The organism is Paenibacillus sp. J53TS2, assembly GCF_018403305.1.
Classification (GTDB): domain Bacteria; phylum Bacillota; class Bacilli; order Paenibacillales; family Paenibacillaceae; genus Fontibacillus; species Fontibacillus rhizolycopersici.
On record NZ_BOSK01000005.1, the window covers coordinates 57672 to 115342 of the forward strand.

Sequence of the window (57671 nt, forward strand, 5' to 3'; positions counted from 1 at the left end):
ATTGAAACGACCACCAAAGGAGTTCAACTCGCAACAATTGTGATTACGACTTTGCCGATTGTTGTGATTTATCCATTATTACAAAGATACTTTATCTCCGGCATGATGCTGGGGGCGGTGAAGGAGTAACGAATCAGCAACTTAGAATGAGGACGTCTACCGCGTGTTGAACTGGTTGTGCTTACAAAAAAAGGGAGGGTACACAAATGTTAAAGTTGAACAAAAGTCTCGCTAGAAAAGGGATCACGGCTTGCGCCGCCCTGCTAACTGCTGCGCTGGTCGTTACGGGATGCGGTGGCTCCGGCGGCGGCTCCAAGGCTGCGAAAGGGGACGTCTCCCTGGAGAACCGTTATACGGTAGACGCCAATACACCGGCATGGAAGCTGGATAAGAAGGAAGAGCCAACCCAGCTGACTTGGTACGTCAACGCCGATTGGTGGAATACGGACTTCGGCAACGATGTGGTCACGAAGAGAATCAAAGAAGATTTGAATATCGACATCAAATTTGTGACTGGCGACGATACGAAACTCAACACTTTCTTCGCGGGAAGCGACATGCCGGACCTGATCACGGTGTTCGATTCGAACTCCGCCGTCGTACAGAAGGCTTCTTCCTGGGCATTGCCGCTGAACGAACTGGCGGAGAAATACGACCCTTATTTCAACAAAGTGGCTGCGCAAGATACGCTCAACTGGTTTAAGCAAGCCGACGGCAACACATACGGTTACCCGAACTACTCCAATACGCAAGCCGATTATGACAGCGGTAACATTCCGGCCAAAACCGCCTTCGTGATCCGCAAGGACGTGTATGAAGCGCTGGGCAAGCCAGTTATTGGTACGCCCGAGGAGTTCAAAAATGTGATGCAGCAAATCAAAACCCAATTCCCGGAGCTGATTCCTTTCGGTTTTAACTCGATCGGCGAAGGAACAGGTTCCCTGGGCGACGTGTTCCAAGACTTCCTTGGCGTGCCGCTGGAAACCGAAAACGGCGAATTCTACAACCGGAACCTGGATGAAGATTACCTGACTTGGCTCAAGACGCTTAATCAAGTGCATCAAGCCGGCAATATCAGCGACGACAGCTTTGCCGATGACGGCCCAGCCTTTGAAGAGAAGGTGAAATCGGGTAAATACGCAACGATGCTGCTTGACGGAACTCCGCAGCAAGGCGGCAATCTGCAAATCTTCGCCACCGCCCATCCGGATCAAGCTTATCTGGCCATCGACGGACCGCAAAGTACGGTAGGCAACACGCCGAAATTGAACCAATCCGGCATCACCGGCTGGATGATCAGCTTTATTACGAAACAATGCAAAGATCCGGCGAAAGCCCTCCAAATCTTCACGTACCTGTTGGATGAAGAAGGCCAGATGCTGATGAACTACGGGATTGAGGGCGAGACGTACACGAAGAACGCGGATGGTACGGTTCAATTCACGCCGGAAGTCAAAGAATTGCAACAGACAGATGCCGACAAGTTCAAGAAAGAATACCGCATGGGCGAATTCATGTTCTTCGGTCATGATCGTCATAAAGCGCTGAGCGCCGATGCCTTCCCTGAGTCCATTAAGCAAATGCAAGAGTGGGGCAAAGGCAAGCTGGTACCTCACTTCATCCTTGAAAATATCAATCCGGACGCGGGATCTCCGGAAGCTCGTTCTTTGACGGCGATCAACACAACCTGGAACACAACGATGGTCAGCTTGATTCGTGCGAAGAACGATGGGGAATTCGAGAGTACGTTGAACAACTATAAGAAATTCATCGAAGACAACGGTTGGGATCAAATCGTGAAGATTCGTACGGAGAAAATGAAAGCCAATAAAGATAAGCTCGGCCTCAAGTAAACTGAGCGTCATTATAGAAGTGGAGGGAACATCATGCTTGAGCTCGAACTTTATTATTCCTCTGGAGAGTCTTCTCTCTTCGTCCAAAAAACGAGAGAGCAGCTGCTGCCGCAGGATTCGGCAGTATCGGATGTTGCCGTCCGGTTGGATGAAACCGTGGGCTATCAGGCGATGGACGGATTTGGGGCTTCTTTTACCGATTCGGCAGCCTATTTGATCCACCAAGTGCTTACCGAAGAGCAGCGTTTATCCTTAATGAAGAAGTTGTTTGACTCGGAAGAAGGGATTGGCCTTTCCGTACTGCGCAACCCGATGGGTGCCTCGGATTATGCCCGGTTCATCTATAGCTACGACGATTTGCCCGAGGGCGAGACCGACCCGGAAATGGGGCGGTTCTCCATCCGCCACGACGAGGCCGACGTGATTCCACTCTTACAAGAAGCGCTGGCCTTGAATCCATCCATCAAGCTGTTTGGCTCCCCCTGGAGCGCGCCGGGCTGGATGAAGACGAGCGGTTCGATGATCGGCGGGGAACTGAAGAAGGAATATTATGAAGCCTATGCGAACTACTTCGTTCGTTATGTAGAATCCTACGCCGAGCACGGTTTATCGATTTATGCGGTGACGCCGCAGAACGAACCGCTTTATGTGCCGGGACATTACCCGGGGATGTTGATGACGGCCGAGATGCAGACCGATTTTGTGAAAAACTATTTGAAACCGGCTTTTGCGAAACGCGGCTTGACCACGAAGATCCTGGCATATGACCACAACTGGGATCGTCCGGATTATCCACTGTCCGTATTCAAGGAAGCGGCGGATGCGGTCGACGGCGTGGCCTGGCATTGGTATGGAGGGGAAACTTCGGCGCAAAGCCAAGTGAAGGAGGCTTATCCGGAAAAAGAGGTTCATTTCACCGAAGGCTCCGGTGGAGAATGGATTCCGGCGTTTGAACCGGCGTTCTCCAATGTCATGCGGACGGGAATCGAAATTTTGCGCCATCATAGCCAATCGCTGGTGCTTTGGAATATGGCGCTCGATGAGCAGAATGGGCCCACCGTCCCCGGCTTTGGGAAGAGCACATGCCGCGGGATTGTGACGGTGAACCAGCAGACCCGCGAGCTCGAGTATACGCTGGATTATTATGCGCTGGCTCATTTCAGCAAAGTGATCCGGCCGCAGGCGGTGCGGATTGCCGCTGAGGCAGAGGAGGCTGCGATTCGCTCCGTGGCTTTCCGGAATACGGACGATTCAATTGGCGCCGTACTGTTTAATGATGGGGAAGAAGCGAGAAATGTCGCGTTGGAGCTGACAGGAACGGAAGAAGCCCGGTTCCGGCTCGGACCGAAGAGCGCGTTGTCCCTTCGTATCCCTAGAGCGTAAGCCTTGCTTGAACGGGGCAATTATATTGAAGTGAATCATGCATGCTCCTTTTGCGAGAGTAGACGACATCTATCGTTTATATTTCGCGGAAGGAGCTTTTTTATGGAACGATAACGTACTCCTAGAGGCCCCATGTATAAGTAAAATGGCAAAAGTAAATGATACGGACGTCAGGCTTGCAACCGAACTAAATATTGGTTAAAATATCAGTGGGACTTAAAAAGTTAACCCGGGACATTTTAAGACCAGGAGATGGAGAGAGAAGACGAAGCTTGCAGGAGTGGAAAGCATGCGAAATATATTAGAGATTCAACAGCAGCTTCTTCCTGATCTCATGGACATTCTCAAGAAAAGGTACACTATACTTCACCAGATCATGTTGTCTGAAGTCATTGGCCGCAGAACCTTGGCGAATTCGCTGGACATGACGGAGCGTGTGTTGCGTGCCGAGACAGATCTCATGAAGGCCCAAGGCCTGATAGAAATCGAGAATATAGGCATGAGAATCAGCGACGCAGGACGGCGATTGATTGAGGATTTGGAACCGATGATGCTAGAGTTGTTCGGGCTCTCCAATTTGGAGGACACGATCCGTCAGCATTATGGACTGCGCAAAGTGGTGATTGTACCTGGAGACTGCGAAACCTCACCGCTCGTAAAACGGGAGCTGGGGCGTGCAGGTGCCAAGGCACTGATGGGTGCCATGTGCGGGGATGATGTGGTTGCGGTAACCGGCGGCACAACGCTGGCGGAAGTCGCGGATCAGCTGAATCCACCGCCGAACGTCACGATGAAGCAAAGCTGGTTTGTACCAGCACGCGGAGGTCTTGGCGAGAGCCTGGAAATCCAGGCGAACACCATCGCTTCCGGCATGGCGAAGCGGGTTGGTGCAGGTTATCGCCTGCTGCATGTTCCCGATTTGCTGGGGAAGGAAGCTTATGAGTCGCTCGTTCACGATCCGAACATTCAAGATATCGTGAACATGATCCGCCAGGCACGTATCGTGGTGCACGGGATCGGAGACGCTATGGAGATGGCGCGGCGCCGCAAGCTGGAGCCGGGCATGGCTGAGGAAATCCGCAAGGAAGGCGCGCTAGCGGAATCATTTGGTTATTACTTTAATGAAGATGGCGTCGTCGTGCACAAAATGCTAACCTTAGGCCTGCGTCTCGAGGACATCAAGCGAACAGAGACCGTGATCGGAATCGCGGGAGGCAAGAGCAAAGCGAAAGCGATCCATGCCGTATTACGATTTGGACATGAGGATATTCTAGTGACCGATGAAGCGGCGGCGGAAGAGATCGTTCGTGAGCTCAGCAAGAAATCCGGGAAATAAATGGGTTTACTCATGACGGGTTTTTTCGGGCCTGTCTTGAATAATAAAAAAAATCAAACACTGGGAGGAACTATTCAATGAGCGTAAAAGTAGGGATTAACGGGTTTGGACGTATTGGACGTTTGGCATTCCGCCGCATTCAAAACGTGGAAGGTATCGAAGTCGTAGCAATCAATGACCTGACAGATGCGAAAATGTTGGCTCATTTGTTGAAATATGATACAACTCAAGGCCGCTTCGACGGCGACGTTGAAGTACATGACGGATTCTTCAAAGTAAACGGTAAAGAAGTTAAGGTTCTGGCTAACCGTAACCCTGAAGAATTGCCTTGGGGCGAGCTTGGCGTTGACATCGTTCTGGAGTGCACAGGCTTCTTCACAACGAAAGAAAAAGCTGAGCTTCACCTGAAAGGCGGCGCGAAGAAAGTTGTAATCTCCGCTCCAGCTACCGGCGACATGAAAACCGTTGTTTACAACGTAAACCATGAAATCCTCGACGGCACGGAAACTGTTATTTCCGGCGCATCTTGCACAACGAACTGCTTGGCTCCTATGGCTAAAGCGCTGAATGACAAATTCGGCATCGTAGAAGGCTTGATGACTACAATCCATGCCTACACTGGCGACCAAAACACGCTGGACGCTCCGCATGCGAAAGGTGACTTCCGTCGTGCTCGTGCAGCTGCAGCAAACATCATTCCTAACACAACTGGCGCAGCGAAAGCCATCGGCCTGGTTATCCCTGAACTGAAAGGTAAACTCGACGGCGCAGCTCAACGTGTGCCTGTACCAACCGGTTCTTTGACTGAGCTTGTAACTGTTCTTGAGAAAACCGTTACGGTTGACGAAGTGAACGCTGCTATGAAAGCCGCTTCTGACCCAGAAACTTTCGGTTACACCGAAGACGAAATCGTATCTTCGGATATCGTAGGCATCACTTACGGTTCCTTGTTCGACGCTACACAAACGAAAGTATTGTCCGTAGGCGACAAACAATTGGTGAAAACCGTATCGTGGTACGACAACGAAATGTCCTACACTGCACAGTTGGTTCGTACGCTGGAATACTTCGCGAAGAAAGTAAAATAAGAAGTAACCCATAAAGATCGATTCATTCCAAAGAGGAGCAACCTAATTTAAGGACTCCTCTTTGGTTCTTGCATGAAATACGACATTCACACACACACCGTTTTTTTATAAATAGAGAGATGTTTCATGGCGTCTTAGGAGAGAAAACAGAATCAAAGCCGTAGATGCGCATTTTTCCCCGCGCATACCGTTAGGAGGAACGTGGAGATGAATAAGAAAAGTGTACGTGATGTGGAAGTAACCGGCAAACGCGTGTTTGTCCGCGTAGATTTCAATGTACCGATGCAAGATGGCAAGATTACCGATGACACTCGGATCCGCGAAACGTTGCCGACGATTAAATACTTGATCGAAAATGGCGCAAAGGTCATCCTCGCGAGTCACTTGGGCCGTCCAAAAGGCCAAGTCAACGAAGACATGCGTTTGACACTGCCAGCGAAACGCTTGGGCGAGCTGCTCGGCAAAGAAGTAGCCAAAGCTGACGAAGCTGTAGGCGAAGCCGCGAAAGCCAAAGTAAATGCCTTGAACAACGGCGACGTACTGGTGCTTGAAAACGTCCGTTTCTACCCGGGCGAAGAGAAGAATGATCCTGAACTCGCGAAGCAATTCGCTGAGCTGGCTGATCTGTTCGTCAACGATGCGTTTGGCGCAGCACACCGCGCGCACGCTTCGACGGAAGGCATCGCTCATTACCTGCCAGCCGTATCCGGCTTGCTGATGGAGAAAGAATTGTCCGTTCTCGGCAAAGCACTGTCGAATCCGGATCGTCCTTTCACTGCTATTATCGGCGGGTCGAAGGTTAAAGACAAAATCGACGTCATCGACAACTTGCTCAACATCGCGGACAATGTGTTGATTGGCGGCGGCTTGGCTTACACCTTCTTCAAAGCGCAAGGTCACGAAATCGGCCAATCGCTGTTGGATGACAGCAAACTGGATGCCGCTCTTGGCTTCATCGAGAAAGCGAAGAAGCTGGGCAAGAACTTCGTGCTTCCGGTTGACTGCATCGTCGCTGACGACTTCAGCGCAACAGCTAACCATAAAGCGGTAGATATCGACAGCATTCCTGCAGATTGGGAAGGCGTGGACATCGGGCCGAAGACGCGTGCGAAATATGCCGAAATCATCAAGAACTCCAAGCTGGTCGTTTGGAACGGGCCGATGGGCGTGTTCGAAATCGATATTTTCGCAAACGGGACGAAAGAAGTGGCTGAAGCCTGCGCAACAACAGAAGGCTACACCATCATCGGCGGCGGCGACTCTGCAGCAGCAGCTGAGAAGTTCAACCTGGCTTCGCAAATGAACCACATCTCCACGGGCGGCGGGGCTTCCCTGGAATTCATGGAAGGCAAGGCGCTTCCAGGCGTCGTGGCTTTGAACGACAAGTAAACCGTTTATCAGATCAAAGTTCGTTTTTTGAACTACCTCTATGAAGAAGTGAAGGAGTGGGCTCTGTGAGAACACCTATTATCGCCGGAAACTGGAAAATGTTCAAAACCGTTTCCGAAGCCAAAACCTTCTTCGAAGCCGTTAAAGGTAAAGCGGAGGTTGCCGGCGTAGAGAGCGTTATCTGCGCGCCGTTCACCAACCTTCCGGCTTTGGTAGAAGCAGCAAAAGGCACGTCGATCAAAATCGGCGCGCAAAACATGCATTTTGAAGACGAAGGAGCCTTCACCGGTGAAGTCAGCGGACGCATGCTGAAAGAGCTTGGCGTGGACTATGTCATCATCGGCCACTCCGAGCGCCGGGCGTATTTCGGCGAAACCGACGAAATCGTGAATAAGAAGATCCTTGCCGCATTCAAACACGGGTTGACCCCGATTCCTTGCGTCGGCGAGAAGCTGGAAGAGCGCGAAGCTGGCCAAACGAAAGATGTCGTGAAGGTGCAAACCGAAGCGGCTTTGAAAGGGTTAACTGCGGAGCAAGCGGCGCAAGTCGTTATTGCTTATGAACCGATCTGGGCGATTGGTACAGGCAAATCCTCCACGTCGCAAGACGCGAACGAAGTGATTTCCTATATTCGCAGCCTGGTTCAAGGTTTGTACGGCAACGATGTGGCCGCGAAAATCCGTATCCAATACGGCGGCAGCGTTAAACCGGAGAACGTGAAGGAGTATATGGGCCAAAGCGACATCGACGGCGCACTCGTCGGCGGTGCCAGCCTGCAGCCGGACTCTTACATCCAGCTCGTTGAGGGGGCGAAATAAATGACGGCTCCCAAACCAGTAGCTCTGATCATCATGGACGGGTTCGGTCTTCGCGAAAAAGTCGAAGGCAATGCGGTGGCTCAAGCGAACAAACCGAACTATGACCGTTATTTGAAGCAATACCCGAACACCACGCTGACCGCCAGCGGGGAAGCGGTAGGTTTGCCGGAAGGTCAAATGGGGAACTCCGAAGTCGGTCACTTGAATATCGGTGCCGGCCGGATTGTATACCAGGACTTGACCCGGATTTCTAAATCGATTCGCGAAGGCGAATTTTTCTCGAATGAAACGCTGGTAGAGGCGGTGCGCAGCGCCAAATCGAAAGGCAAGAAGCTGCATCTGTACGGCCTTCTGTCCGACGGCGGCGTGCATAGCCACATTGAGCATATGTTTGCCATGCTCGAGCTGGCGAAGAAGGAAGAGATGCATGAGGTTTACGTGCATGCTTTCCTTGACGGCCGCGACGTAGCTCCGGACAGCGCGAGGGGCTTCCTGGAGCGGCTGATCGCCAAGATGAACGAGCTTGGCGTCGGTAAGATCGCAACGGTGCAAGGCCGCTATTACGCGATGGACCGCGACAAACGTTGGGACCGCGTCGAGAAATCGTACCGGGCCATGGTGTATGCGGAAGGACCGCAATATACGGACCCAATTCAGGCGGTAACAGAATCGTACGAGAAATCGGTATTTGACGAATTCGTGATGCCGACCGTGATTGTCGATGGCCACGGCCAACCGATCGCGCAAGTGGAAAGCGGCGACAGCGTCATTTTCCTCAACTTCCGTCCAGACCGTGCCATTCAACTGTCCAACGTATTTACGAACAAGGATTTCCAAGGCTTCGACCGCGGACCGAAATTCCCGAAAGACCTGCACTTCGTGTGCTTGACCCTGTTTGCGGAATCGGTTGACGGCTATGTAGCGTACAAGCCAAAGAATCTCGACAATACGTTTGGTGAAGTGCTGGTACAGAACGGTAAGAAGCAATTGCGGATCGCTGAAACGGAAAAATACCCGCATGTGACGTTCTTCTTCAGCGGCGGACGCGATGTAGAGCTTCCGGGCGAAAAACGCGTCCTGATCAACTCGCCGAAGGTCGCAACGTACGACTTGAAACCGGAAATGAGCGCCTATGAAGTGGCGGAAGCTTGCGTCAAAGAAATCGAGTCGGATCAACACGACGCGATCATCTTGAACTTCGCGAATCCGGACATGGTCGGGCACTCCGGGATGATGGAGCCAACGATCAAAGCGGTTGAAGTAACAGACGAGTGCGTAGGCAAGGTTGTTGACGCCGTCAAAGCCAAAGGCGGAGTTGTCATCATTATTGCCGACCACGGGAATGCCGATATGGAAACCGACGACCAAGGCCGTCCATTTACCGCACATACGACGAACCCGGTTCCATTCATCGTTACCGATGAGAACGTCGTGCTTCGCGACAAAGGCATTCTCGCCGATGTAGCTCCAACGCTGCTCGACTTGATGGGCTTGCCGCAGCCGCCGGAAATGACCGGTCAATCGATGATTGCCAGCCGCAAGGCATAAAATAACTATAAAACACTCAAAGGAGATTGTATTCTAATGACGATTATTTCTGACGTATACGCTCGCGAAGTCCTTGACTCCCGCGGCAACCCTACCGTTGAAGTTGAAGTTTATCTCGAATCCGGCGCAATGGGCCGTGCCATCGTTCCTTCCGGTGCTTCCACCGGCGCGCATGAAGCTGTAGAGCTTCGCGACGACGACAAATCCCGTTACCTCGGCAAAGGCGTATTGAACGCCGTGAAGAACGTGAACGAAACCATCGCTCCTGAAGTGATTGGCATGGACGCGCTGGACCAAGTCGGCATCGACAAAATGATGATCGAATTGGACGGCACGCCTAACAAAGGCAAACTGGGCGCTAACGCAATCCTGGCCGTTTCGATGGCGGTTGCTCGCGCGGCTGCTGACGCTTTGGACCTGCCGCTGTATGCTTACCTCGGCGGATTTAACGCGAAACAGCTTCCAGTTCCGATGATGAACATCGTGAACGGCGGCGCGCATGCCGACAACAACGTAGACGTACAAGAATTCATGATCCTGCCTGTAGGCGCTCCTTCCTTCAAAGAAGCTCTTCGCACAGGCGCAGAGATTTTCCACAACCTGAAATCCGTACTTAAAGCAAAAGGCCTGAACACGGCTGTTGGCGACGAAGGCGGTTTTGCACCAAACTTCACTTCCAACGAAGACGCTTTGTCCTCGATCATGGAAGCTATCACGAAAGCCGGCTACACGCCAGGTAAAGACGTATTCTTGGGTATGGACGTCGCTTCTACCGAGTTCTACAAAGACGGCAAATACCATCTGGAAGGCGAAGGCAAATCCTTCACTTCCGCTGAGTTCGTTGACCTGCTTGCTTCTTGGGCAGACAAATATCCGATCATCACGATCGAAGACGGCTGCGCCGAAGACGATTGGGAAGGTTGGAAGCTGCTGACCGAGAAACTGGGTAACAAAATCCAACTCGTGGGTGACGACCTGTTCGTAACCAACACCGAACGTCTGTACAAAGGGATCCAAGAAGGCATCGGTAACTCGATCCTGATCAAAGTAAACCAAATCGGTACGTTGACAGAAACATTCGACGCGATCGAAATGGCAAAACGCGCAGGTTATACGGCAGTGATCTCCCACCGTTCCGGCGAATCCGAAGACAGCACGATTGCCGATATCGCCGTGGCAACGAACGCCGGCCAAATCAAAACCGGTGCTCCTTCCCGTACGGACCGTATCGCGAAATACAACCAATTGCTTCGCATCGAAGACCAATTGGCTGATCTGGCTCAATACAACGGCTTGAAATCCTTCTACAACCTGAAGGCACACCGTTAAGAAGGACGACCGGATAACTCCGGTCTTCTAGTAACAAGGGGCTTTTTGCAAAAAAATAATCGGCCAGGGCGTTCATGCCTTGGCCGATTATTTTTTCTTTTCAGAAGATGGTGGGCAAGAAATCGGCAAGAATGTTGCAGTTTGTGCAACAATTCAGCCCGATTCCTTCGCATACGCCCCAAAATGCTGCACAAAGTGCAACATTTCCGCGATAAGATCTACTTACTTTTAGGACGAACCTTGTTGTATTGTATTCAGGTTGAAGCGACCTAGCTTCGCGACTCATCCAAACGGAAGCTTTCAATCGTGCCTTGCAGTTCTCTTCCGAGGGTCTCCAGTTGATCCCCGTCCGTGGACATGGTCTGAATGGATTCGTGAATCTGCGCGGTCAGCATGACGATGTTATCGATATGACGAGTGGTTTCCGAGGAGGAACGCGCCATCTCGTCGACGGTTGCGGCCACCTCCTGGCTTCCAGCAGCCATTTGCTGTCCGGTTGCGGAGAACCCGCTCATTTCGGTATTGATCGTTTCCACCTGGGTAAGAATATCGTCCATCACCGTCTCGGTTTTACCCAGCACCGTGATGCCTGCTTGAATCTCCTGGTGGGACTTGTCCATGGCCGACTTCGATTGGTTGGATTCCTCTTCGGCTTTCTGCAGCAATTCTCCGATCTCTTCGGCGAAGCGGTTCGCTTCGGAAGCCAGCTTGCGGATTTCGGTGGCGACGACGGCAAATCCTCGGCCTTGTTCGCCGGCCCGGGCCGCTTCAATGTTCGCGTTCAGAGCGAGGATGTGCGTCTGCTGCAAAATCCCCGTAATGGCATCCGTAGAAGTAGCGATATCCTCGCTGCGTCCCAGAAACTGCGAAATCGTTTCGGTGAGGACGCGAAAGGATTGATTCATCTTGCCCATCTGTTCGTTCATTGCCAGCATCTCCTGCCGTGTCGTCTCTGCCATGGAGGCAACCCCACTGGAGGACTCAGTGACCGAGAGAGAGATTTCGGAGATATGACCGATACCCGTCGCCAGCTCTTCAACGGCTTTGGCGCTTTCTTTGGCAGCGGAGTATTGCTGTTTACTGGCGGCCGCGATGACCCCCATCGCCGCAACGATCTGATCAAACTGTTCCCGATTCGATTGGAGGCGTTCATGCAAATCGCGAATCTTGTGATTGACCTCGGTTGAGGTCTGCTTCACTTGGAGCACGAGTTGTCCCAAATGCTCCCGCATCTCTTCCATCGGCACGCCGAAACGCTTTAAGCTACCCAATTGATCCATCCGGATCCGGTGCGTCAGGTTGCCTGCGGCAATTTGCGAAATGAATCGCTCGATTTCCTTAAAAGGCTTGGCGTAGGCCAGGAAATTTTTGATGCCAAAACCGATGGTGGCAACGATGATCAGCAGCATCAAAACGAGATGCCGACGCGTCAAGATCGGCTCGCCGGCGATCAGCGAACTGATGGTAATGGCAAAGGCCCCCATCAGCGCTCCTTGGATGATCATGTTGGCGAAGTAGCGGATAAAGTTGCGAAGTACTTCATTGCTGTTTCGCATAGGGCACGCTCCTCAAATTATGTATTCTGATGATACATTAACGTGATGCAGGATTCTGTCTTAAGAATATCACTTCCCTAAATATAGGGTAAGAGAGAAATGAAGAATAATGACGGATGATGTCAAATTGTGGCGAATCAAAGACATAGAAACTTGTTTCATAGGCGACTCTCATTGACAACTGAAGCGGTGGTTCGGTATATTGAAGAAGAATAGAGTAAACGTTTACGTTCCTAAGAAGAAAAGCGAGGATGCAAGCATGGGTGCAACAATGAAGGACTTTGCCAGATTGGCAGGCGCGGTCGAGGCTCGCGTTCCAAGTGGCATACGCGGTCAGGCTTTGACCATCGGCGGAGGAATAGCGGTATAAAATACCCTTATTTACGTCTTCCCAGCGGTTGGATTGAAAATAAGGGTAATAAATACCCTTATTCCTTCCGAAATGGAGCAGTTTACGCCCGAGCGGCTAAATAAGGACAAATGATACCGCTATTGTCGCGGTAAACATGAATCTAAGGGAAATAAGGCCGTTTCATGTTCTTATTTTTCCTGGTCCTGTTGTTAATCCTAACGTAAGCGTTTACTCCACTAGCTGTATAGCAAGGCTAAGTGCAAAATACAACGGACGGACATAACTAATTAGAGCCATCCGGAGGAGGACCTATTCGTGGACAAAAAGTGGTGGAAGGAAAGCGTCGTATATCAAATTTATCCGCGTAGTTTTATGGACAGCAACGGGGACGGGATCGGCGACTTGCGGGGGATCATCTCCAAGCTGGACTATTTGAAGACACTAGGCGTGGACGTGGTTTGGTTATGCCCTGTGTATCAGTCGCCAAACGACGATAATGGGTACGATATTAGCGATTATCAGTTGATCATGAATTCTTTTGGAACGATGCAGGACTGGGAGGAGTTGCTGAATGGATTGCATGCACGGGGCATGAAGTTGATCATGGACCTGGTCGTCAATCACAGCTCGGATGAGCATCACTGGTTCGTGGAATCGCGCAAATCGAAGGATAATCCATACCGGGATTATTATATTTGGCATCCCGGCAAAGACAGCGAGGCCCCGAACGACTGGGGTTCGTTCTTTAGCGGACCCGCCTGGGAATTCGATGAATCCACGGGCGAATATTATCTTCATATGTTCTCCAAGAAGCAGCCGGACCTGAACTGGGAGAATCCGAAGGTCCGCCGCGAAGTGTACGATATGATGACCTGGTGGCTCGATAAAGGGATCGACGGATTCCGGATGGACGTCATCAACATGATCTCTAAACCTCCAGGGTTGCCGAACAGCGAGGACGGCGGAACTTGCATCAACGGTCCACGGGTTCACGAGTTCCTGCAGGAAATGAACCGCGAGGTCTTGTCCAAATACGATATCATGACAGTGGGCGAAACTCTGGATGTGACGCCGGAGGATGCGACTCTATTCGCCGGAACGGATCGGGGCGAGCTGAGCATGGTGTTCCAGTTCGAGCTGATGGGGATCGATTCAGGATCCGACGGCAAATGGTGGGGCAAACCGTGGAAGTTAGTCGACTTCAAACAGATCTTCTCCAAATGGCAGACCGAGTTGGAAGGAACGGCTTGGAACAGTATCTACTTGAACAACCACGATCAGCCGCGCCTGCTATCGCGATTCGGCAATGATCGTGAGTACCGTAACGTATCGGCCAAAATGCTGGCCACGCTGTTGCATACGCTGCAGGGGACGCCTTATATCTACCAGGGCGAGGAAATCGGTATGACCAATGTTCGGTTCGAGACGATCGACGAGTATCGGGATATCGAGACGATAAACATGTACAAGGAGTATCTGGAGAAAGGCCGTACGCCGGAGGAAATCATGGAGGCGATATACGCCAAAGGGCGGGATAACGCGCGTACCCCGATGCAATGGGACGGCCGCAGCCCGCATGCCGGATTCACGACGGGTACACCTTGGCTAGCGGTCAACCCGAATTACCGGGACATCAATGTGGAGCAAGCGGTGACGGATGAAAACTCGATCTTCCACTATTACCGCCGCCTGATCGAACTGCGTAAGCAGCATGAGGTGATCGTTTACGGGAGATATGAGCTGCTAAATGCCGACGATAATCAAGTGTACGCTTACACCCGCACGTTGGGGCAAGAGCAATTATTGGTGGTGTTGAATTTCTACGACCAACCGGCCCGATTCGACTGGACGACACCGAAAGCAGAGGCTCTCAGTCCTGAAAAGGCCCAAGCCGCAGAACTGCTTATTGCAAACTACGACGGGGTGCCAGCCGGTGCAGACGTGCGGAGCATGGATTTGCGGCCTTACGAGGCGCGGGTATATAAACTAAGTTAATGTAGCGGGGACAATCGGAAAACGGTTGTTATTCGAGGGACGCTATGGTACAATGATAATGCTGTTTTTGTATCGTAAATATCTGAGTTAATATGGAATAGATGAAGGATGTTTCTCACTTAGGAGGTGGATTGAATGGATATTTTGCTGAAGGTATTGCTCGTTATTTTCTCGATCGGTTTGATCGCAGTCGTGTTGCTGCAGAAAGGGAAGAGCGCGGGTCTAGCCGGTGCCATCTCCGGGGGAGCTGAACATCTTTTCGGAAAAACGAAAGCGCGCGGCATGGAGCTCGTTCTCGAACGAATCACGGTCGGATTGGCAGCGGGTTTCTTCATCTTGTCGATCGTCGTTGCCGTCGTGTTGGATTAACCTTATCATTCTAGCAGAGTAAGCCCTCGTTTCCTTTAAGGAGACGGGGGCTTTTTTTGCGTTACTTTATGAAAACAAATCGTAACAATATTGAAAGGAATTTATTAGTAATAAATGTTAGATTATGTAGGATTTTCGTGGCTTGCGAAAGGTAAAAATATTACAATTTTGGTACAGACAATGAGAGGAGGAAGGAAATTGTACAAGCTGGTGAGTACGCTGGAGGAAGGAACCTTGTTTCACTCGATTTGGATGGAAGCCTGGATGGAAAAAGGCTTTGAACCGGAATTTGCCGACGACGTCTTAGGTCGTTGCCTCGTTTATGACACCTCGGGGGTGCCGGTGGGTACCGTGGAATTCAAACCCTATGCGCCGCAAACGGACGAGCCCTTAAACGATTTGGCACCGTTTGATGATCACCCGGCTATCTTGGTCTCAAGCCCGGGGGAAATCGCCGAGGTCGATAAGGTGGCGCTGCTGAAGCGGTACCGCGGTCGAAATCTCAACCGGTTACTCGCAACCATCGTATTGTTTGCACAGCAGAACGGGATCCGTCATTATGTCACCCTGCTTGAGCCTACGTTGTTTCGGGCGCTTCGCATCTCCTTCCATGTCCCGATGACCCAGGTCGGGGAACGCCGATTCTACAAAGGGGACGATGTCGTACCGGCCATTATCCATGTGGCGGAGTTTTACGAGAATCCGGAGCGCTATGTCTGGTATGTGGACACGCTCGAGAGCTTGAATCAGGAAACGGTCTTATCTACATAAAATAAATAGAAAGAAGGCTTGCCCGCGGGCAAGCCTTTTTCATTAGATTTAGAAGGAATCCCTTCTAAACCGACGCGCAGGCGACCTTAACCGACCGGGATCGGTTGCTTGGCGTGACCTGACGGAGCGGACGCCGTTTGGACCGCTTGAGGCGTTGGTGCGGTTTCTTCCGCTGCGGTGGCCGATAACGATAGAATCAAGGTGTCGAGATCCTGATAGTGTTGAACGATCTCGTGGATTTTGCCATCCTGGGCCTCGATACCCGCCAAAATCTGCTGGGCCGCGCTCATATTGTGTTCGGTGCTTTCGGCCAGCTCCATAATTTCCGCCATAATGCTGCCGTATCGGTCTTGCATCTGCCGTACCGAACGATCCACCTCACCGGATTGCTGGTTAACCGTACGGGCATTGTCGGACACCTTCTCTACATAGCTCTGAACTTCCTGTGCCTCTTCCTGCCCGGAATGGATCGCGGTGGAGCCTAGCGTAATCTGTTCGGCAACATTGTTGATTTGCCCGATGACGTCCGCCAGAATGTCGTTAATGCTCTGGGTCGCCTTTTGCGAATTTTCCGCGAGTTTGCGAATTTCCGTGGAGACGACGGCAAACCCTTTGCCATGTTCCCCGGCATGGGCCGCTTCAATGGCGGCATTCATGGCCAACAGGTTCGTCTGCGTGGAGATCCCATGGATCGTTTCGACGATTTGGCTGATTTGCTCGTTCTGGTCGCGAAGCTTCTGCATTTGGGTGACCGTACCCGCAATCACCTGCTGCAGATGCTGGATATGTAAGGATAAGGAATTCATTTTTGCCCCGGCTGCCTCCGTATTGTGAAGCATGTCGGTCGATAGCTCCTGAAGCTGGGCCGAAATTTCGGCGGTGACTTCCACGGCCCCGCCAACCTCTTGCACGGATTGGGTCGTTTCCGTAAGCCCCAGCGTTTGTCGCTCCAGGGTGGCGGAGACGCTGCCGAAGGTGGTTGTGATCTCTTTAGAGATCGAGCCGGTGACGTTTACGTTATCCCGCAGTTGCGTGCTCAGACGGCCCAGTACATCCAGCGAGGTTTGCAGATTCGTGAGCAGCTCGTCGCTGCGGCGCTTCGCCTCTAAGGCATCCTGCTGCTTAGCTAAGACGTCCTTCTGCAAGCGTTCGCTGAACCGGGCGGCAAAAGCTAAGGCTACGATCAGAAATCCCAGGAACAGCAGCAAATAACTGAGCGATTCCCGGGCGAATAATTTATCGTGGTAGAAGGGAACGTTGAAGAAATAAACCGTGATCCCCATGCCCAATACGCCCGAGAACAGAATCGGCTTATAGTTCGAATACAACGTCATGATGCCGACGGACACGTAGACGAGCAGATACGTGCTGATGATCGGGTCCGGATCTTGGTAGATCAGCAGAAACGTCAACAGCTGGGTGATCACGGGGATGACGAACATAACGTAGCGTGTCCCTTTGTTCGCGTAAGTCATGTAGGTCGCGATGGAACAGCAGATTCCGCCGACGATGATCAACGTAAATAGGACTTTGCTGTCCACCTGGATCATGATGTCGGTCAGGACGCCGAGGGCGACCATTCCCCAGATGATTTTGACGAATAACTTATTGCGTCGTTGCAGAATGCTATTGTTCTCCATACCTTCTTTCTCCCTCTCCTAATTCGTGGAATTCTTCCATTATATTGTCGGCTGGATTTTCATAAAAATTAAGCCTTTTTCATGAAATCCATGCAATTTCACGGGAATCCCGGGCGAAAACGGATGCCAACCGCGAATTTCGTGTATACTAGGGGATATACGGCTAGAGGAATATCATGGAAATGTCATGCAAAATTACACCCCGGCACCAAAGGGACAAGCCGGGTTTGAGGTGAAATCATTTGAAATTAATCACAGAAGCAGAGCTGCTCGCTTTTATGCGGGAAACCGCATATAAACCGTTGACGTATCAAGAGCTGGAGGAGCATTTTGGCATCACCGATGCCGGCGAATTCAAAGAGTTCCTGAAAATGCTCAACCGGTTGGAGCAGGAAGGACAAATTATCTTAACCCGCACTCATCGTTACGGCGTTCCGGAACGGATGGATTTGGTTCGCGGCCGTTTGCAGGCCCATGCCAAAGGGTTTGCGTTTCTGATCCCGGAGGATCGCGACCATCCCGACGTATACATCCATGCGAATGATTTGAAAAGCGCGATGAATGGAGACACCGTGTTGGTGCGCGTCAGCTCGAAAAGCGCGGGCGGCGGCAAGCTGGAAGGCGAGGTCGTGCGCATCGTACACCGTGCCGTAACCCAAGTGGTGGGGGTATTCCAGAATAACGAATCGTTTGGTTTCGTGATCCCGGATGACAAACGGATCAACAAGGATCTGTTTATCCCTCGCGAAGGCTTCGGCGGGGCGGTCGACGGCGAGAAGGTCGTAGCTGAAATCGTGGAATACCCGGAAGGAAGGTCTGCAGCGGTAGGCCAAGTCATCGAGATACTCGGACACAAGGACGACCCGGGGGTCGATATCCTATCGATCATTCGCAAGCATCAGCTGCCGGAGGCGTTCCCGGAGGACGTCATGGCCGAGGCGCAGGATGCCCCCGACGAGATCGAGGAGGCGGAAATCGTCCGCCAGGGGCGGCGGGATTTACGCGACAAGGTGATCGTCACGATCGACGGCGAGGACGCGAAGGACCTGGACGACGCCGTGAACGTGGAGCGCTTGCCGAACGGGAATATCAGACTGGGCGTGCATATCGCCGATGTCGGGTATTACGTGCGGGAGAATTCCAAGCTCGATCAAGAAGCATATAACCGCGGCTGCAGCGTGTATCTGGTGGATCGCGTCATTCCGATGCTGCCGCACCGGCTGTCGAACGGGATATGCTCCTTGAATCCGAAGGTAGACCGCTTCACGCTGTCCTGCGAGATGGAATTCAACGAGCAGATGAAGGTCGTGAAGCACGATATCTTCACGAGCGTGATTCGCACCAAGGAACGGATGACCTACACCAGTGTGCGGAAAATTCTGCAGGAAGAAGATCCGGAGGTAACCGAACGTTACGCCGATCTGGTCGAGACGTTCCAGCTGATGAAGGAGCTGGCCCTGAAGCTGCGGGGGAACCGCATGCGGCGCGGCGCGGTCGACTTCGATTTCGAGGAATCGAAGGTGATCGTCGACGAGAACGGCAAGCCGGTCGACATCGTGAAGCGCGAACGTTCGATCGCGGAACAAATTATTGAGGAATTCATGCTGGCGGCGAATGAAACGGTGGCGGAGCATTTTCATTGGCTGAAAGTGCCGTTCATTTATCGGATTCACGAGGATCCGGACCAGGAGAAGCTGATGAACTTCATGGCATTTGTCGCCAACTTCGGGTATGCGGTCAAAGGCGGGAAAGGCAACAAGATACATCCACGCGCGCTGCAGACGCTGCTGGAGGACATTCAGGGCACGAAGGAGCAGACAGTCATCAGCACGATGATGCTGCGCTCGATGAAGCAGGCGAAATACGATGCGGAAAGCACCGGGCATTTCGGGCTGGCGGCGGAGTTCTACACGCACTTCACCTCGCCGATCCGGCGGTATCCCGACCTGGTGATCCACCGAGTGATCCGCGAGGTGATCGAGAGCAACGGGACGCTAAGCGAGGCGCGGATGGAGTACCTGGCCAGCCGGATGCAGGATATCGCGCAGCAATCGTCCGAGCGGGAGCGTATCGCCGTGGAGGCGGAGCGCGACACGGAACAGCTGAAGAAAGCGGAGTACATGCTTGATAAGGTCGGGGAGGAATTCCCTGGCATTATCAGCAGCGTCACGAGCTTCGGCATGTTCATCGAGCTGGAGAACACGGTGGAAGGGCTGATCCGGCTTAGCGCGATGACGGATGACTATTACCATTTCCACGAGCAGCATATGGCGCTGATCGGGGAACGCACGTCGAAGATCTACCGGATCGGCGACGAGGTCAAGATCCGCGTGGCCCGCGTGAATATGGACGACCATACCATCGACTTCGAGATGGTCGACATGAAGCCGCGGCAGCGCGGCGAGTTCGGTGGCGGACGCGGAGCCTTTGAAGGCGGTCGGGGCGGCGGAGGCCGCAGCGGCAAGCCGGGCAAAGGCGGTGGCAAGGCCGCCGGCAAAGGCAAGGGCGGCCGCGGCGCAGGCGGCGCCAAGGGCAAGCCCGGCCGGGCGGCGGCGGGGACCAACGCCGCCGAGGCCGTAGGCGCCGGGGCGGGCGCACCCGGCGGGAAGCGCGGCAAGCGCGGCGGAGCTGCCAAAGGCAGCGGCGGCGTCGCGCTTGGCAGCGCCGTAGCCCGCGCGGATAGCGGCGCGGGCGAGAGCTCGGGCGCCGCGTCGGACGGCGGGCCCGCATTTGGCTTCGGCTCTGGCAAGGGAGGCTACGCCTCCGGGACGGTCGCCGTGGCCCGCGATGCCGGTCGCGGATACCGCAGCACCGGCGAGGACAAAGGCTCGCGGCGGAAGAAGACGTCCGCGAGCGGGGTCTTCGTCGGCGCCCGGGACGGGGGCGCCAAGGAGGCCGCTCCGGGCCGCAAGCGGGGCGGCGGCAAGGGCAAGAAGAAGTGAGCAAGCAACACGTAGGAGAAAAGTCGATCCGGAGCGTTCCGGATCGGCTTTTTTGTTCGATACACAGCCACATGCAGACGCTTGGGCCGGAGGGAAAATAACTGCAGGAGTGCAGCTATTTTCACCGATTGTCGGGTTTTTCTTAAAATAGCTGCAAGAATACAGTTATTCCCCAGGTAAAGGCCGATTTTCTCAAAATCGTAGAAAATAACTGTATTTACGCAGCTATTTAGCCGTTGAGCTCAGGCTGCGAGGAAATAATTGCATCTACGCAGTTATTTCGATCATTTCGTGCAACAGCGCAGATGGGGAGCGAGGCCATTTTTTCTTCCGCTATAGGTCCGCTTGGGTAAGCTTGCTTCATGACCGATCGATACATCGTCCAAGGCGCAGCGCATTTTGATCCGGTTCTTCGTGATCGTTAATGTCGTGTACCCTGCGCGATCAGCAGGGCATTCAGTTCCTTCGAACGGCTGTTACCTACCGAGAGGTCACATCTTCCTCATAGACAAAAGAAAAATAAATAATATACTAAGTATATATATTATGTTGAGCGAAGATGGGAGTGACCTATTGTGAAGAATCTACCCTTATATAAACAGATCCAGGATGAGATCAAGGAGCGCATCCAATCCGGGGAACTCAGGCCGGGAGACCGGATCCCGTCGGAGAAGGAGCTGGCCGAGGAGTATCATGTCAGCCAGATCACGAGCAAAAACGCCCTGATCGGCCTGGCGGATGAAGGCATCTTAACTCGGCATCAAGGCAAAGGGACCTTCGTTAATGACGAGGTGTGGAGCTATTTGAATGCAGCCGGTGCCACGCAACGCACGGATTCTACCCGCAAGGGAACGATCGGCTTGATCATCCCTACGCTGCAGACCAAGGTGGAACAGCGGATCGTGGACAATATCGAACGGTTTGCCTGGGCGTCCGGCTATCAACTCACGCTCAGTATATCGAGGGAATCGCAGCGAAATGAAAGCGAAGCGATCGAAGCCTTTAATCGCAACGGCGTGAAGGGCATGATCATCTTTCCGACCGAGGAGGAGAACTACAACGAGGACATTCTGCGCCTGTCGATCGATAAATTCCCGCTCGTTCTGATTGACCGTTATTTGAAGGATATCCGGACTTACAGCGTCAGCGCGGATAACGAGAAGGGAACCTTCGACGCTGTTAGCTACTTGCTGAACCAGGGACACCGGGAAATCGCCCTCATTTCTCCCGTGATCACGAATACCGTAACCGAAGACCGCGCGGCCGGCTTTGAACGGGCGTTCTATCAGAATCAATTGCCGATTAACAAAAACCAATGGTGTATCTTAAATATCGACGATATCCATAAGGGCCCCGGGGAAAAAATGATCTATGAATTTTTCCGTTCGCATCCCGAGATCACGGCGGCGTTCGCCATGAACGCGCAGCTCACGGGCTATGCCTATAAAGCGCTGCAACGTTTGAATAAGCGAGTGCCGGAGGAATTTGCGCTGGTCGGATTCGACGGGCCGGAAAGACCGGGCATCCATTTCGTGCAGCAGGATATCGAAACGATGTGCAAGCATACCGTGGAATGTTTGCTGGAGCAGCTGGAAGGCCACTCGAATCCGCGCAGAGTCACGGTTCCCGTAGAATTAATCTAATAAAGTATATTATATACTAAATAAAGTATACTAATATCTAAGTGGATATACTAAAATGCAAATGTAAAGCGGTTACAGACCTAAACAGACACACACCATTCCGTAATCGCGACGAATTTAATAGGGAGGTTATGCACGTGAAAACCAATCGCTTGGCAGTCATTGCGGTGCTTTTGGTCATGTCCATGTTGGTAGCGCTTACAGGTTGCGGCTCTAGTAATAATGCCAACTCGGCCAATGCTTCGAAGGAACCGGGAAACCAGAATCAAGGCGCTTCAAACGGGCAGCAAGTCACCTCGGACGAGAAAGTCGAAATTTCTTTCATGGGTCACGGAGATCCAAACGAGAAGAAGATTTTTGCTTCATTGATCCAATCCTTTGAAGACAAATACCCGAACGTGAAAGTGAATTACACCAGCGTGCCGCCGGCGGAATACAACCAGAAGCTCACGACGCTGGTAGCCTCCGGCAAAGCGCCGGATGTCTTCTACCTGTCGGGGCCGGCTTTTTTCAAATATGCGGAGGCCGGCACGATTCTCGACATTCAAAGCTACTTGGATAACACGGAACTCTTCAAACAAGACAATGTATGGAAGCAAGCTATCGACCGATATCGGTTCGACGGAAAGAATCTGGGGACGGGAGACTTGTACGGACTTCCGAAGGACGTCGGCCCTTGGGCGATGGCCTATAACAAGGATCTCTTTGATGAAGCGGGGGCCGCTTATCCCTCTGCCGAACCGGGCGGATGGACTTGGGACGATTACCTGAAGGCGGCCCAAGCGGTCACGAAGGATACGAACGGTGACGGCAAATCGGATATTTTCGGCGGAGCCGGATTTCCTTTAGAAGCAGCAGTATGGGGGAACGGCGGACAATACATCGATTATGTGACAGGGAAAATCGCCGTGGATACGCCGGAGTTTGCCGAGGCGATGCAGTTTATCGCGGATTTAAATCTGAAATATCATGTGAGCCCTTCCGCGGACGACGAGAAGGCGATGAACAGCTATTCGCGGTTCGTCGCCGGGAAGATCGGCATGTTCCCGCTTGGACCTTGGGACCAACCGGCCTTCTGGGATCTGCCTTTCGGCTGGGATATCGCGCCGTGGCCGGCAAGCCCGAACACGGGAACTACGTCAACTTGGCTTGGATCGATGGGCTTTGCCCTTTCCAGCAAGTCCAAACACCCGCAAGAAGCGTTTAACTTGGCTGCCTTCCTGTCCTTGGACCCTGAAGGTCAGAAGCAAAACATGGAGATGGGCCAGGCGGTGCCTAACTTAATCGATATGGCGAAGAACGATTACTTGAACAACGGCAAGGCTCCGGAGCATAAGCAGGTCTTCCTCGACATCATTGAGTATGGACACCCTCCGGTTGAATATGGCTCGAAAGATACGCAATGGCTGGATACCTTCAACCAAGAGGCCAGCAAGGTGTGGACCGGCAAGCAAACGGCGGCGGAATGGGCGAAAGAGATTGCGCCTAAGCTGCAAGACTTGTACGACAAAGGGAACAAGTAATTCGGTAGATAGATGAACAATGGAAGGTGGAAGCCAGGCGCGTACTGCTTTCACCTTCTCTAATTTCTTTCGCGGGAAGGAAGAAGGGTCATGACTAATAAAATCCCCGGTTTTCGGCGCAAGGAGATCCTGTGGGCTTACGGCTTCGTTGCGGTTCCGCTGCTCGGGTTCCTCATCTTCGGCCTTGCTCCGTTAATTGCCTCAGCCGTATTAAGCGTAACGGAGTGGGACATGGTTTCGTCCCCGAAGTTTGTCGGCTTAGCCAACTACGTGGATCTGTTTAAGGACGAGAAGGTGTTTAAGTCGCTGTTCAACACGGTGTTCATGCTAATCGGGATCCCTCTTGGCATGGTGCTCTCCCTGCTGCTGGCGATCCTCATGAACCAGAAGATCAAGGGCATCTCGGTATTTCGGACGATCTATTACATCCCGGTGATCTCGCCGATCATCGCGGTTTCCCTCTTGTGGCAATGGATCTTAAACCAGGACTACGGTCTGCTGAATCAGCTGTTATGGAATAGCTTTCATATCACCGGACCGAACTGGCTTGGCGATCCCCTATGGATCAAGCCGTCTTTGATCTTGATGGGACTCTGGGGCGGTATCGGGGGCAATATGGTGCTCTATTTGGCCGGGTTGCAATCGATCCCCCGAAGCTACTACGAAGCGGCCGAGGTGGACGGGGCCAATGGATTTCAGAAATTCGTTCATATCACATTTCCGCTTCTGTCGAACATTCATTTCTATATCGTGGTCATGGGCGTCATCGGTACGTTCCAAGCGTTCAGCCAGATCTATGTCATGGCAGCGGACGGGGGTCCTGAATTCAGCGCGGCGACGGTGGTCTTCTACATTTACCAGCATGCGTTCGAATACTTCAACATGGGTTACGCGAGCTCGTTGGCTTGGGTGCTTGGCATCATTATTTTCATCTTAACGCTGCTCCAATTCCGTTTATCCAAACGTTGGATCTACAACGATTAGGAAAGCGTTACTTGAGACTTTAGCATTGGAGGCGTGTTTATGCTGCTGAGACGTCGAATCACCCTTAGCATCAATGTCCTTATCTTATTGTTTGGTTCCATTATTATGTTGGCTCCGCTGGCCTGGTCGTTATCGACCTCTCTTAAGGAGAAAAAGAACGTATTCGACCTTCCGCCGAAGTGGATTCCGAATCCTGTCACGTTCGCCAACTACAAGGGAGTTTGGGCCGAAGCGCCGATCCTCCATGGTTTTCTGAATAGCGCGACGATCGTGGTTTTCGTCTTGACGATCGGTTTATTCGTTTCCACGATGGCGGCCTATGCGTTTGCCAAGGTGGATTTTCCGTTCAAAGAAACGATCTTTATGTGTTTGCTTGGCACCATGATGATTCCGTATTCGGTCATGATGATTCCGCAATTTATCGGGTTCTCTAAGTTGGATTGGGTAGACACGTTGCTTCCGTTAATCGTTCCTGGGTTGTTCGGCAACATCGTGGTGGTGTTCTTCCTGCGTCAGTTCATGCAGGGCTCCATCCCGACGGAATTGATCGAAGCCGCGAAGCTGGACGGGAGCGGATTCATTCGCACGTTTATGCAAATTGCCCTGCCGATCGCCAAACCGGCGATTGCGGCTCAAGCCGCGCTAGGGTTCATGGGGATCTGGAATGATTTCCTGGGTCCGTTGATTTATCTGCATACCCCGGAGAAGCAGACCATCCAGGTGATGATCGCTTCCCTTCAATCGATGTATATCAGCAATTCCGATTACCCGTTGATTATGTCGGCTTCGGTCATTGCTATGGTTCCCGTCATCCTGGTGTTCTTCTTCTGTCAGAAGTATTTCGTCGAATCGCTGGCCATCAGTGGTTTGAAGGGATAGGAAGCGAAGATGGATAACCAAAAGCCCGGGAGAAGGAAGAAGTTCACGCTGGCCGCCTTGTGCACGGCCGTCTGTTTCGCACTAGTTCTTGGTTCATGTAGCTCGAACGAAGGGGTGAAGGTGAAATTGTATAGCGATCAGGATCCAACTTATCAGAACCCTTTTACGCTGCCCGAGGAATGGGAGGATTACGGCATCGGCGACCCCTATATTCTTCGCCACGATGGAAAGTATTATCTCTACTGCAGTACGAAGGACTTCCGCGCCGGGATCAAAGGCTGGAGTTCGGAGGACTTGATTCATTGGACGCCCGAAGGCTTGGTGACCGAGGACCCGATCACGACGGGCGCCTACGCGCCCGAGGTGGTGTATTGGAACGGGTACTTCTATATGTACACCTCGCCCGCCGGGAACGGACACTACGTATTACGAAGCGATAGCCCGACGGGGCCGTTTGAGGTGCAGACGGAGAATTTGGGACTTAGCATCGACGGCTCGGTTTTTATTGACGATAACGGTGCGTGGTACTTCACGCATGCGGGAGACCAGGGCATCGTCATTCATCCGATGACGGATCCCTATACGATCGATGTCGGGTCTACGACCAACGCTTATCTGGGCGGGTGGACGGAAGGCTCCACGATCATCAAACGCAACGGCACGTACTATATGACTTATACCGGCAATCATGTATTCAGCAAAGGATATCGGATTAACTATGCCGTCGCTCACGACGACCCGACGGGCACTTATCAGGTGCCGGACAACAATCCGGTGGTGATTCACACATCCGGCTCGTTCGTTGGCTTGGGTCATAGCTCGAGCTTTGTTGGGCCGGATCTGGATTCCTATTACATGGTCTATCACAATTTGCTGGGCCGCTCTGCGGAAGGCCCGCCGGTGCGGCAAATGGATATCGATCGGATCGTGTTCAACGGCGACCGGATGGAAGTGCTGGGGCCGACGAATACCGCGCAGCCGGTTCCGAAGCAACCGGATTTCCAAAGCCGCTTGGATCAGCCGGAGGCGAAGACGGCTTGGGATGTAGAGTCGATGCCGGATGGCACGAGCAGATGGATAAGCAAGGTGGAAACGAGCGCCGGATTTACCGCCGAATACAACCTGAGCCTAGTGCAACCGGTCGATGACGAACAGGCGTATGTGGATGCGATTTTTTCATATATCGATTCCGGGAACTACTGGTCAGCGCGCTTGAAGCCGTCGAACCGCGAGTTGTCCGTGGTGCAGGTCCGCGAAGGTCAGGTGGAGCAGCGGGGTACCCTCCGTTTGCCGGAAGACTTCGATTTTACGAAACTTCATACGATGCGCGTGGAAAATGACGGAAGCGCGGTACGCGTTTATTTCGACCAAATGCTGAAGTTTAACCTGCCGCTTGAAGCGGCAGTTGCGGGCCGGATCGGGTACGCGGCGTTCCATGCCGACCCTTCGTATTCGTACACGGCGTTCTCCAACGATGTAGGCGGGAGCAGCGATTTTGAAGTCTACAAGCCAATTCCAGGCACGATTGAAGCGGTCCATTATTTGAAAGAGGCCAAGCGCGGCTTCAAGGTGAATCCGGCTGCCGACGCAGGGGAGTTCCGCAAGACGGATGGGGTCTCCATCGGCACGGCGGAGGATCGCAGTTACTTCGTGAAGCTGGAGCAGGAAGGGAATTGGCTGTCCTATAAGGTCAATGTGGCCCAGGCCGGAACCTACGGCTTGGCGATGCGCCTCTTGACCTCGGAGGAAGCGGCGACGGTCGAGGTGAGCAGCGGGAACGAGAAGCAGACCTTCAAGATTGCGCCCGATCCCGACCCGGACTGGAAAACGGTCAAGCTGGGAGCCATGGAGCTTCCGGAAGGCTATCATACGTTGAAAATCAAACTGCGCAAGGGTCAAGTGACCTTCAGAGCGTTAGATCTCTACGCGTCGGCGAAAGCGCCGAAATCGGAGGCGAATCTGTTGGAATCGGTCGAACCCGATGATTTATACGGTGCCTTCGAAGCCATTGACGGCGGATTTAGGGGAAGCGGGATCGCGGATGATCGCTTGTTCGTCGGTGAGGAAGCTTGGGATGACTACGAGTTGTCCTTGCAAGTCGGCATCCCGGAAAATCCGGTCGGGGAAGGACAGGTCTTCGTCCGCACGACAAACGAGTCCTACTTCGAACATCAGGTACAGGACTCGGCGATGGGCTACGCAATCGGTCTTTCCGACGGGCAGCTGCAGTTGCTGAAGCTGAATTACGGTTCGATTGCCGTCAGCAGCGGACGCGCTACGATGGAACCCGGACAGACCTACTCGCTGCGCGTCGTGTTGGCGGGTTCGCGCATCCAAGTCTTTTGGGATGGGGCGGATGAGCCGGTCATCGATTATCCCGATCCCGATCCTTATTTCCACGGACGTGTTGGGCTTCGAAGCATCGATTCGACGTTCAGCTTTACCCAGATGAAAGTTAAAGCAAAGAGATAGATAGAGGAAAAGGAGTTTAACCCATGACAACCCATATGTATATCAAAGATTATCCCAGACCGCAATTCGTGAGGGAGCAATGGATCAACTTGAATGGAGAGTGGGACTTCCGCTTTGACGATGGCAATATCGGCGAGCGGGAGAACTGGTACGTAGATCTGCAGGCCGATCGCAAGATCCAGGTGCCGTTTACGTACGAAACCAAGCTGAGCGGAATTGGAGAGGAGACGTTCCACCCGCAGGTCTGGTATGAGAAGAAGTTAACCCTCCCTGCCGATGCGGCGGGGCAGCGGGCGATACTCCACTTTCAAGCCGTCGATTACCGGGCCAAGCTGTGGGTCAATGGCGTTAATGTCGGGGAGCATCAAGGTGGATACGCTGCGTTCTCTTTTGACATCACCCCGTATGTGACCTTCGGCAGCGAAAACCTACTGACGTTGAAGGCGGAGGACAGCGAGAGCTGCACTCAGCCTCGCGGGAAGCAGCGCTGGCAGAGCGATAGCTTCGAATGCTTCTATGTGCAAACCACGGGGATTTGGCAAACGGTATGGCTGGAGTTCGTGGACTCGGCGCATTTGGATGCGGTGAAGATCACCCCTGACTATGATCGCAGATCTGTGACGTTTGAGTTTCAGGTCGCTGGCGATCTGGGGGGCGGCCAGCTTGAGGTGGAGACCGTCATCTCTTTGAAAGGTAGAACCATGAAGCGGCTGCGCTTGGCCATCGACCGGCCTTGGCTTCGCGTGGACGCCGATTTGCTGCATGAAGCGGGAGGACCGTGGAAATTCAGCGAGTGGTCGCCGCAGCATCCGAATTTGTACGACGTGGAATTTATTTTGTACCGGGACGATCAGGTGGTCGATCAGGTGTACTCCTATTTCGGGTTGCGCAAAATTTCAATCGAGAACGGGAAGGTACTGCTGAACAATACGCCGATTTACCAAAGATTGATTTTGGATCAAGGCTATTGGCCGGATTCGCATTTAACGCCGCCTTCTGAGGAAGCGATTCTCGAAGACATCGATAAGATCATGGCGATGGGATATAACGGCGTTCGTAAGCATATGAAGATTGAAGACGCCCGATTCTTGTACTGGTGCGACGTCAAAGGGTTGCTCGTCTGGTCGGAGATGGCGGCAACGTTCGAATTTAATGATCAGGCTGTCGAGGCATTCTCCAAGGAATGGGTCGAGATCGTTCGCCAACAATATAATCACCCGAGTATCATCACCTGGGTTCCTTTTAACGAGTCTTGGGGCGTGGCCAATATTCTGAACGACCGCAAGCAGCAGGAGTTTACGGAAGGGATTTATCACCTGACTAAGGCGATCGACCCTTATCGTCCGGTGATTACGAATGACGGGTGGGAGCACACGGTTTCGGACATTTTGACCCTGCATGATTATGAAGAATCGGGAAGCCGTTTCCTGGAGCGGTATAAGAATAGGGAAGACATCACCGGCAATCACATTTCCTTTAACAATTGGAAATATGCCCTGGCGAACGGGCACGCCTATCGCGGCCAACCGATCCTCGTAACGGAATTCGGCGGGATCGCTTTCCAATCGGAGTCGGGCTGGGGATACGGGAACCAAGTTAGCGGGGAAGAGGCATTTATCGAACGGTTCGAAAGCATTACGAAAGCGATCAAGTCGATCGACTACATCTGCGGTTACTGTTATACGCAAATTACCGATGTGCAGCAGGAGGTTAACGGCTTGTTGACGGAGACTCGCGAGCCCAAGGTGCCGCTGGAGACGATCCGGCGGATTAATCTGGAGTAGCAAAAAGAACAGCCCCCGGAGTTTTGGCTCCGGGGGCTGGTTTGTTTTTTAGGCATCGGCTAATGTGGGGGTGGGCTCTTCCAGCTTCGCGAGGCGTTTTAGCAGTTTTTTTAGCATGACGGAGGCTTTGACCTGGAGGGGCAGGCTGTCGGCGACGCGCAGATCGTAGGCCCCGCTCAAGATGGCCTGCTTCAGCTCGGCGACGGAATCGCAGGGGCGATGCAGCTCGTTATACAGGCTGCCGTATTGCAGGCATTGATGGGTGTCGCTCCCGGCGGTTACCGGCTTCCCAAGCTCAGCTGCGAAGCGTTCGACGTTGGCGCGATTCACTTCGTTCCCGTATTCGTACATATCCTTGGCGTTCAGGTCAAAAGCGTCCAACCGCCGCAGTTGCTCCGCCTCCAGATGATGGAGCGGGGTGGAGATGCGGAACGGATGCGCGCCGATTTTGAGCAGCGGGTAGTTCTCGGCCAACGTCATCAGCTCGTCGAAGGGGATAAAGGAGCCTTTTTCCGTATAAGGGTCCAGCGCCTTTCGAACCTCCAGAATCTGCTCCTTGCGCCCGATCAGCAGAATATGGCCAGTTTCGCGGATATCCACCTCCATGCCGGGGAAGATGCGGAGGCCGTCCGCCTCGTAGTATTCCCCATTGAAGGGGTACAGGCGGTCGAGGTTGTCATACACCTCATGGAAGTTGCGCGTATTAAAATGCTCCGTCAAAGCGAGGGCATCCAGCCCGTTTGCCTTGGCCTCGGCAATCATTTCCTCGTAATAGGCCGGTGAGAAATCAGTGGCCTTGGATAATTTGGCGTGGGTGTGCAGGTCGATGCGCATTGAAACAACTCCTTGTCGGTTATTTAAATGATGAGGAAGTCCAGAATAATAGCGCCACATAAAGCGCCGATCCGCCCAGAAAAAGCACATCGCGCCGTTTCAGCTTCAAATGCGACAGCTTGAGTTTCTTGGCGGCGGGATTTTTCATGCCATACGAGAAGCCGCGCGTCTCCAGCGCTTCTACGGTGGTGCGGGAGCGTTTGGCCGTTGCCAGCATCAGCGGGAAAAAAGCGTACACCAGCAGCTTCAAATAATACGCGCCCAGCCGCCAGTAAAGGATGCCGTGCCGCTCGGGCGCTTTGCCGCGCAGCCGATACGAGAGCAGGACGTTGCGGAACTCCTCGAACAACACCGGCAGAATGCGGTAGCCGTAGGACAAGCTGAACGAGAAGGCGGCGGGGACGCCGAGGGCGAGCAGGCCGTCGCTGATTTTTTCCGGATCCATGCCCGAGAACACGGTGATACTGGCGAGCGAGACGATCGACAGCTTGAGCGTAAGCTTGAGCAGCGGCAAGGCGGAGGAGATGTCCCCGCCAAAAAACAGCGAAAGGATAAACAGCCATCCCACCTGTCCGATCAGGCCCAGGCAGAGCACGATAATGATGAACGGCGTGACCCGGGATAACATGGTCGTGATGATGACGAACAGGCACATCCCGGCTAAGACAATGTAGCTGTTAAGAAACCACGGAACGATGGCGAAAAACAGATACCAAATCAACAACCCCCGCGGATCCAGCCGGGATAGGGAAGCATGACCGCTGCCGTAGGCCGTGTTCATTAACTCGAGCTGGATGCGGTCGAGCGAGATTTTGTTAAACCAGTTGCGGACGAGCTGCATGCGGGAGGGTCTCCTTTCCGGTGAGGATGCGGTTCAGGCGGTCGGCCAACTCGGTCGGCGATCCGCATGGGGGCTGGAGGCCGAGAGCGGCGGACAACTCCATGCTTTGCGTCAGCGCCAGGCCGGCGCGGCGGATTAGCTCCGGGCTGGAAAAGACCTGCGCCGCCGTCCCGTCGGCCAGCACCCGGCCGTCGTGCATGACAATGACGCGCGTCGCCCAGCGATGGACGAGCTGCATGTCATGCGTGGCGATCAGCACCGTGCGGACGTGCTGGTTCAGCTCCTCCAGCGTGCCGAGCAGCTCTTCGCGGGTGGCCAAATCGAGGTTGGCCGTCGGTTCGTCGAGCAGCATGATCGCGGGCCGGATCGCCGCGCCGATGGCGAGCGAGACGCGGCGCTGTTGCCCGCCGCTCAGGAGGCGCGCGTCGCGGTCCTGCAGCAGCTCCAGCCGGAAGCTGTGCAGCATGCGTTGCAGCGTGTCGTCCGCATCCGGGTAGCCGCGCCGTTTCAGGCAATACGCGATCTCTTTGCGCACACTGTCCTCGATGAACATGTCCTCCGGGTTTTGGAAAACAAAGGCCACATCCCGCGACAACTGCTCGATGGAGATGCTGTGGGTATCCTGCTGGAGAACGGCGACGCTGCCGTCGGACGGCTTGGCAATCCCGGCGATCAGCTTCAGGAGCGACGACTTGCCCGCCCCGTTGTTGCCGATGAGCGCGATCCGCTCACCTTCATAGAGCGTCAAGTCGATGCCGTGCAGCACGGTGCGCTCCGCTTTACGGATCGTGCGGTAGTTCAGGGAGGCCCCGTTAAACCGGATGACGGGGATACGTTGGTCGTCGTCAGGGTGATGCCCTTTCTCGGCGGATAGGTCACCGGAGCTGGTCCATCGTGCAGGCGTTTCATCCGGTAGAGTCGGAAGCTGCCGCTTAAAATAAGGAATCGCAGCTTCGGTTGTAATCGGATATGCTGCCTGCTGGGGGTGCTTCTCGTTGGGATTCCGCCGCATAGAACTGTTGGTGTCCTGCAGGGCTGACAAGTAGGCCGCAGCCTGGGTGACCTCGGGCGGCTGAATACCTAAACGCTCCAGATCGTCCAAACTGTTTAGGGCTTCGGAGACCGGGCGTTTCCACAACACCCGGCCTTGATCCAGCAGGCAGACCTCCTGGCAGTAGTCAGCGATAAATTCCGAATGATGCTCGATCACGAGGATCGTCTTGCCGTGATTCTGATTTAGCTCCCGCAGCACTTCGTAGACTTGCCGGGCGTGGCTCGGGTCGAGCTGGGACACCGGTTCGTCGACGATCAGGATCTCTGCGCCGAGCGAGAGGGCCCCGGCGAGGGCGAGCAGATGCTTTTGGCCGCCGCTCAGTTCCCAAATGTAGCGTTGCTGCAAATGGGCGAGGCCGCAAAGCTCCAAAGCGTGGAGCGCCCGGTCCTTGTAGTCGGGCAGCCCGTAGTTCAGCGGGGCGAAGCAGGCCTCGTCCAGCACGGTGGGACGTACAAGCTGGTTGTCGAAGTCCTGATAGACGTAGCCGACGCGGCGGGAGAGTTGGGCGACGGTTTTTTGCGCGGTGGATTGGCCGTGAATATGCACCTCCCCCTCAAAGTCGCCGGAATAATAATGCGGAATCAGCCCGTTCAGCAGCTTGCAAAGCGTCGATTTGCCGGAGCCGTTGCCGCCGATGATGGCGGTGAAGGAGCCCGATTCAATCGTTAGATTCACCTGATTTAGCACCGGCAGCTCCGAGCCCGGGTAAGTAAACGACACGTTGCGAATTTCAATCACGGGGCCGTGGAATGCGTTGTTCGGATTAAGCATACGGCAGGTTCTCAGACTCGTCTCCGGTTTGGATGCTGCGCGACCGCTTGGCCCGCATGATCAACAGCACAATGATGGCCACGACGGCTGCGGCCGCGATGCTGAGCCAGATGGCCCCCGAGCCCAACCGGTCGGCCAATCCGCTGTCCCACTCGCCGAAGTTCCAGTCCGTTTCGGACAGCGATTCTGCGCCAAAAGCGATCAGCGCCAGCGCAATCCCGCTTAACACCAGCTTCGGCGAAATGACGCCGGCGGCCTCGTATTTGGTGGATTTTTCGCGCGGTTTGATGCCAAGGAGCGGCTCGATTTTTCCATAGAGTCTAGGCACCAGGTAGAGGGTAGGCAGCAGGGCGAACAGGATGCCGGAGAACAGCACGTCGTTCAGGAAGCCCACGCCTTCGACGATCACGACGCTTTGCGCCAGCCCGGGTACGGCTTCGAATTCTTCGACGCCGATCCAGACTTTGCCGATGTCTACCAGGCTGCTGCACAACTGGTGGATGATGACGCCCGTGATGGCGGCGGTGCCGACTTGCAGGCGGTTTTGCGGGTTACGGACCATCCGCCCGGCGACGTACATGGCGAAGGAGAAGGTCAGGAATTTTTCCAGCTCGCCTAGTCCGCCAAATTGCCCCAGCATCAGCTCGCCGAAAATCACCTCGCCCAGCGCCGCCCCGACCGCCGCATACAGCGGGTGGAACAGCATGCACAATGTGAGCGGGATGAACGCGAAGTACTCCACCGAGAGCTCGATCGGTCCGAGGCGGAACTCGGGGATGAGCTCGGTGAACATGTTGGACAAGCCGTACAAGGACATGGAGAGGACGAAAATCATCATTTTTTGCGAGGACGTGAGGGTGTACAGGGTTTTGCGGTTCATGAAGGGAAAACCTCCTTTAATGAGTCGTTCTTCCCAAAGTGTAGAGGCCGAGTATTAAATGAGGCGTGGGTGTATGTCAACGGATTGTAATATTTTTTACATAGTGAAAATGATGTAAATAAATTTACATAACAATTGGCTGCTAGGATAGGGGAAGAACAGAACGAGACCCTAAGGAGCGGAGCCCATGTCAAAGTATCGGAATCAACTATTTGCGAAGCAAATGAAGTTCTCCCCCGGCCATCAAAAAATCGCCGATTTCATCGAGCGGCACCCCGACGAGGCGTTGTTCATGACGGAGCAGGAATTGGCGGATCGGGTGGGCACGAGCATTGCCACGGTGTCGCGGTTTTGGCGGACGGCGGGATACGAGAACGGCAAGGACTTCCGCTTGCGGCTTCGCCAGGCCATCGATACGACGCCGGCGCATAAGCTGGAGGCAACCATCTCCCGGCTCGATCCGTCGAGCTTGCCGCTGAAGCTGCTGGAGCAAACGAGCCTTCACCTTCGGGAGTCAGCGGAGCGGACGGACCCGGAGGAACTGAAGCATGCCGCCGCGTTGATGGCTGGAGCTAGACGGATTTACGTCTATGCGCCGGGGCCTTCCGTGGCGTTGGGGGAGTTGTTATTTTACCGGCTGTCGCGATTCGGGATGTCAGTTCGCATGATGGCGGCCAGCGGCCATGAGCTGCTGGAGTCGCTGGCACATGTGCAGCGGGAGGATGTCGTGCTACTGTTCAACTTCACCCGGTTGCTGCCGGAGACCGAGGTGATCCTCGACTGCGTCAAGCGCATCGGCTGCTCGGCCGTGATGGTGACAGACCGCGAGGAGTTCCGGTACGGGACGCAGGTGGACGCTGCTTTTTACGTGAGTCGGGGAGACTTGGGAGAATTCCATTCGATGGTGACGCCGCTGCTGCTGATCGAGCAGATGATTCTGAGCATCGGGCTGCTGAATAAAGAGAAGGTGCTGGCCAAGCTGGAGTACTTGGGAGAACTGCGGGCGAGGTATGCGGATAAGCTGCCGCGGGGGAAGGCTTGAAGTTGGTGGCTGGAGGGCGCTCATTCTTGCTTTTGACCGCCTAAGTTGGTACAATAAATGTCTGGTAAACTGCCCTGTGAGGGTTTAGGAGGAGATGACGACATGGGCAAGAAAAGTGACGGTAAAGTGCTGGCGCAGAACAAAAAAGCTTCCCATGACTATTTCATCGAAGATACCTACGAAGCGGGCATGGTGCTGACCGGCACGGAGATTAAGTCGATTCGGAACGCCCGGGTGAATATCGGGGATGCGTTCGCAACGATCCGAAACGGCGAAATCCATATCCACAACATGCATATCAGCCCGTTCGAACAGGGGAACCGGTTCAATCCGCTGGACCCAACGCGGACGCGTAAGCTGCTGATGCATAAGGTGCAAATCAACAAACTGCTGGGCTTGTCCAAGCAGGAAGGGTACTCAATCGTACCGCTCAAGATTTACATCCGCAACGGATATGCGAAGCTGTTGCTGGGCCTGGGCAAAGGGAAAAAGCAATACGACAAGCGCGACACCGCTGCGAAGCGTGATGCTCAGCGTGATATTCAGCGGGCACTGCGCGAAAAGCAGAAGGTCGCAAGGTAAGTTTGGTCGGCTAAGGCGAAGTTCCCAGCGTTTCCATCAAGTCCATAAACATCAAGAAGCGCAAACATGGTATACTAATTGATGTAAGAGATGATCACGTTCCTTATTATGGAGAAGGAATGGTGATAACGAACAACAGCAGGCCCTTGCAGGCTGCACCTTGATCCAGCACCCTTTTTAATTCGGGGGCGTTTTTGGATTCGACGGGGGTAGATCGAGCATGGGTAGCGGGTAGTGGGGACGCGTCCACTTCATCAACGCTAAAGCCAATTAAACGGCAAACAAAACAACAACTTAGCTTTCGCAGCTTAATAACCTGTGAGCTAGCTCTATCCCTGCATCGCCCATGTGCCGGGAATAGGGCCCAACTTTAGTGGGATACGCCGTCTGGTCTCCGCCTGGGGTCAACGGAAGAAGATAATCAGGCTGACCCGAAGGGAATCCGGTGACAGGGAGTCTCTAGGGTGACATCAAATCTGTCACTACACCCGTAGAAACCTATGTGGCGTTGCCTTCGGACAGGGGTTCGACTCCCCTCGCCTCCATTAAAAGACTCAAAAACGAAAACCTTTTACTATGCCAGAGGGTTTGCTATTACGCTCTGGTTATAGTGAAAAACAAAGGAGCGATAAAGAATTTATTTCTTTATCGCTTTTTTGTATCAAATAAAGGTTTCATTACATAACGTTACTTATTGGATTGCTGCGGATTCTAAAATTTGGTATAATAATTTGAATTTTGTATTGTTCGTAAATTGACAGGGGCAGTATGCTCTTATACAGGACTGTCATCCATCTTGTGTGTGACACTCATGGTCTCCTTAGCAATGTTACTCTTTAGTCTGCTGAGATTCTGCAGCTTGAAGTTAGCATGCCTTAATCATAAGGAGGGGTTGCATATGAAATATGATGCATTTGACATGAGATTGTTTGGTTCAGCGTTGCTGGAGCTTTTATGTGCTTTTGGGACCAATATTGTTGCAGGGTTAGTCCTGTCCCTGTGAATTTACGAGCACCATTCTGATGAGCCTAGACAAAGGTGTCTCAGCATTTTTCGTTTTTACACCCACAACTAAGATTTTGTTCAAATACCCTTACATAATACTGTTTTTAACATATAATAATGTATGAAGGAGGTGACGCTCAATGGCTAGGGTTGAAGTGAGTCCGGATTTATTGAGATGGGCAGTAACTCGTACCGGTATAGCCGAAGCAATCGAAAACAAATTTCCTAAACTAAATCAATGGATTGCACGAGAAGAATATCCAACTTTAAAGCAACTTGAACTTTTTGCAAAGGCTACCTATACTCCTCTAGGCTGTTTCTTCCTGGAAAGCCCGCCAGAAGAGCGATTACCTATCCCACATTTTCGTACATTAGGTGATCAGGGCCATGCAGAACCTCCTAGTCCCGATCTTTTAGAGACTGTACAAATAATTGAACGAAGACAACAATGGCTGAGAGATTATCTCATAGAACAGTATACTGAGCCGCTTAAGTTTGTTGGTTCCTTTAATCATACAGAGGAACCTAAAAAAGTGGCTATAGATATTAGGAAAGCTCTTAACTTACCTAATGGTTGGGCTTCTCATAGTAGAAATTGGCAAGAGGCTTTGCGTTTATTACAAAAGGCAATTGAGGATATTGGAATTTATGTGATGATGAACGGAATAGTTGGAAATAATACTCGTCGCAAACTAAGCGTTCAAGAGTTTCGTGGTTTCGTGTTAGTAGATAACTATGCACCAATTATTTTTCTTAACAGTTCTGATGGAAAAGCAGCTCAAATGTTTACACTTGCACACGAACTGGCACATATATGGTTTGGTAAAAGTGCTATATTCGATCTTGAGGTACTTCAACCTGCAGATAATGAAACTGAAGTTGCTTGTAATTCTGTAGCAGCAGAATTTCTGGTACCAGAAAGTGATCTTCTTAAGTATTGGCCATTAATTAAGTTGGAACAATACCGGTTTCAAAAGTTAGCTCGACACTTCAAGGTCAGTGAAATTGTTGCTGCTCGAAGAGCTCTCGATCTTGGTTTAATTGATCGGGGGGAATTTTTCGAATTTTATACTGAATATGTTCAAAGAGTAACTCAAGTTACTCAAGATTCCAGTGGCGGGGATTATTATCGAACACAAGGTTCTCGTATAGGCAGACGGTTTGCAGAAACGGTTATTACAGCAGCTAGAGAAGGAAACCTCCTATATAGAGATGCCTATAGATTAACGGGGATGACTGGAAAAACATTTACGGAGTTTACCAATCGCCTAGGCTCTGGAGGAACCTTATGAAATATGTACTAGACGCCAATGTTTATATAAATGCCCATCAATCATATTATTCATTCGATATTGTACCTGGTTTCTGGAGGATTCTTACCGAATTAGCTAACAGGGATCAAATTGTTACTATTGATAAGATTAAAGATGAACTCACTCCACAAAGTCAAAGTGCAGATCCAGACCCCTTGCATAAATGGATTCTTTCTGACTTTAGCAGTTGGTGTATGAGTACAGACCAAGCGGAAGTAATAGAGTCATACAGGAGTATAATGCAATGGGCATTTACAAATCCCTTGTTTCTAGAAACTGCTAAGACGGAGTTTGCAACTGCCGGTGATAGTTGGCTTGTTGCATATGCGAAAGTTCATGGCTATACCGTTGTAACTCTTGAAAAATATAATAGGGATAAGAGAAATAGAATCCTTATACCAAATGTATGTATGGCGTTCGGTGTTCCTTGCATCGACACATTTGAGATGATGCGAACTTTAGGAGCGAGAATACTCTGATTAAGAAGAGAAGCTAGTCCCTCTTATAGAGTTTCAACCTATGCATTACATCGGGTGCTAGGTAACTTGAACTACGGATATTGATCTAATCATCGATATCAACCGAGTAAATGCTTAAATATTTGAAGAGTTTACCAAAGTTAAAGGACAGATAGGGCGAGTAAAGATGCCTTAACTGTCCTTTTATGTTATCTTTACGGAACTGCTGTGTTGAATCACTTATAGTATAGCACTATACTAATATGTATAAAATTAATCGTTAGTTCACAAGGAATTGGTAGGCAAAGAAAAGTAGGTGGGAGAACGTATGGCAAACAAAAATCTTACAAATGCAAAACGGGTAAAGAACGACGAGTTTTACACCCAATACGGCGATATTCAAAAAGAGATTGAAGCTTATTTAGAATACAATTCCGAGGTATTTCGAGGCAAGGTAGTGTACTGCAACTGTGACGATCCGTATGAGAGCAACTTCTTTCGCTATTTCGCACTAAACTTTAACAGGATTGGGCTAAAACAGCTTATTACTACCAGCTATAAACCTTCACCTATTGCCAATATGCAAATAGAATTATTTAGTGATGACAGCACTCTTGTGCTTTCTAAAGACCTTCCTAAAATAACTGCTAACAGATTTATTATCAATGAAGTACATGATATAGACGGTGATGGTGAATTCAACCTAAAAGATGTTGCATTGCAATTAAAGGCAAACAAAAATAATGAATGGGCGCCGCTAGAAGGCGACGGCGACTTCCGCAGTGATGAATGTGTAGATTTATTAAAACAATCCGACATTGTGATAACGAATCCACCGTTTAGCTTATTTCGTGAATATGTTAAACAGCTATTTGATTACAACAAATTCTTTCTTATTATTGGCAGTATGAATGCAATTACTTACAAAGAAATATTTCCGTTAATTAGAAATAATAAGATGTGGCTAGGAAATGGATTTAACGCTGGTAATGCATATTTTTATACGCCAAATACACGTAATTTCGCTTCGGGAGTGTTTGATGAAACTACTGGTTTAGTGAAATTCCGCAATGTTTGTTGGTTTACCAACCTAGACCATGGAAGGCGTCACCAGCCATTGCCACTTATGACAATGAGCGATAATTTGAAATACAGCAAACATAAAGGAATAAAAGGTAAAGAAGAGTACATTAAATATGATAACTATGATGCTATAGAAGTGCCATTTACTGATGCTATCCCGAGTGACTATGATGGTGTAATGGGTGTGCCAATTAGTTTTTTAGATAAATATAGCCCGGAGCAATTTGAGATTTTAGGAACAAGTGATAATGGTCTTGTTGATGACGAATTAAAGAAAACACCTGGTTTAACAAAAGAGTTTGTTGAAGATTATTATAAAGCTGGCGGCACAGGAGCATATAAGGAAGGTAATCCAACAGCCGGTTACTATGAAGATGGCGTTGCAAAGATGGCTTATAAAAGAATTTTTATTAAGCACAAGGGGAGCTAATATGAAAACAACTCTTAGAACTAGCATTTCAATCAAAGAAATTTGCGAAGGGTTTGTCTATAACGAACTTGAAGGTAAGGGTTTATTCGGCTTATCCGGCATGCTCACTATTCAGCCGGAGTATCAGCGTAACTATATTTATGCGTCCGACGGAGGCAAAAAAGAAGCGTTTGTCATTGACTCAGTCCTAAAAGGTTACCCTATAGGATTGATTTATTTTAACAAAGTGAGCAACAGCAATTTTGAAGTTTTGGACGGGCAACAGCGTATCACCAGTCTCGGACGGTTTGTAACTAACAAATTTGCCATCAAAGATGAAAGCGGCATGGAGCAGTATTTTAGCGGAATGGCAAAAGACAAGCAAGATAAGATTCTGGAAACTAAGCTACTCATTTATGAGTGTGAAGGTACCGAAAGTGAGATAAAAGAGTGGTTTAAAACAATCAATATTGCGGGGGTTCCACTAAATAATCAGGAATTACTCAACGCTGTATATTCTGGCCCGTTTGTTACTCTCGGCAAAGCCGAGTTCAGTAATAGCCAAAATGCCAACATTCAAAAATGGAGTGCATATGTATCGGCGAGTGCTAACCGGCAGGAATATTTAGAATGTGCTCTGGATTGGGTAAGTAAGGGCAATATTAGTGATTACATGAGCCGTCATCGCTTTGACGATAATATCAAGGAATTAAAACAATATTTCAATAGCGTGATTGATTGGGTTTCCAGCGTATTTATTGATGTTGAAAGCGAGATGCGTGGGCTTGAGTGGGGTAGACTTTACGAAAAATATCATAATCAGGCGTATAACCCCAAAAGTGTATCTGATCAGTTAAAAAAGCTATATGGTGATCCATACATTAAAAACCGGAAGGGTATTTTTGAATATATTCTTGGAGGTTCACAAGATACCAAATTGCTCGAGGTTCGAGTATTTGATGAAGCAACAAAGAGGTCCATTTACACAATGCAAACTAATGAGGCCGAGTCAGAGGGTAAGTCAAACTGTCCGTTATGTGCAATGGGACATGATTCAAACAAAACAAAGATTTGGAAATTAAGCGAAATGGATGCAGACCATGTTACGGCTTGGAGTAAAGGTGGTGCAACGAGCGCCGAAAATTGCCAAATGTTATGTAAAACTCATAACCGTGCAAAAGGTAATAAATAACCTGTATTTGAATATGACGCCTCCGCGTTTTCCGGTGTTCTGGCTGATAAGGAGGAGAGATTTGAAAAAAGAAGCATATACTACATAAGCTCAAAAAATATTGAAGGGAACAAATGTTTTTGAAAAACTTTCTCCAGATGGGAACGAAATGCTTGGAGATCGTGGAATAATAAGTGCTTTAAGGGCTTAAGTTATAATGGCTCTATTATACTGATAAAGATATTAATACATAATATACAAACACCAAAAAAGAGCGGGACGAGACTGAGTAGGGAGTCTTCATCCCGCGTCTATATTATTTTTTGAAACATAGATACAATACTTAGATCCTCATTAAACTGGTATGGTTCTTCCAGGTACGGCTCCTTTGGTTGGATGTTTGTTCCCCTCAGGAGTCAGGACTCCGATGTGTTTTCCTCTTCGGTTGTATGCTTCAATTTCTCCATGCAAGCCGTCTTTATGATAGTAGTTGCCGGTTTTTCGATCCCGATATATCCTTTCCTTATTCCATATATGGTTGGTTGGCTCCTTGTCAATTAAGAAAGGGTATTGGCTAGCCGGCGTTTTAGCCCAGTTAACTGTAAATTCTCTCATGAACTTCCTTAGCTCCTTATGAAACGAAAAAGCGCTGGGGATTCCCCCAGCGCTTTTTCGTTTCAGTTATTTTTGGATACAAAAAAAGCCCAAAGAGGGCCACTAAATGTGGCTTCTTTGAGCTCGCTGGATATTATCTCTATCTTGAAAGTTAGAAGAGATCGAATTATTCTGCTTTCTGTTTCCTCTCTGTGCTTTTTCTTAACCTAATAGGTTTCCGAACTTCATTCTTACAAGTAAAATCGTAGAAACAAAAAAAGGCCCAAGCAGCTGCTAATACTAGCAGCCACTTGGGCCCTGAAAAAAAGTGAGCATAAAATAACTCCCGTCCCAATCGTACGAAGAGTTAAGAGCTGAGACTTCTTCATATTAAATTTGAATTAATCAATCAACCAATCCCCGCATTAGAGGTGCGACAGTTCGAACTATAAATCAAGATTATGACGTTAGTCGTCCCCCCGCCCTCCTATATATAATACATAATAACCAACCTTTAAAAATTAATTTGAAATAACGATTACAATTAATATACTTCATATACCATGGATAAAATCTCACAGGCCAAACTACAAAATATTGACGTTTTTAGTTCGCCTGTACATCTATTTTTTGATCTTTTTCAGGATGTTTTCTTTAGCACGCTTCATATTTACACTTACGGTCCCTTGCGTAATTTTGAGATTGGCCGCGATTTCAATCTGTTTCAATCGCTTAGGACCATAAGCAAGATTAAATATTGCTTTTTGTCTTTCGCTTCGTAAAAGCTCGTTATGAATTCCTAACTCTGCAATCCTCTCAAACAAGTCTTCCTTGAATTTCCGGGGAACTTTACGAAATGCATCTTCAGGTATAACTTGGATCGTTGAGATTACCTTAGCTCTTTCTAAATCATCATCAAGATTAATTTCTGGCCGACTTAGTTCATCGAAATGTTCTTTTAGAACAATGGATCGTAAACGTCGGCTCTTCCTATTACTGGCATTAACATACTTTAATCGTTCCTGGTAGACTTTTACACGATCCCTCACCTTCATCTTGATATACGACAACAACCGTCCACGATCCGGTGAGAATGAATAACTAAATTCTTTAAGAATATCAATCAAAATATGGTCTACTATTTCCTCACGCTCATCTATGGAGAGATCGAGTGTCGGGCTGTTTACTGCTCCCTTTATTATGGGATCAAAATGTTCCTTTACGGCTTTATACTCTTCAAAGCTACCCTGATTCATATTGATCCGTTCAATCATTTGCAGTATTTCTTCGTCGCTATACTGCAGTTTTGGAAAGAAATGTTTCGGTGCCTGCTCCAAGTCGTATGGCTCCTGAAGTACATCTATTTTCATGATTTGATATTGTCGTAACTTACCATACTGGCTATAAGCCTGACTCAATGCATGGGATTCGTTTATGGCTTCTACAGACATGGTAATCTTTCTTCCTTCTGAAGTATTCCCAGTTAAAAGATAGATGGTCATTTCTATTTCCCCTCTTTGACTCAACCTCAGCCCAATTAGTTATTGCGAATTAAGCTATTAGATAGCATCCGTATATACACCCATCAAGTCACTTAAACTATCCTGATATATGCTTCGTCTGAATCAAAATACAAGAGGGTTTGGATGGCAGTGCGGATCCCTTTATGAGGTATCATTGTTGCGTGATTGATTCAGGACTTATTTATGTCTGTTATAAGAATAACTTGACTTTCGAAGTAAAAACTGCCGTTTATCCTTTCCGGGGTGTTTATTATGCACCCATGAACTACAACTTCAACCATGTCATCCGATAATAGAGAAACCACATAAATACGTTCTTGAGATATCGCAGCGGCAAGGAATCCTATATCCGATCGGAGTGCTTTTTAAGTATAGTACAATATTAATGTCCCACTTGATATTTTCGTTAAAATGTTCATTACTCCTTCCAGCTATAAAAACTGAACTAAATCCTCTCCGATAAAGGAGGATTCGTTTGAAAAGTCAGCTGCTTAAGCCTTTCAACACCGGGAACACTAGGTGTTATGCGGCAGAGTTTATAAAGATTGATAAGTCTGTAGCCTTTAACGTATAGTGATATGTATTTCATTGAATAGATGCAAGGCATCTTTAAATCCTTGCAGATATATTTTTGTTTCTAAAATTGTTTGTATGGTGAATTGAGAGTCTTCATAAAGGAATAAAGTTTGTTTGAGGTTGTCGGTAAGGGCTTCTCGTATTGCCTTGATATATTGTTCAGCTTCACATGAAATTTGCTTGAAATCGGAGTTATTGTTTTTAAGTTCATTGTATAAAGACTCTAATCGGTTACGAATGAGTGGATCAATCAAGATCTCCAAAGAATTGGTCAAGAATCGCGCCTCCTAGGAATTTGATTTTACGAACTAAAATTTAACTTCACAAGTATTATTTTAACATCACAAAAATTTAGGTCAAGTGAACATAAATATAATTTTGTTTATGCAAAGATTGTTCAATATAATTAAAGAAAAATTCAACTTCTTTGCGAGGGGTTAGGCAATGATAAGTTATAAGCCATTTCAAAAATTACTTATAGATCGAGAGATAAAGAAGCTTGATTTATTAAAAATGACGGGAATATCATCTGCTACTATGGCAAAATTGAATACAAATGAATATGTCTCTCTAGAGATAATTGATAAACTCTGTTCCGCTTTAAATTGTCAACCTGGTGATTTGTTGGAGCATATTCCTGATAATAGATAGAAAGAAAATTTAGTGATCAATTGAGATCCCGGAGGGCAAAACATGTCACTTCCAGTTGAATTAGCAAATTTATTCCGTGTAAAGCAAAAGTCCTACAAAATGGTGCTTGTGCTTGCGATGATAGACACGTGGCAGGAAACGCAGGATCAGATGCTTAGGATTGATGATGTTACCCGGCGGTTCCTGACCTACTATCAACATAAGGAGAGCAGTGGTCTTACTGTAGATTCACCGCCACCTAAAGTGGCTAACCGGTGGGAGTCCATGAGCCTGTCCCAGGTGAGATCCCTGCTCGATACTCCAATAGAAGCGCTTCGTTCGGTTGTTGTTAAGCAAGCGGACGGGGCTTTTTTGACGTTTGCGGATTCAATATGGGCGCAAGGGGAAGCAATGTTATTAGAGCTTCAGGATTATGTTAACCGTGAACTGGACCTATACCATAGTCAACTTGGGCAGGAGCTAAGCTTATCTCTTCACGAGAGTTTGGTTCATATCCTGCAAACCTATCCTCAAGCTAAGACCGAATCTTTTACGAATCACGCGCTAGGTACTTTATTCAGAAAGAAGTTGCCGGAGCAGCTTCGTTTGCTTCCATTTGTTTCGGAGCATATCAAAATTCAAGGTTCAGTGGGGATGGGGAACTGGGCAACCGTACCTTGGCTAGCTCTTATGGATACCCGAATTACGAAATCTACCCAATACGGGGAATATATCGTTTACCTATTTGCTGAGGACATGAGCGCGGTCTATCTGACTTTTAACCAAGGGGTTACGAAACCTATTCAGGAGCGAGGTAGAAAAGAAGGGTACAAGTTCCTACAACAAAAGGTGACGGAAATAAGAGAGAGCCTTGATTTTCAAGCTTTCTCCAAAGATGAAAATATCCAGCTTACTTCAGCTGGTTTGGGCCGTGATTATCAAATATCGACGGTTGCCTACAAGCGGTACGATGCGTCTCATATTCCGAGCGATGATCAGCTAGTAGCTGATCTTGAGCAATTGATGACGACCTACCAAGAATACGTCGATCGGAAGCTTCAAACCGAACAGGTCGAAGATCCAGAATATCCTTTGGAAACGGTGGAAGAAAACATGGATGATGAGGCAGTTCGCGGGCATTTGGATGGTATCCAATCGTACATTAAAAATAAGGGGTTTGCCTACCCGCCTGGATTGATCGAAAACTTCTACCTCTCCCTCAAAACCAAACCTTTCGTCATCCTAGCAGGCGTATCGGGAACCGGGAAAACCAAGCTGGTCAAGCTCTTTGCAGAGGCGATGGGGGCGACTTCGGAGAATGGGCAGTTTACGTTGATCCCAGTCCGACCGGATTGGAGTGATCCGTCGGATTTGATTGGCTACAGTGACTTGTCTGGTAAGTTCCGTCCTGGGCGTGTTACCGAGGTATTGTTGGAGGCCTCCCATAACCCGATTAAACCTTATTTTATCTGCCTTGATGAGATGAATTTGGCACGAGTAGAACACTATTTCAGCGATATGCTTAGCATTCTGGAGACTCAGGAATGGCGGGATGGACATATTGCTACCGACCCCATCATTCACGGCAGTTCGCTTGTGCAGGATGAGGATCGAGAGATATATGGTAATCTGTCGATTCCGGAGAATGTGTACTTGATTGGGACGGTCAATATGGACGAGACGACGCATCCTTTTAGTAAAAAGGTGCTCGACCGGGCGAATACGATTGAGTTCAATGATATCTTCTTGGCTCAATTTCCTGACGAGGAATCAGAGGTGGGGCAACGTCCAGAGGCCATGCCAAATCTGTTCTTAAGATGTGATTATCTGCAGCTAGTAGATGCCTATAACGTGGAATCCAAAGCACTGATTACGAAGACGACCGATACGTTGGTGCGGATCAACGGCATTTTGGAGGAAATCCATGCGCATATAGGGTTTCGAATTCGGGATGCGGTGTGTTTCTATATGCTCTATAACCAGCGGTTCGGGTTGCTTACCGAGGATGAGGCGTTGGATCACCAGTTACTCCAGAAAATATTGCCTCGCATTCAAGGCAGCAGCGCTTCGATCCGGAGAGTTCTTCTGAACTTGATGCGGGAGTGTGTGGGTTCCTCTTTTGCCGTCAATGAGTATGTAGAGGATACGACTTCATTGTTCGAGGGTAATAAGCTTAAATCACTGCTCGATCAAGCCAAGTATCCGCGTAGTGCAAGGAAAATCGCTTCGATGTTACGGAGGCTTGAAGAAGATGGATTCACCTCTTACTGGTTATCGTAATGCGCCGATGGAGTTACTACGCATTGAGACCAATCTGTTTGATTTAAATATCAAAGGGAAGCCATTTCATCCGACTGTCGAGACGATGCAGCTTCATCGGCAGGAGGGGGAGGTGTGGGTGGACGCCCATTTTCAAGTAGAAGTCCCCTCGCCGAAAGTGGAGATGAACTCGATTCAAGTCTTTTCGCATGAGTCCTCGGGTCTCCAAGCTTGGAATCCTGGCGATCCGGCAGAGCCCCTGTTTTATGAAACCCAAGCTTATGAAATCGTAGTAGAGAAGAAACAGAAGGATCTACCGATCGTATTCTTCCATGAAAATCTTCACTTGCGGCAAGCGGTTAAACCTGTAGGCCGTCTTGGCCGTGTTATGTCGGGGATTCTTAATTTTCAGAATGAGGTTGGTCTTTCGGAACTGGAGTTACGCCTGCATGGCGAAGTCATCTTCAAGCTGCAGCTCGAAGTGTTCCCATCCAAAATGGATTACAAGCGCGATTACGAAGTGATTTTGCGAGAGGTGAATGAGCAGATCTATAATCTGTCTTTTGACTTTCTGCGCAAGACGTTTCATCTTACCGGGTTGAGGGAGACCCGGCATCAGAGTGTGACGGAGTTTTTTACGATATTACAGCAGGTTTTTGGGCAACTGACCCAAGGCGTTGATCGGATCAAAAATACCCCCCACTATAAAATGCGCCGTGAATCTCATCTGGTGGAGGCGTCGAGGGCGAAGCGGGTGGGGAAGGAGAATATCGCCTTTTTGCGCAAAAGGCCGGAGCTGTTTGTTCCGGGGCAGGAGCTGCCTACGCATGTGCTTGAAACCCGGCGGTATATGGACTTCGATACGGCGGAAAATCGGTTCATCCGCTGGGCGTTGCTGCGCATCACCTCGAAGCTGAAGGAGCTCAGGTCCCATGCAGCGAAAAAAGGAACCGCGGATCCCGTCTTGCTGAAGAAAATTGACGTGATGCGTTCACAGTTGCAGCGGCTGTTACAGCAGGATTTTTTACAAATTGGGGATATGAAGCAAGTTTCGATCACGCTGGTCCTGCAGATGGCTCCGGGGTATCGGGAGGTCTATCGGATTTATCTCTTGCTGATGAAGGGGCTCTCGATTCAAGGGGATCTGTTCCGGTTATCGATGAAGGATCTGGCGCAGTTGTATGAGTACTGGTGTTTCCTGAAAATCCACGATTTGATGCGGCGGAAATATGAGCTGGTGAGCCAGGATCTGATTAAGGTGAATCGGACGGGTCTGTTTGTGACGTTGGATCGCGGGCGGAAGGCGAAGATGGTCTATCGGAATCCGCGAAATGGGGAAGTGTTTACGCTCTACTACAATTCCCTGCCTCAGGGAGACGGCCACTCTACGCTAGCGCAGAGACCCGATAATGTGCTGACTTTGAAAAAGAATGACGCGGCGATTGAGTATAAGTATATTTTTGATGCGAAATACCGCTTGAACCCCGCTTATGAGGGGACGCCGTACTGGAAGAAGTACAAACAGCCGGGGCCTGAGGAGGACGACATCAACACGATGCACCGATACCGGGATGCGATTGTGTACCAGGATCTACGGAACGGCGAGTATGAGCGGAGTATGTTTGGGGCGTATGTGCTTTTTCCGTATCCGGATGAGGTGAAGTTTAGGGAGCATCCTTTTTACAAAAGCATTCAGCTCGTCAACATCGGGGCGATCCCGTTTCTGCCGAACACGACGGATTTGATGGACCAACTGCTGGAGGAGATCATCCAAGACAGCCCGGAGAAAGCTTACGAACGTTCCACTCGCCCCCGCGGGACGAAGGAATATTACTACAACAAGTTTGCGGGCAAGAATGTCCTGGTAGGTTCGCTCAGGGAGCCTTCCCAACTGGAGATGGCTTTGAAGCATCAGTTCTACCATATGCCGCTGAAAAATATCGTTGACCACAAGCTGCTGACTCAAATCGAATACATTGCCATGTGCCAGTCTCGCAAAAAGTTTCAAGGCCCAGGGAACACGGGTATTCATTGGTTTGGACGGGTCCTGGATTGGAAGGTGGTCCGGAGACGGGAAATCACGGAACGGCCGGCTCGGCCCGGGACGGAAGAGGAGCTATATGTAAAGTTTACGATCGAACGTTGGGAGCGGCGGGACCAGCCGATTGCTCTAGGCGGACAAGGGATTTACACCTGCCTGTACACGAGTAAGTACATGTTTGATCGGGCCAGTGAAATTGCGGAATTGAAGCTGGAGAATGAGGAAGACTTACGGGAATGGCGCGAAGCTCGCAGACTGGGTAAGGTGAAAGTGCAACTGGATCACACCGATGTGGACTTGGCCGAGAAAGTGGTGGGGATTCGGGTGGAGGAGTCGTAGGGTTGTAGTGGAGTTTAAGAAAGGCCGTCCTTTCGTCATTCATGATGACTTGGGGACGGCCTTTAAGTTTCGTAACCTTTGCAGGTTGGATTATGCGCTAGTTACTACTATGTATTTTTAATTGTTTTGAATCAATAATAATTCCTGCCGCTTGCATAAAGTCAAATCCCAAGATACCTTCGATCGGAAAACCATACTCCATTTCTCCAACTTCGATTTCAAATTGATCTAGCGTGATATCTTCAATTTCAATGGAATCCACTGTTTTGAAAAACACAACCTCTGATCCGCCAATCCCCCTAATCGCACATGTGAAATCATTTGCTTCAGGATAGATCCCAATGTTCCTTAGTAATTCGGCTTTAAATATTGTTCCTGCAGAGCCGGTGTCGACAAGGACATTATTGAGGGTGATTTCTTGATGTTTGTATTTTACCTTTACTGAGATAAAGGGCAAACTATCAATGAGTTTTAGGTTCATCGGCCACCTCTGATGCCTATCCACCTGCGTTCACGTATTTCAACTCTGGGGCGGGAGGTATGGAAGAAGTAAAACTCACTTGAAGGACGACTTCTTTGTAATTCATTACACCGTTTCATTGCCTCGGAAGAATCATCGAACTGTTGAACGATTGCCATATCCTCAACGAGACGAAGATCACCATCCGAATGTGCTTGAATGGCTTCGATTACAACCCATTCGTTTGGATAAAGATGTTGTACCTCGTTCCACTTCATGACAATCACCTCCGCACAAAACTTTAAGTAAATTATATACTACCCCAAGTGGCGGGGACAATGCTATCATGGGGTGACTCTTGGGTGACATAATCGGACAGGGGCTCGGCGCCTCTCGCCTCCATACTACAAACGAAACGAAAAGCCTTCAGCCAATGATGTGGTTGATGGCTTTTTTATTGTGTATAATAATGTAAAGCAATGAACAGAAAACAGAAGGAGGTCCTCGTTATGGCAGTCGATCGAGAACAGCTTCAAAGTATACTTAAGAAGGCCAGTCAACGTGCTCGTCAACAAGCCAAACAATCGGGAGCATCCCTGTACTATATTAAGGATAACAGACGTATTCGCGAGGATGCTGAAGGGAATAAGTTCGAGATCATTTTCGATTCACAGGGAAAGCGGACGGAGCGGAAGTGTGTTGAATAACCATCAACCTGTCATGACGATCTTCGCGGGTACTAACGGTGCTGGTAAAAGTACAATTAGCTTGCAAATGAGGGAGTTGATCGGAGAGGTTGTTGATCCTGATCAAATTGCTATGCGACTAAATCCTGAAGATCCTCGAAGTGCAGATTTGTCGGCAGGCAAGGAAGCAATCAAACGAATCCGTTCTCTGATTAGCACCAATCATCATTTTGCTGTCGAGACTACGTTATCGGGTACATTCTTCTTAAGGCATATGCAGCTAGCCAAGGAAAAAGGTTATCAAATTATTATGTATTATATCGGCCTTCAGGATGTGCAAATGCATATTGACCGTGTGGCTTCCCGCGTAGAGCAAGGAGGGCACTGGATTGCAGAAGAGGATATCCGTTGGCGATATGGACAATCGCTTCAGAATTTAAAACCTGCTGTGAGTATCGCAGACCAACTCATTATTATTGATAATACGTTTGAGCCTACAATTATTGCAGAAATTCAGGATAATCAATTAATTTATAGGATGGACCAGATACCGGAATGGTCAAAAAGTGTCCTCGATTTATTTAGAATCGGTTGACATCAAAACTGTCACCACACCCGATGAAACCTATGTGGCGTTGCCTTCAGACAGGGGTTCGACTCCCCCTGCCTCCATATGGTAAATCCGCAACAACGAAAAGGAGCTTCGCTACAGTAAAATGTAGAGAAGCCTCTTTTCTTTTTGGTCATGATTTTCGAATTACGGGTATCCATACTTCGACTTCTGCGTCGGCCGGATTTCCGTTTAACAAGATTTCGGCAATGGGACCTCCGTGATATTCGTAAGGGAAGTCTTCGGTCAAGACCTCCGTGAATGCTTGATCTTCAAGCTTGTCAAAGGCAAGGCGGGACAACCCGCCTTGGCCGCTCAGAATCAGATAGTGACTTTGGGGGAATAACACCTCTTCCGTTCCGTCGATAGGGGGTTGGGTGGTACGGATACCGGCATAGTAGTAAGTACCGCTATCTTTCGCGGCGATTACTCCATACCCATACTTACTCTCCGAGAGGGGGCGAAGCAAGGTCAACTTGCCGCTCTGAATGACGGACTTGAAGAACTCGGTCTTTCGGATGGAATAACTATCGGTATGGATGATTGCCTCTCCACCCAGCAAAATAGGATATCCTACGAACCGAAATGCATCTTTCTCTTCCACTCTGTAGTTGCTCATTTTGATAAAAATCCTCCTCTAAAAGGTTGAATTCAATAGTCCAGCGGCACAAGGTCCAGCTTGCTGATATTTACGGGATCGGAGATCAAATCGATTTCGGCGATCTTTCCCTGCCGAATGGTGTATTGGAGCACGTACTGCAAGTGACCTTGAGGGGCCACGATCACACCGATGGAACCGTTTATCAGAGCGGTTTGTGAAGCCTGTATGCGCCCGGCAACCTGCTGGGCTAGATGGTGTGCTCCATGAGTGATGCGCAATCCTCCACTCTGACGGTCGTCCCGAAGCACAACATTCGGGTCAAGCACAGACAACAACCTATCAAAGTCAGCATCCCGCGCCGCGGCGAGGAATGCTTCGATCAGCTCGCGTTGATAAGCCAGAGAAGTCTTGTCTTTTTCTGGGTTCCCACCTCTCACACGGCGGCGTGCACGACTGGCAAGCTGTCTAGTAGCTGCCTCGGTTTTACCCAGGATAGAGGCAATTTCAGTAAAGGGTATAGCGAATATGTCGTGCAGAACAAAAGTGACACGCTCGGATGGACTCAGACTGCCAAGCACTACCAGCATTGCGAGCCCGACTGAGTCTGCCAGCAGGGCCTCTTGTTCAGGATCGCTATCCGAATCATTCATGAATGCATGGGGCGAAAGGTCTTCCACCGACTCCTCTCGCCGCGATTTACGTGCCCGAAGCATGTCAAGGCAGATTCGGGAGACCACTGTGGTCAGCCAACCGCCTAGATTCTCAATATCTCTGGAATCGGACAGGCTTAGACGCAGCCAAGCTTCTTGAACCGCATCCTCTGCCTCGCTCCAGGATCCCAGCATTCGATAGGCTATCGCGAGAAGGTTCTTGCGATTCTTTTCAAATTGTTCCGCTATCAATTCCTGTGCGTTCATCACTCCGCTTCCTTTTCCCTTAAATTTAGTTCTCATTAGTTTGACGTATGGCAATTGAATTATGTGACAAGAATCCCCGATTCGAGCAAAAAAACAATTTGTCTCGGAGTGCGGGTATGCGCTGGGAAGAAGTGCAGGAACGTATTTCCGAAATTTGATAAAAAGATATTGGATGTACCTTAATGGGGCTTGATGCCTTTCGCCTCCATATGTAGAATAAAAGCCCTGACCGAACTGAAGTGCACCCCTTATAGTGGACATTGGAAAAACACCCTGGTGTTTAAACCGATGAAAACTATAGGGGGTGCTTTTCGTATGGCAAAAAAGGGGCGGAAGTTTGTTTCATACAGTTTTGACACAAAAAAGAAGGCAATTGAAATGAGGCTTCAAGGAATGACAAAGCAGAAAGTGGCCGAGGTATTGGGGATCGAAGACCTTGGACGATTGAAAGTATGGATGAGTCGTTACAAGAAAATGGGAGAGTTCGGACTAATGGACCATCGCGGGAGACGAAGAGAGTATGTCGATGAGGATCGTTACGTGAGACGTTTGGAGATGGAGAACGCTGTCCTAAAAAAGTGGTTGGCCATTACGAAGGCGGAGGTGTACCAGAGAAGCATCGGCTCGTCCAAGAGCTTAGACAACGTTATAGCGTCTCCGAGCTCTGTAAAGAAGTAGGAATTTCACGTAGCGGATTCTACGCCTATTTAAAGCGCAAGACAGAAGAGCGGGATCGTGAGCTAAAGGAGCTGCTACATGCGTTGTATACGAAATACGACGGTAAATACGGCTACAGACAACTTCAACTCTTCCTTCTTCAAGAGCATGATTTACGGATCAATCACAAAAAGGTTCTACGATTAATGCAAGAGCTCGGTATACGCTCTAGAATCCGGCGCAAGCATCGATACAATTACGCAGGCTCTACAGGCGGGCGGGTTGCAGAAAATCTGCTGCAACGGGATTTTAAAGCTGATTTGCCGAATCAAAAGTGGGTAACTGACGTCACACAGTATCGTGTTGGAGATACTTGGTTGTACCTCTCAACGATTAAAGATTTATTCAATAATGAGATCGTCGCTTACAATATGAGCTTGAGAAATGATAACCAGCTTGTCTTGCAGACATTCGAGAAAGCCTTTGAAAAGCAAAAGGACATGACCGGATTGATCGTTCACAGCGATCAAGGATTCCAGTACACGTCCTATGCTTACCACGACATGCTGCCAAAGGTTGGCGCCCAAATCAGCATGTCTCGCCGAGGCAATTGTTATGATAATGCCTCGATGGAGAGCTTCTTCTCGCATCTAAAAACGGAAGGACTCTATCCTTATGATATCCGAACTTTAGAGGAAGCACAAAGTCGAATGGAAGACTTCATTCACTTTTACAACCATCGCCGTCCTCAACGAAAATTAAACAAGCTGACGCCGGTAGAGTACCGACGTCAGCTTGTTGCCTAGGGTCTTTTTCTGTTGTCCACAAAATGGGGTCTTGACCAAACGGTCGGGGCCCTTCTTCTATCTAAAATTCAAAATCAAAGCGACCCTCTTCACTCCATTCAAACGGACCGGGTGTGACATCTGCATCAGGTCTCTTTGTCCCGAAAAAGTCGGAGTCAAAACGATAAGGAGTGCCGTCCGGCTCCTCATACTTCATCTCGGCGTGATAAGTCTTGCCAAGCAGGTCGGTGGTCACCAATAGGGCGGAGGCTCCTCGAAGCCATTCGGGCGCATGGACCTGAATTTGCACTTTGCCCTGCGCAGGATGAACCTGAACGGTGATGCCCTTCTGCGCATAGATTTTCGCATGGGGTTCATGACTGCCTGGAACCGCATGGTTAAGATATACATTTCCACCCATAGCCACCGGCAGAACGGCATTTCCGATAAAGAAATCCTTTGCGGCATCGCCTAGCTCAGCAAGCTCCTCTTTGGTATATTCCCACCATTTCTTATCTTTTGCATCAGGATGGTTGTCGTAGCCTCCCAGTCCCACAGCATGCAGATAGCAGATGGAATCGTCCGGAACCCCATCCATGACCGTCTTCCCGTTCTCTCCAACTTCATCCCTTGGTTTAAGCGGAAGATGCTCGAAAAAGGTGATGGGAACCGGCTCCTGATTCGCACCTTCATCCCCCAAAAAGATGTTGTTATAGTACCTGTCATCGCCCCCGGTGATATTGGAGTACCCTGCCATTGCCGTCTCGTGAGGGAAGTGATACGGCGTAGTACGGGTAATCTCGGAACGAACGACAAATCGGCCTGCAAACAAATTATGGACAAAGGCTCCGCCCTGCGCCATATTTCGGAAGTTCATAGGAGAGAGGAACAGATTGTGATCCGCTAGATACGGACCATGGCAAACCTCAACGAACAAGTCTTCGGATAGGTTGTCAAAAAATACATTGCGGCTGATGCGGGTGCCCTGTGCTTGCCAGTCAAGCCAAAGTGCACGGTAACAGCTATAGATGATATTTTCACAAATTTGAGTATCCAGGGAAGCATGCAGTTTGATTCCTGCGACTTCGGCACCGTGTCTGAGCCGTTTGTGGTGAATATTATAAATCCGGTTCTGATAAATGCGGCTGAAGGCTGCCCCCATATGGCCCACGATACCTGCCTGTTCGCAATCATGAATCACATTGCCTCGAACGATGTGACTGCCGACTCGATCTTTATGCCAACCGGAGCGTAATGCGCGCAAAATAACTTCCTGCTCACGTTGCGTACCGCCCTTAATATGCTTCCCCGAAGACTGGGTGTGACCGGTACCGATTTCGGTACCCAGACTGATCCCCACGCATTTGGATTCACTGATGATATTGTTTTCAATAATCCAACCCTTGCTCCAGTGGGGTCCGATCAAACCCTCCTGGTAGTCCGTAGGCGGCGCCCATTGTGGAGAGGCCTGACGAAGCGTGAATCCGCTTACAGTTATGTAGTTAAGTCCCGGTTTCTCAGGCCAGAAGCAATAAGGACGGACATTGATTTCAACATTTTCCTTACGAGGATCTTTTCCGCCAAAATTGGCCCAGATCTTGGTTGCTGCAGATCCAACCTCGGCATACCACGTTAACAGCGAGTCTTTGGGATATTTGGCTTCGGGCCAAACTTCGGGCTGGTGAACCTTCTCGACACGATCGCATTCATACAGAGATTTGCCATCCAAATAGACATCCCCGAGATGAACCGGGAAGGGCCCGTCAAACACCCAGTCTCCACGGAGTTCCTCTTCAAAGGGATTACGAACGGAAAATAGGGAGTTAGGTACTTCTGTACTCCAAACAGGGCCACCCTCAGACTTCCAGTCCGTAATCCGTTCAGCTCCTGTTATGACGACTTCCCCGTCGCCTGCGGATCGATAGATGATTCGATGCTCCGCTGTTCCCCCATGAGCCGGGTTCACCCATTCCCTGTATACTCCGGCATGAACGATAACCGTATCCCCAGCCATGGCAAGAGCCGCAGCGCGTGATATCGTACGAAAGGGTTGATCCATTGTTCCACTTGCCTGATCATTCCCATGCATGGATACATGGTATTCCATAAGGACACTCCTTCTTCCTACCTATCGGATGTCGCCTGTTTAAACGGCTATAAATATTGTACAAATGATGGCCGGAATGGTCAAAGAGTTGTAACCCGCTCACTGAGCGGGTTACAACTTCCAAAACCTTTATTCGTTTATTTTCCCGCCCCGAACTCATACCTGACCTGCGTCAGCTCCTCCGAAACCGCCCATAATCTCCGCGCGACGGCTTCGTCATGCGAGCGCGGACTCGATTCGACTTTCTTGGGGAAGCCACGCAATTCGAGAAGACTTGGCCCAAAGTAATCGCCGCTTCGGACGTCTGGCGCAGTGGCCGCGTAAAGGGTCGGCAAGACGCCCATTTTCGGAGGCTGCGCGAACATAGGGTTCAGGCGTCGCATGAAGTTGGAGTGCCTTAGCGCATTGGTCGCGGACCAGCCCGGGTGTGCAGCTACTGCAAGAGTGGATTGGCCGGCGGTAACCAGCCGACGCTGCAGCTCATAGGTGAACAGGAGATTCGCCAGCTTGCTCTGAGCATAGCCGAGCGATGGCTTGTAATTCCGTTCCAGGTTCAGGTCATCAAAGTGGATGATTCCCGACCGATGCGAAATACTGCTTACGGTCACGATGCGTGCACCCGGCGTCGCGCCGAGCAGATCCAGCAGCAAGCCGGTCAGCGCAAAATGCCCTAGGTGGTTCGTCCCGAATTGCTGCTCGAAGCCCTGTACGGTCTTCCCGTAAGGGGGATGCGCCACGCCAGCGTTATTGATCAGGAGATCCAGCCGTTGGTAGTTCTGGCGAAAGGCCGTCGCAAAAGCGCGGACGGAAGCCAGATCGCCCAAATCGAGCGCCATCACTACGACTTTGCCCGACGGCTTATGTGCTTGAATCCGGTTAGCTGCATGGTTGGCATTAGCGATACTGCGGCAGGCCATAATGACCGTCGCCCCTTTGCTGGCTAGCGCCCGCGCCGCTTCCCAGCCGATCCCGCTGTTGGCTCCGGTTACGATCGCCACTCGTCCGGTCTGATCCGGCATGTGGTCTTCTGTCCAGGTTGTTGTCATATCGTTTCGTCCTTCCTTGGTCATCCTACCTACTTTATAGCTTTCACTGATTACACTGTCTGTGCTAATCTTATCTAAGCAATTTAGGTCTTACAACCAATAAATGAGCGCATTCGTGGCTTATCCAACACATGCTCGGATTTGTTGTTTTTATATTCGGATAGAGAGGAGCGGCTTAACATGCTCACGAACCCCAACGATCCCCGTGTAAAAAGAACGCGTCAGCTCCTGATGCAAGCTTTTATGGAATTGCTGGAGCAGAAGAAGAATGTCTCTTCGATTACCATACAAGAGATTACGGCCTACGCGACCGTAAATCGCTCGACGTTTTATGCGCATTTTGAAGACAAATTCACGTTTCTGGAGAGCTGGATGAGGGAGAAATTCCTGGAGAAGCTGGAGGATGAGCTGCCGAATGCGGCTTTATCCGATATCGGGAGCCTGCGAACGCTGATTCTCATCGTGTTCGATTTTCTCTTCTGTACGCGCCCGTATATGTCTTTGGCGGATCGTCAGTATGAGACCCTGTTTGAGCTCGTGATGCAAAAGGAACTCTATGATCTCTTATTTGCTTGGTTAAGCGAACAAGCGGAACCCTCGGTTTCGCGCAAGACGGTGGAGACGACCGCCCGGATCGCAAGCTGGGGCATCTTTGGAGCGGCCATGGAGTGGAGCCGGCAACCGCAGCAGAGTTCGGCGGAAGACACGGTGAAAGACGTTCTGGTGGTCGTTGCCGCAGGTTT

The 57671-nt window shown here is 50.2% G+C and carries 48 protein-coding genes and 1 other RNA gene (2 of these 49 cut by a window edge); 34 read left to right on the forward strand and 15 right to left on the reverse strand.

Annotated features, from left to right (window positions below; genetic code table 11):
* The 9 genes from KJS42_RS12720 to eno all read left to right on the forward strand — a co-directional run.
* Window positions 1-129, forward strand: partial view of a carbohydrate ABC transporter permease gene (locus KJS42_RS12720; RefSeq protein WP_155606947.1) — the end only. 759 nt of this gene lie to the left of the window's left edge; 129 of the gene's 888 nt are visible here — the last part of the coding sequence; its start codon lies beyond the left edge, outside the window; the stop codon is at window positions 127-129.
* A 77-nt stretch (window positions 130-206) separates the two neighbouring features.
* Complete coding sequence (locus KJS42_RS12725; RefSeq protein WP_213623050.1) at window positions 207-1853, forward strand: type 2 periplasmic-binding domain-containing protein; 1647 nt, start codon at window positions 207-209, stop codon at window positions 1851-1853.
* A gap of 33 nt (window positions 1854-1886) precedes the next feature.
* Complete coding sequence (locus KJS42_RS12730; protein ID WP_213623051.1) at window positions 1887-3236, forward strand: glycoside hydrolase family 30 protein; 1350 nt, start codon at window positions 1887-1889, stop codon at window positions 3234-3236.
* A gap of 289 nt (window positions 3237-3525) precedes the next feature.
* Window positions 3526-4572, forward strand: a complete 1047-nt coding sequence (locus KJS42_RS12735; protein WP_155606950.1) for a sugar-binding transcriptional regulator — start codon at window positions 3526-3528, stop codon at window positions 4570-4572.
* A 77-nt stretch (window positions 4573-4649) separates the two neighbouring features.
* The gene (gene gap / locus KJS42_RS12740) at window positions 4650-5660 is read left to right on the forward strand and encodes a type I glyceraldehyde-3-phosphate dehydrogenase (RefSeq protein ID WP_155606951.1); all 1011 of its coding nucleotides are present in this window, start codon (window positions 4650-4652) and stop codon (window positions 5658-5660) included.
* A 207-nt stretch (window positions 5661-5867) separates the two neighbouring features.
* On the forward strand, window positions 5868-7049 hold the full coding sequence (locus tag KJS42_RS12745; protein WP_155606952.1) for a phosphoglycerate kinase: 1182 nt from the start codon (window positions 5868-5870) through the stop codon (window positions 7047-7049).
* Between the two features lie 65 nt (window positions 7050-7114).
* Complete coding sequence (gene tpiA, locus KJS42_RS12750) at window positions 7115-7867, forward strand: triose-phosphate isomerase (RefSeq protein WP_213623052.1); 753 nt, start codon at window positions 7115-7117, stop codon at window positions 7865-7867.
* The gene (gene gpmI / locus KJS42_RS12755; RefSeq protein ID WP_213623053.1) at window positions 7868-9415 is read left to right on the forward strand and encodes a 2,3-bisphosphoglycerate-independent phosphoglycerate mutase; all 1548 of its coding nucleotides are present in this window, start codon (window positions 7868-7870) and stop codon (window positions 9413-9415) included.
* A gap of 36 nt (window positions 9416-9451) precedes the next feature.
* The gene (gene eno, locus KJS42_RS12760) at window positions 9452-10744 is read left to right on the forward strand and encodes a phosphopyruvate hydratase (protein WP_155606954.1); all 1293 of its coding nucleotides are present in this window, start codon (window positions 9452-9454) and stop codon (window positions 10742-10744) included.
* Window positions 10745-11013: 269 nt separating this feature from the next.
* Here the strand turns inward: eno and KJS42_RS12765 are convergent, their stop codons facing one another.
* Entirely contained in the window at window positions 11014-12300 is a 1287-nt protein-coding gene (locus KJS42_RS12765; protein ID WP_213623054.1) for a methyl-accepting chemotaxis protein, read from the reverse strand.
* Window positions 12301-12967: 667 nt separating this feature from the next.
* Here KJS42_RS12765 and KJS42_RS12770 point away from each other — a divergent pair.
* From KJS42_RS12770 to KJS42_RS12780, 3 genes are all read left to right on the forward strand, one after another.
* Window positions 12968-14647, forward strand: a complete 1680-nt coding sequence (locus KJS42_RS12770) for a glycoside hydrolase family 13 protein (protein WP_213623055.1) — start codon at window positions 12968-12970, stop codon at window positions 14645-14647.
* A 135-nt stretch (window positions 14648-14782) separates the two neighbouring features.
* A complete protein-coding gene (gene secG, locus KJS42_RS12775; RefSeq protein ID WP_155606956.1) occupies window positions 14783-15016 on the forward strand; it encodes a preprotein translocase subunit SecG in 234 nt (77 codons plus the stop codon).
* Window positions 15017-15214: 198 nt separating this feature from the next.
* A complete protein-coding gene (locus KJS42_RS12780; protein ID WP_155606957.1) occupies window positions 15215-15787 on the forward strand; it encodes a GNAT family N-acetyltransferase in 573 nt (190 codons plus the stop codon).
* 86 nt (window positions 15788-15873) lie between these two features.
* Here the strand turns inward: KJS42_RS12780 and KJS42_RS12785 are convergent, their stop codons facing one another.
* Window positions 15874-17427 (reverse strand): methyl-accepting chemotaxis protein, encoded by a 1554-nt coding sequence (locus KJS42_RS12785; protein WP_155606958.1) that lies wholly within the window; start codon window positions 17425-17427, stop codon window positions 15874-15876.
* A 278-nt stretch (window positions 17428-17705) separates the two neighbouring features.
* Between KJS42_RS12785 and rnr the strand changes: the two genes are divergently transcribed.
* The 7 genes from rnr (at window position 17706) to KJS42_RS12820 (ending at window position 29654) form a co-directional block, all read left to right on the forward strand.
* Window positions 17706-20369, forward strand: a complete 2664-nt coding sequence (gene rnr, locus KJS42_RS12790; protein ID WP_240908748.1) for a ribonuclease R — start codon at window positions 17706-17708, stop codon at window positions 20367-20369.
* 575 nt (window positions 20370-20944) lie between these two features.
* A complete protein-coding gene (locus KJS42_RS12795) occupies window positions 20945-22012 on the forward strand; it encodes a GntR family transcriptional regulator (protein ID WP_213623056.1) in 1068 nt (355 codons plus the stop codon).
* Between the two features lie 131 nt (window positions 22013-22143).
* On the forward strand, window positions 22144-23535 hold the full coding sequence (locus KJS42_RS12800; RefSeq protein ID WP_155606960.1) for an ABC transporter substrate-binding protein: 1392 nt from the start codon (window positions 22144-22146) through the stop codon (window positions 23533-23535).
* Between the two features lie 90 nt (window positions 23536-23625).
* A complete protein-coding gene (locus KJS42_RS12805; RefSeq protein WP_155606961.1) occupies window positions 23626-24519 on the forward strand; it encodes a carbohydrate ABC transporter permease in 894 nt (297 codons plus the stop codon).
* 39 nt (window positions 24520-24558) lie between these two features.
* Window positions 24559-25398 carry a carbohydrate ABC transporter permease gene (locus tag KJS42_RS12810; protein ID WP_155606962.1) on the forward strand — a complete coding sequence of 280 codons (840 nt, stop codon included), beginning with the start codon at window positions 24559-24561 and terminating at the stop codon, window positions 25396-25398.
* A gap of 9 nt (window positions 25399-25407) precedes the next feature.
* Entirely contained in the window at window positions 25408-27870 is a 2463-nt protein-coding gene (locus tag KJS42_RS12815; RefSeq protein ID WP_155606963.1) for a family 43 glycosylhydrolase, read from the forward strand.
* A gap of 23 nt (window positions 27871-27893) precedes the next feature.
* On the forward strand, window positions 27894-29654 hold the full coding sequence (locus KJS42_RS12820) for a glycoside hydrolase family 2 protein (protein WP_155606964.1): 1761 nt from the start codon (window positions 27894-27896) through the stop codon (window positions 29652-29654).
* Window positions 29655-29702: 48 nt separating this feature from the next.
* On the opposite strand, the gene KJS42_RS12825 is transcribed toward KJS42_RS12820, so the two are convergent.
* From KJS42_RS12825 to KJS42_RS12840, 4 genes are read right to left on the reverse strand one after another with little or no spacing between them, the layout of a single operon-like run.
* Window positions 29703-30488, reverse strand: a complete 786-nt coding sequence (locus KJS42_RS12825; protein ID WP_213623057.1) for a PHP domain-containing protein — start codon at window positions 30486-30488, stop codon at window positions 29703-29705.
* Window positions 30489-30507: 19 nt separating this feature from the next.
* The gene (locus tag KJS42_RS12830; protein ID WP_213623058.1) at window positions 30508-31329 is read right to left on the reverse strand and encodes an energy-coupling factor transporter transmembrane component T family protein; all 822 of its coding nucleotides are present in this window, start codon (window positions 31327-31329) and stop codon (window positions 30508-30510) included.
* On the reverse strand, window positions 31304-33154 hold the full coding sequence (locus tag KJS42_RS12835; protein ID WP_213623059.1) for an ABC transporter ATP-binding protein: 1851 nt from the start codon (window positions 33152-33154) through the stop codon (window positions 31304-31306). Before KJS42_RS12835 ends, KJS42_RS12830 begins: the two co-directional genes overlap by 26 nt.
* Window positions 33147-34034 carry a DUF8171 family membrane protein gene (locus KJS42_RS12840; protein ID WP_213623060.1) on the reverse strand — a complete coding sequence of 296 codons (888 nt, stop codon included), beginning with the start codon at window positions 34032-34034 and terminating at the stop codon, window positions 33147-33149. The genes KJS42_RS12835 and KJS42_RS12840 overlap by 8 nt, the downstream gene beginning before the upstream one ends.
* 187 nt (window positions 34035-34221) lie before the next feature.
* Here KJS42_RS12840 and KJS42_RS12845 point away from each other — a divergent pair, with 187 nt between their 5' ends.
* The 7 genes from KJS42_RS12845 (at window position 34222) to KJS42_RS12875 (ending at window position 41118) form a co-directional block, all read left to right on the forward strand.
* Window positions 34222-35076 (forward strand): MurR/RpiR family transcriptional regulator, encoded by an 855-nt coding sequence (locus tag KJS42_RS12845; protein ID WP_213623061.1) that lies wholly within the window; start codon window positions 34222-34224, stop codon window positions 35074-35076.
* Between the two features lie 102 nt (window positions 35077-35178).
* Entirely contained in the window at window positions 35179-35658 is a 480-nt protein-coding gene (smpB, locus tag KJS42_RS12850; RefSeq protein ID WP_155606970.1) for an SsrA-binding protein SmpB, read from the forward strand.
* A gap of 184 nt (window positions 35659-35842) precedes the next feature.
* Window positions 35843-36206: a transfer-messenger RNA gene (ssrA, locus tag KJS42_RS12855) on the forward strand.
* A 597-nt stretch (window positions 36207-36803) separates the two neighbouring features.
* A complete protein-coding gene (locus KJS42_RS12860; protein WP_213623062.1) occupies window positions 36804-37955 on the forward strand; it encodes an ImmA/IrrE family metallo-endopeptidase in 1152 nt (383 codons plus the stop codon).
* Window positions 37952-38455: a DUF4411 family protein gene (locus KJS42_RS12865; RefSeq protein ID WP_213623063.1), complete on the forward strand. Its 504-nt coding sequence runs from the start codon at window positions 37952-37954 to the stop codon at window positions 38453-38455. Before KJS42_RS12860 ends, KJS42_RS12865 begins: the two co-directional genes overlap by 4 nt.
* Before the next feature lie 307 nt (window positions 38456-38762).
* On the forward strand, window positions 38763-39947 hold the full coding sequence (locus tag KJS42_RS12870; RefSeq protein WP_213623064.1) for an adenine-specific methyltransferase EcoRI family protein: 1185 nt from the start codon (window positions 38763-38765) through the stop codon (window positions 39945-39947).
* Window position 39948: 1 nt separating this feature from the next.
* Entirely contained in the window at window positions 39949-41118 is a 1170-nt protein-coding gene (locus KJS42_RS12875) for an HNH endonuclease family protein (protein ID WP_213623065.1), read from the forward strand.
* A gap of 333 nt (window positions 41119-41451) precedes the next feature.
* Here KJS42_RS12875 and KJS42_RS12880 read toward each other — a convergent pair whose 3' ends face one another.
* The 3 genes from KJS42_RS12880 to KJS42_RS12890 form a co-directional block, all read right to left on the reverse strand.
* A complete protein-coding gene (locus tag KJS42_RS12880) occupies window positions 41452-41712 on the reverse strand; it encodes a colicin E3/pyocin S6 family cytotoxin (RefSeq protein ID WP_213623066.1) in 261 nt (86 codons plus the stop codon).
* A gap of 602 nt (window positions 41713-42314) precedes the next feature.
* Window positions 42315-43193, reverse strand: a complete 879-nt coding sequence (locus KJS42_RS12885; protein WP_213623067.1) for an RNA polymerase sigma factor — start codon at window positions 43191-43193, stop codon at window positions 42315-42317.
* A 584-nt stretch (window positions 43194-43777) separates the two neighbouring features.
* A complete protein-coding gene (locus KJS42_RS12890) occupies window positions 43778-44065 on the reverse strand; it encodes a hypothetical protein (RefSeq protein ID WP_213623068.1) in 288 nt (95 codons plus the stop codon).
* A 169-nt stretch (window positions 44066-44234) separates the two neighbouring features.
* On the opposite strand from KJS42_RS12890, the gene KJS42_RS12895 reads away from it, so the two are divergent.
* The 3 genes from KJS42_RS12895 to KJS42_RS12905 are packed head-to-tail and all read left to right on the forward strand — an operon-like array spanning window position 44235 to window position 49059.
* The gene (locus KJS42_RS12895) at window positions 44235-44441 is read left to right on the forward strand and encodes a helix-turn-helix domain-containing protein (protein ID WP_213623069.1); all 207 of its coding nucleotides are present in this window, start codon (window positions 44235-44237) and stop codon (window positions 44439-44441) included.
* 42 nt (window positions 44442-44483) lie between these two features.
* Window positions 44484-46700, forward strand: a complete 2217-nt coding sequence (locus tag KJS42_RS12900; RefSeq protein WP_213623070.1) for an MrcB family domain-containing protein — start codon at window positions 44484-44486, stop codon at window positions 46698-46700.
* The gene (locus KJS42_RS12905) at window positions 46672-49059 is read left to right on the forward strand and encodes a restriction endonuclease-like protein (protein WP_213623071.1); all 2388 of its coding nucleotides are present in this window, start codon (window positions 46672-46674) and stop codon (window positions 49057-49059) included. The genes KJS42_RS12900 and KJS42_RS12905 overlap by 29 nt, the downstream gene beginning before the upstream one ends.
* Before the next feature lie 97 nt (window positions 49060-49156).
* Here KJS42_RS12905 and KJS42_RS12910 read toward each other — a convergent pair whose 3' ends face one another.
* Window positions 49157-49540, reverse strand: coding sequence for a retropepsin-like aspartic protease (locus KJS42_RS12910; RefSeq protein ID WP_213623072.1), 384 nt, complete (start codon window positions 49538-49540; stop codon window positions 49157-49159).
* Window positions 49537-49797 (reverse strand): hypothetical protein, encoded by a 261-nt coding sequence (locus KJS42_RS12915; RefSeq protein ID WP_178024368.1) that lies wholly within the window; start codon window positions 49795-49797, stop codon window positions 49537-49539. The genes KJS42_RS12910 and KJS42_RS12915 overlap by 4 nt, the downstream gene beginning before the upstream one ends.
* A gap of 231 nt (window positions 49798-50028) precedes the next feature.
* Here KJS42_RS12915 and KJS42_RS12920 point away from each other — a divergent pair, with 231 nt between their 5' ends.
* On the forward strand, window positions 50029-50226 hold the full coding sequence (locus KJS42_RS12920) for a hypothetical protein (protein WP_213623073.1): 198 nt from the start codon (window positions 50029-50031) through the stop codon (window positions 50224-50226).
* Window positions 50219-50800, forward strand: coding sequence for an ATPase (locus KJS42_RS12925; protein ID WP_213623074.1), 582 nt, complete (start codon window positions 50219-50221; stop codon window positions 50798-50800). The genes KJS42_RS12920 and KJS42_RS12925 overlap by 8 nt, the downstream gene beginning before the upstream one ends.
* A 148-nt stretch (window positions 50801-50948) precedes the next feature.
* On the opposite strand, the gene KJS42_RS12930 is transcribed toward KJS42_RS12925, so the two are convergent.
* Both KJS42_RS12930 and KJS42_RS12935 read right to left on the reverse strand, forming a co-directional pair.
* Window positions 50949-51434: an effector binding domain-containing protein gene (locus KJS42_RS12930; RefSeq protein WP_213623075.1), complete on the reverse strand. Its 486-nt coding sequence runs from the start codon at window positions 51432-51434 to the stop codon at window positions 50949-50951.
* Between the two features lie 32 nt (window positions 51435-51466).
* Window positions 51467-52333 carry a sigma-70 family RNA polymerase sigma factor gene (locus tag KJS42_RS12935; RefSeq protein ID WP_213623076.1) on the reverse strand — a complete coding sequence of 289 codons (867 nt, stop codon included), beginning with the start codon at window positions 52331-52333 and terminating at the stop codon, window positions 51467-51469.
* Between the two features lie 393 nt (window positions 52334-52726).
* Here KJS42_RS12935 and KJS42_RS12940 point away from each other — a divergent pair, with 393 nt between their 5' ends.
* Together KJS42_RS12940 and KJS42_RS12945 are read left to right on the forward strand one after the other, a co-directional pair.
* Entirely contained in the window at window positions 52727-53011 is a 285-nt protein-coding gene (locus KJS42_RS12940; protein ID WP_193419154.1) for a helix-turn-helix domain-containing protein, read from the forward strand.
* Entirely contained in the window at window positions 52912-53796 is an 885-nt protein-coding gene (locus tag KJS42_RS12945; RefSeq protein WP_244868469.1) for an IS3 family transposase, read from the forward strand. Before KJS42_RS12940 ends, KJS42_RS12945 begins: the two co-directional genes overlap by 100 nt.
* 61 nt (window positions 53797-53857) lie before the next feature.
* Here KJS42_RS12945 and KJS42_RS12950 read toward each other — a convergent pair whose 3' ends face one another.
* Both KJS42_RS12950 and KJS42_RS12955 read right to left on the reverse strand, forming a co-directional pair.
* Window positions 53858-55882 (reverse strand): right-handed parallel beta-helix repeat-containing protein, encoded by a 2025-nt coding sequence (locus tag KJS42_RS12950; RefSeq protein WP_213623077.1) that lies wholly within the window; start codon window positions 55880-55882, stop codon window positions 53858-53860.
* A gap of 137 nt (window positions 55883-56019) precedes the next feature.
* Window positions 56020-56928, reverse strand: a complete 909-nt coding sequence (locus KJS42_RS12955) for an oxidoreductase (protein ID WP_213623078.1) — start codon at window positions 56926-56928, stop codon at window positions 56020-56022.
* Window positions 56929-57108: 180 nt separating this feature from the next.
* Between KJS42_RS12955 and KJS42_RS12960 the strand changes: the two genes are divergently transcribed.
* Window positions 57109-57671: the 5' portion of a TetR/AcrR family transcriptional regulator gene (locus KJS42_RS12960; RefSeq protein WP_213623079.1), read on the forward strand. It continues 19 nt past the right edge of the window; the window shows 563 of its 582 coding nt (coding positions 1-563); the start codon lies at window positions 57109-57111; its stop codon lies off the right edge, out of view.

What these genes read in the sequence shown, in the direction of transcription:
- secG (WP_155606956.1), top strand. Translation starts at nt 14,783, where the DNA reads ATGGATATTTTGCTGAAGGTATTGCTCGTTATTTTCTCGATCGGTTTG.
- KJS42_RS12915 (WP_178024368.1), bottom strand. Translation starts at nt 49,797, where the DNA reads ATGAAGTGGAACGAGGTACAACATCTTTATCCAAACGAATGGGTTGTA.
- KJS42_RS12830 (WP_213623058.1), bottom strand. Translation starts at nt 31,329, where the DNA reads ATGCAGCTCGTCCGCAACTGGTTTAACAAAATCTCGCTCGACCGCATC.
- KJS42_RS12920 (WP_213623073.1), top strand. Translation starts at nt 50,029, where the DNA reads ATGGCAGTCGATCGAGAACAGCTTCAAAGTATACTTAAGAAGGCCAGT.
- KJS42_RS12875 (WP_213623065.1), top strand. Translation starts at nt 39,949, where the DNA reads ATGAAAACAACTCTTAGAACTAGCATTTCAATCAAAGAAATTTGCGAA.
- KJS42_RS12800 (WP_155606960.1), top strand. Translation starts at nt 22,144, where the DNA reads ATGCACGTGAAAACCAATCGCTTGGCAGTCATTGCGGTGCTTTTGGTC.
- KJS42_RS12870 (WP_213623064.1), top strand. Translation starts at nt 38,763, where the DNA reads ATGGCAAACAAAAATCTTACAAATGCAAAACGGGTAAAGAACGACGAG.
- KJS42_RS12820 (WP_155606964.1), top strand. Translation starts at nt 27,894, where the DNA reads ATGACAACCCATATGTATATCAAAGATTATCCCAGACCGCAATTCGTG.
- KJS42_RS12935 (WP_213623076.1), bottom strand. Translation starts at nt 52,333, where the DNA reads ATGAACGCACAGGAATTGATAGCGGAACAATTTGAAAAGAATCGCAAG.
- KJS42_RS12930 (WP_213623075.1), bottom strand. Translation starts at nt 51,434, where the DNA reads ATGAGCAACTACAGAGTGGAAGAGAAAGATGCATTTCGGTTCGTAGGA.
- eno (WP_155606954.1), top strand. Translation starts at nt 9,452, where the DNA reads ATGACGATTATTTCTGACGTATACGCTCGCGAAGTCCTTGACTCCCGC.
- KJS42_RS12910 (WP_213623072.1), bottom strand. Translation starts at nt 49,540, where the DNA reads ATGAACCTAAAACTCATTGATAGTTTGCCCTTTATCTCAGTAAAGGTA.
- KJS42_RS12825 (WP_213623057.1), bottom strand. Translation starts at nt 30,488, where the DNA reads ATGCGCATCGACCTGCACACCCACGCCAAATTATCCAAGGCCACTGAT.
- KJS42_RS12765 (WP_213623054.1), bottom strand. Translation starts at nt 12,300, where the DNA reads ATGCGAAACAGCAATGAAGTACTTCGCAACTTTATCCGCTACTTCGCC.
- gap (WP_155606951.1), top strand. Translation starts at nt 4,650, where the DNA reads ATGAGCGTAAAAGTAGGGATTAACGGGTTTGGACGTATTGGACGTTTG.
- KJS42_RS12955 (WP_213623078.1), bottom strand. Translation starts at nt 56,928, where the DNA reads ATGACAACAACCTGGACAGAAGACCACATGCCGGATCAGACCGGACGA.
- KJS42_RS12805 (WP_155606961.1), top strand. Translation starts at nt 23,626, where the DNA reads ATGACTAATAAAATCCCCGGTTTTCGGCGCAAGGAGATCCTGTGGGCT.
- KJS42_RS12900 (WP_213623070.1), top strand. Translation starts at nt 44,484, where the DNA reads ATGTCACTTCCAGTTGAATTAGCAAATTTATTCCGTGTAAAGCAAAAG.
- KJS42_RS12745 (WP_155606952.1), top strand. Translation starts at nt 5,868, where the DNA reads ATGAATAAGAAAAGTGTACGTGATGTGGAAGTAACCGGCAAACGCGTG.
- rnr (WP_240908748.1), top strand. Translation starts at nt 17,706, where the DNA reads ATGCGGGAAACCGCATATAAACCGTTGACGTATCAAGAGCTGGAGGAG.
- KJS42_RS12940 (WP_193419154.1), top strand. Translation starts at nt 52,727, where the DNA reads ATGACAAAGCAGAAAGTGGCCGAGGTATTGGGGATCGAAGACCTTGGA.
- KJS42_RS12880 (WP_213623066.1), bottom strand. Translation starts at nt 41,712, where the DNA reads ATGAGAGAATTTACAGTTAACTGGGCTAAAACGCCGGCTAGCCAATAC.
- KJS42_RS12730 (WP_213623051.1), top strand. Translation starts at nt 1,887, where the DNA reads ATGCTTGAGCTCGAACTTTATTATTCCTCTGGAGAGTCTTCTCTCTTC.
- KJS42_RS12885 (WP_213623067.1), bottom strand. Translation starts at nt 43,193, where the DNA reads ATGACCATCTATCTTTTAACTGGGAATACTTCAGAAGGAAGAAAGATT.
- KJS42_RS12840 (WP_213623060.1), bottom strand. Translation starts at nt 34,034, where the DNA reads ATGAACCGCAAAACCCTGTACACCCTCACGTCCTCGCAAAAAATGATG.
- KJS42_RS12860 (WP_213623062.1), top strand. Translation starts at nt 36,804, where the DNA reads ATGGCTAGGGTTGAAGTGAGTCCGGATTTATTGAGATGGGCAGTAACT.
- KJS42_RS12810 (WP_155606962.1), top strand. Translation starts at nt 24,559, where the DNA reads ATGCTGCTGAGACGTCGAATCACCCTTAGCATCAATGTCCTTATCTTA.
- gpmI (WP_213623053.1), top strand. Translation starts at nt 7,868, where the DNA reads ATGACGGCTCCCAAACCAGTAGCTCTGATCATCATGGACGGGTTCGGT.
- KJS42_RS12735 (WP_155606950.1), top strand. Translation starts at nt 3,526, where the DNA reads ATGCGAAATATATTAGAGATTCAACAGCAGCTTCTTCCTGATCTCATG.
- KJS42_RS12785 (WP_155606958.1), bottom strand. Translation starts at nt 17,427, where the DNA reads ATGGAGAACAATAGCATTCTGCAACGACGCAATAAGTTATTCGTCAAA.
- KJS42_RS12815 (WP_155606963.1), top strand. Translation starts at nt 25,408, where the DNA reads ATGGATAACCAAAAGCCCGGGAGAAGGAAGAAGTTCACGCTGGCCGCC.
- KJS42_RS12865 (WP_213623063.1), top strand. Translation starts at nt 37,952, where the DNA reads ATGAAATATGTACTAGACGCCAATGTTTATATAAATGCCCATCAATCA.
- KJS42_RS12835 (WP_213623059.1), bottom strand. Translation starts at nt 33,154, where the DNA reads ATGCTTAATCCGAACAACGCATTCCACGGCCCCGTGATTGAAATTCGC.
- smpB (WP_155606970.1), top strand. Translation starts at nt 35,179, where the DNA reads ATGGGCAAGAAAAGTGACGGTAAAGTGCTGGCGCAGAACAAAAAAGCT.
- KJS42_RS12725 (WP_213623050.1), top strand. Translation starts at nt 207, where the DNA reads ATGTTAAAGTTGAACAAAAGTCTCGCTAGAAAAGGGATCACGGCTTGC.
- KJS42_RS12845 (WP_213623061.1), top strand. Translation starts at nt 34,222, where the DNA reads ATGTCAAAGTATCGGAATCAACTATTTGCGAAGCAAATGAAGTTCTCC.
- KJS42_RS12905 (WP_213623071.1), top strand. Translation starts at nt 46,672, where the DNA reads ATGGATTCACCTCTTACTGGTTATCGTAATGCGCCGATGGAGTTACTA.
- KJS42_RS12950 (WP_213623077.1), bottom strand. Translation starts at nt 55,882, where the DNA reads ATGGAATACCATGTATCCATGCATGGGAATGATCAGGCAAGTGGAACA.
- KJS42_RS12895 (WP_213623069.1), top strand. Translation starts at nt 44,235, where the DNA reads ATGATAAGTTATAAGCCATTTCAAAAATTACTTATAGATCGAGAGATA.